The sequence below is a fragment of the Mesorhizobium sp. M0437 genome (assembly GCF_040321335.1).
GTDB lineage: Bacteria > Pseudomonadota > Alphaproteobacteria > Rhizobiales > Rhizobiaceae > Mesorhizobium.
The window spans coordinates 1-43,908 of record NZ_JAMYRK010000052.1 but is presented as its reverse complement, the minus strand read 5'-3'; the positions used below and the strand labels follow the sequence as shown (position 1 = coordinate 43,908).

The window sequence follows — 43,908 nt, the reverse complement described above, 5'->3', positions numbered from 1 at the left end:
TGGCCGGCTTCAAATCGGAACACCGGCCGGATTGAAATCGGAATGACCGGCCGGCTTCAAATCGGAATCGATGGCCGGCTTCGTCGGAATACGCACACAATCGCGCCCGACAGCGGCAAGCAGGTCGTAAGCGTCTATTCCTTGAGCATGAACACGCTCCGCCATACGGCGGCGAATGGGGACGTTGTCGGGCAGGAGATTGTCGAAGACGGCGATGACGGGCGCACCGATATAACGATCTTCACGCAGAGGCAGTGATAGCGAGACGGGCAGCGCGTGCTCCCAAGCAAGCCAGGACGGATCGTACTGAAAATCGATCGCGCCGCTGGATTGTCTATTCAGCCGCCCGACGAGACGGCTGTTCAAGAAGACATTTAGCGGGATGTGCTGCCGCGGACGAGCCATCAGAAGATGTCCTCGATCTCAGCCGGCTTTGCCTTGGTACGAGGGCGGACGACGAATTCGAGGTCGAGCGCTGCGAGAATATCGCAAAGCGTTCCGAGCTGGGTCCCAGGCGCGCCACTCTCGACGGCCGAGATGGTCGCCTGACGCAGCATCGTTTGGTCCCCGACATTGGTCTGGTTGAGGCGGAGCTTGCGACGCTGCCGGCGGACGGCATCTCCAATTTGCTTGGGTGTTCGGGCGATTTGGTCCACAGCATACCTCTCTAGCCATGGTATTATACGCTCGCGCAGATAAATTTCAATATACGCTTTTCCGTATCGAATTTTGTATACTTTGAAGCGTATAAGCAGCAATATGGTCGGCGTATGATCTTCGATCCGCATGGACCGTCACCGCCATGCTTTCAGCTTGTCCGGCCGCCGCCGGCCAATGTGACCGAAGCGAATAGCCGGCATGCTCATAAAGCTCCAAGGCAAAGTGAGGTCAGTCCTAGCAGACTGCGGCAACGGATCGGTTTTTCAAACGGATCTTGCGGCACTCACCCAATCGAGGCGTGCGGCAGGGACAAGGCCATAATTGTAAAAATTGATGCCGTCGACATCCGGCGCCATCGCAGCTTTGACCTTGGCGGTGAGGATGTCGGGGCCGGCCATTTCCGGATAGAACAGCCGGTAGCCGGCGCCGAGGAACTTTTTCACGCCAAGGGCTGCGCGTCCGGCCGCCATCAGGCTGGCGACATCGCCGGGCTGCATGTCGTAGGCACACAGGATTGCCCCGTCACAGACCTTGCCGAGCGCCGCGAGATCGCAGCCGCCCAGCCAACCGTCTTTCAAATCGATGATGACAACGCGGGTCGCCGGATTGGCCACCTCGCGCAGTTCGGCGACCAGGCTGGTCACCGGTTCGAACCGCCACAGCAGGTAGCCATGGAGTTCCGGCCATGGCAAAAAAGTGTCGAGGCCGCTCCCCGGAAAGTCTGGAAAGCGCCGTTCGGGCACGGCGCGCTCGCAGGTCTCGACGATCCATTGCCCGACGAGCTTGCGCGCTACTTCGCCGTCGACGCCGGCCTCGGCCGCGCGCGCAAGGCAGGACGGGCAGAAACATATCGACAACAGAAAATCGTCTTCCGGCATCAGCCCGACACCGTCTTTCTCATGATGGTATTCGTGGGCGAAGCCCATGAATGACGGGCTTTCAAGCTCGATCCGGTCCGGCCTGTAGCTGTGCGAGATATCGGCGATCAGCGCGCGGACATAAGCGCGCGCTTCCGGATGTGATGGGCAGAGATTGTAGTAGTTGGCATCGCCGAAGGCGTTGCGGGTTACGGCCTGCGGATGAAGCATGCCGAGCCGGGTGTTGTGCAAGCAGACCGTCCAACACGAAACGCCCAGCCCGCCCACCTCGCGCCGGCGGACAAGGTCGCCAAGCACATCGCCGCCTTCCATGATCACCTTCGCCACCTTGGGCTGGATGGCTAGGTCGGCCCAGTGTGCCGCATCTGGCTTGAAATAGATGGTTCCGTCTTCCGGAAAATAGGCTTTCCGGCGCGGGCTGCGCGGCTGCAGAAACCGGCCAGCGTGATAGGAAGTCGCCAGACTGATCATGTTGAGCCCGGCACGCTCGACAAGATCGCGCTCGACCATCTCCAAGCCCAGATCCTGGACATCCCAAGGATAGGTCCACATCGACAGTTGCATCCGGTTATCCTCAGTCTTGATCCTGATATGGGCGTATGGTCGGGAGGGCTTCTTATCAGTCGACCGGCTCGGCGACCTGCATGAGGCAGTCTCCCGCCTCGCACATCGTGTGCAGCCGGCGCGAAAGCACAATGCCGCTTTCGAGGAAGTGCAGGGCTTGCTCGGCGAGGTCGAGTCGTTCGAGGTCGTGGTACCAGCCCGCCAGTTGGCCTGAAGTCACGCTGTCGCCCAGCCTGACTGCCGGCTCGAACCAACCACGGCTTGTGGCATAAAGGCCCTGACTGTGCCGAGACAACGAAAGAAGCCGCGTCGGCGCCGAAGGTCCGGTTGCCGGTGCAAGAACCGGCGCCTCAACCACTCCCAAGGCGGCCATCAGGGCGTCGAGTGCGCGGGCGGTAATCTCCATCGTATCGACCGTGACAGTGCCACCGCCGCCGAACTCTCCGCTGACGCCGATGGCGCCGGCCCGGCGCGCCGCACCCATGGAGGTCGGTGAGGCCTGGCCGTTGTCGGCCACGAACCCATAGGGCATGCTGAGCGTCCGCATTAGCTCCACACCGCGCCGGTGCCGGTCGGGATCGGTATTGTGCTCGACAAGCGCGGTCGGCAGATGCTCCATCGAGGTGCCGCCAGAATGAATGTCGAAGATGACGTCGTGGCGGGGAAACAGTTCCATCTCCAGGAAATTGGCAAGCCGGCTTGTTGGCGTGCCTGACGGGTCGCCCGGAAAGGCGCGGTTGAGATTGCCGCCGTCGAGTGGCGAGCAGCGCTTTGCGGCGATCACCGCCGGCACGTTCGCCATCGGCAGGATGGTGACGCGACCCTTGATCTGCTTGGGATCGAGCCGGCGCACCAGCTTTGCCAACGACAGCTCGCCTTCATATTCGTCGCCGTGATTGCCGGCCATCAGAAGCACCGACGGGCCTTCGCCGTTGCGGACAAGGCAGATCGGGACCTTGACCTGGAAATAGGGCGAACGGTCGATCGAAAACGGAATGCTGAGATGGCCGAGTGTCTTGCCGTCCCGGTCGAAGTCGAGCGTATGGCTGAGGCCGGTGTGCATGGCGGCGGCTCAGATAGCTGCGATCGCAGTGACCTCTATGCGGAGATCGGGATCGGCGAGACGCGCCTCGACACAGGCGCGCGCCGGCAGGCGCGCAGGATCCACCCAGGCATCGTAGATGCTGTTCATGGCATCGAAGTCGGCGATCTGCGGCAGGAAGATGTTGATCGCCACTAGCCTCGACTTGCTGCTGCCGGCCTCAACAAGGAGCGCCTCGACCTTGGAGAGCACGTCGCTCGTCTGACCCTCGATGCCGGCCTTGCGGTCGTCTGCCACCTGGCCTGCGATGTGCACGAGGCCGCCATAGACGACCGCCTGAGACATGCGGGAGCCGGACTGGAAGTACTTGATCATATCAGATCCTTTCGAGGTTCTCTTTTTTGGAAGTGGCCGCGATATCTGCTCAGCCGAAATAGGTAGGAAAGGCGTGGCGGACATACCCGGCCGCGTCGGCGCCGAAGATCACGCGATAGCGATCGAGGCAGGTGCAGGGGTGCGAGATGCCGAATTCAACGACGTCACCAACGGCAATATCGTCGCCCGACGCAATTGTCAGGAAGGCGTGCTGGTCGTTGAGCTTGAAGACCTCGGCACGCGCTTTCGGCAGCTGCTTGCCGGCACGAAAGATGGTCACGACCTTCGGAAAGCCCTGGTCGAACGACACGTCGCGCATGCCCATACCGCAGATAGCAAGGCCGGGCTCCGGCCGCGACAGTACCTCGGCCCAAAGACGTAAAGCCGGATGGAAGGAATTTCGTGCGGAAGCACCGACGCCGCCGATCGCAAAACCGTCGCGGGCATCGAGTGCGCCGAGCGACCTGTCGTAGACGCCATGGTCGTGAAAGAAGATGGCGCCGCTGCGCAGCACCAACGTGGCATTGCCGTCCCTGGAGACGAGGGGCGAAAGCGCTGCGACCACCTTGTCGAAGTACACCGAGCCGCCGGCGGTGGCGATCAGCGGGGTGTCGCCGCCGACGCGGGCGCGAAGCCGCAGGAACATATCGGCTGTCATTGCCAACAGCGCGGATATCGCCTCATCGGTACGGCCAGGATCGGCTTGCGCCGCGGCACCTTCGTAGGCTGCGACGCCGGCGATCAGCAGCCGCCCTCCGGCAGCTACAACCGCGTCGGCGATCGCCTCGGCTTCGCCGGTGGTCCGGGCGCCTGCCCTCCCCGCACCAAGTTCGACGAGCACGCGCAATGGCGGCAGCGTCGCATTGGCGCGCCAAGCTTCAGCAAGCGCATTCACGGCGTCGAAAGAGTCGGCAAAAACGTAGAACTCGGCGCTTGGCCAGGCGCCGACAAGGACAGCAAGTCGGTTCGCACCACCTGGTCCGCCGACCTCGTTGGCGATGATCAGCCGAGAGAGCCCGGATCTGAGCATCACTGTGGCCTGCCTTATGTCGGCGACGGTCGTGCCCCATGCTCCGGCCTCGACCAGGGACCGGGCAAGGTCCGGCGCCATCGGGGTCTTGGCATGCGGGGCGATCACGGCGCCCTGTTCTCGCGCATACCCCAGGAACAGGTCACGATTGGCGATGAAGGCCTCCTCGTCGAGGGTCAACACCGGCAACGACATACGTCCATGCGCTGGATGCCAGCGCTCAGATGCGACAAAGCTGCTGTCCAGGCCGAGGGTGCCAGGCGGAACGCCGCGGATACGATCGTCGAGCAGGAAATTTTCACGGGTCGCGAGCGACAGTACGGGTGAGTTTTCGGTCATCCGATGCTAGTCCTTTCGCTTTCGCAGGATGAAGTCCGGATCGATTTCCGATGCCGGCCACACCATGAGAGAGATGCGTGCCAAAGCGTTACTGCGGACCGATCATCGATGCCCACCATCACCTGTGGGATCTCGGCCTCGGCCGCCATCCCTGGCTCGCGCCCACGGCTGGCGAACGCGGCGGTCTGGGCGAGCTTGGCCCCTTGCGGCGAAACTACCTTCCTGAAGATTATTTGCGCGACGCCGGCCAGCACAGTGTCGTCGCCACCGTCCATATTGAAGCCGGTTGGGCCGGGGATGACTGCGTGGGTGAAACGCGGTGGCTTGAAACCCTCGACAAGTCGCGCGGCGTGGCCGCCCGTTACGTCGTTCACGTACCTCTGGCGAACCGCCAAGCGCCGGCGCTGGTCCAGGCGCAGGCGGCATTCGACCGTGTCGTCGGCGTACGCGACATACTGAGCTGGGATCCTGATCCCGCCCGTCGTTTTGCCGCCCGCGACGGCATCATGGACGATCCGGCCTGGCGTGCCGGCCTGTCCCTGCTTGGGCGCCGCCGGCTGGTTTTCGACCTGATGGTGTTTCCGCGCCAGCTCACCGGCGCGGCGCGCCTCGCAGCGGCCTTTCCAGACCAGCTCTTTGTTCTCAACCATTGCGGCAGCCCGATCGATCGCGATGCGGACGGAATGCGGGTGTGGCGCGAGGGGCTGCGGCTTTTGTCGGAGCGCGAGAACGTCGCCATCAAGATGTCGGATCTGGTCGCCTACGATCATGATTGGACGCTCGACAGCCTAAGGTCGGTTGTCATGCATTGCATCGACTGTTTCGGTACGCGGCGCGCGATGTTCGGCAGCGACTTTCCGGTCGCCGGCCTGCATGCATCGTTCGATGCGGTGTATGACAGCTTCAAGGCCATTGCAGGAGAGCTTTCCGCGGACGAGCAGACGGCACTGTTCTACGGCAATGCACGGCGCATTTATCGGCTGGACGATATGTCATCGGCGGGCCTGCTCTCTGCCTGAGAGAAGCAGCAGCCCCAGGATCAGCGACCCGAACAGGATACTGCGCCAGCCAGGCGATGCGTTGACCACGGTGATCAGCGCCGTGATCGTAACCAGCAGGATGGCGCCGGGGATGGTGCCGGCATAGGTGCCGAGCCCGCCGAGGATCGAGGTGCCGCCAAGCACCACGGCGGCAATCGAGGCGAGCAGATAAGGATCGCCGATACCGACATAGCCTTGTCCGTTCATGCCGAGGACCAACACACCGGCAAGTCCCGCACAGAAGCCGCTGATGCCGTAGACCGCCAGCGTGGTCGAGGCGACGGGAACCCCGGACAGCGCCGCGGCGAGCGGATTGGCGCCCATCGCGAATATCCGGGCGCCAAGGGATGTCGCATGCATCGTGGTCAGAACGATCACTGAAATGACCACCCACAAAAGCACGCCTGCCGGAATACCGACCGGCCGCGCATTGCCGAGCCAGCGGACCAGCGGGTTCTCGGCGGTCACGGCACTGCCGCCGGCGATGATGATCAGCAGACCTTGCAGGAATGTCGCCATCGCCAGCGTCATGATCATTGGATGAACGCGCAACAGCGCCACGCCCAGCCCGTTCACCAGACCGATTGCGCTCGTCAACGTGAGAACTGCAAGAACGGCGGTGAGCCCTGTCGGATCCGCCTGCCATGAAAGCAGCGGCAGGCTGACAGCGCTAACCGTGACGATCGCCGCGACGGAAAGGTCGATTCCGCCGGCAATCACCACGAAAGTTTGGCCCGCCGCGACCAGGCCGACCACCGCGCCCAATTCAACCAAATAGCGCAAATGCCCATAAGCGCCGAAGCCAGGTGAAGCGAAGCTCGCCGCGATCCATACCGCCGCAACTATAGCGATCGTAAGGAAGGGCCGGCTGCGCAAAATCGTCACGGCGCGCCTGCCGCTCACACTGACTTTCCGTGCTGTCATTGCTGCACCTTGCGGAATTGCGGGATGGCGACCGCCCCGATGATGATGAGGCCCTGGGCGACATATTGGGCGACCGGCGTGAAGCCGAGGAAGAACATGACACTGATCATCAGGCTGAGCAGCAGGCTGCCCGCAAGAGCGCCGCGCATGGTACCTTGGCCGCCAAGGAAACCGATGCCGCCGAGCACTGCGGCGGCTATGGAATTCAGCGTGAACGCCGTGCCGATGACTGGATCGCCCGAACCCGTTTGCGCGGCGATGAACAGGCCGGCGCCTGTGCAAAGCAGGCCGCTAATCGCGTAGGCGGCGATCCGGGCACCGTCGACCGGCACGCTGGAGCGGTAAGCGCCGACGGGATTTTCGCCTGCAGCATAGATGCTCAAACCAAGCGGCGTGGCGAGATAGAGTTTCCACAAAACCACGATGAGTACCAGCAGCACGAATGCCGCCGGCGTGTTGCCGGCAAGCAGGTCCGACAGCCACTCGGGTATGGCGCCCCCCGGCCTCGGCAGGATGAGCAGGGCAGCGCCGCCGATAATGAAGGAGCCAGCCAGCGTCACCACGATCGCCGGCAACCGAAGTTTCACGACGATGAACCCGATCGCGGCACCGATGCCGAGACCGGTCAGCGCCACCGCAGCGGCACCGCCGGCTACGCCCAGCGGTCCAGTCATCGTCGTCGCAGCGATCACTGCGCCCAGGCTGACCATGGCGCCGATGGCCAGGCTTATGCCGCCGGTGAGCATGAGGATCGCCTGGGCCATGGCGACCAGCGCCAGCGGAAACCAGCTCTGGGTGAATTTGGCGAAACCGGACGCTGTCAAGAGGCCGGGAAACAGGAAACCGTAAGCAATGACGAACGCCAGGACCACAGCGAACAGGCTGCGCACGCCGACATTGCGGCGCAGCTGAACCGGCCAGTAGAGCGCGCCGGCTTGGCTTGAGGATGCGACCGCGCTCATGCCGCAACTTTCTGCTGTTCGGCGCCCATTGCGGCGGAAACGATGGCTTCCTCGCTCAGTGCCTCGCGCTCGAGCATGGCCACGATGCGGCCTTCGCGGACCACGCCGACGCGGTCGCAAAGGTGCACCAGTTCGGGTGTGTCGGAACTGAGCAGCACGATCGCCTTGCCGGCGGCGGCGAGTTTGCGAAGCATCATGTAGATCTCACGCTTGGTCTCGACATCGACGCCGCGCGTCGGGTCGTTGAGGAGAAGCACAGGCGGCTCGTGTGGCATCCATTTCGCCAGCGCGACCTTCTGCTGGTTGCCACCTGAGAGTGCCTGTGCCGGGCGGTCGAGGTCGCCCTTGATGGCAAGCTGGGCGGCGAGACCCCTTGCCATATCGCGCTCGGCACGCCGACTGCGCAGCTTCAGCGCCGGCAGCCTTGCGAAGGCGGGCAGCATCATATTGGTGATGATGGGATGGATCAGGTGCAGGCCTTCGCGCTTGCGGTCAGCCGGGACATAAGCGAGGCCGAGCGCATTGGCGTTCGGCACGCCGCCGGGCAAACCCGAAACACCGTTTACGGTCGCGGATACCGTCCTGGCGGGGATCGCGCCGTAGAGGCCAAGCAGCAGATCTTCCTGCCCCTGCCCGACCAGGCCGCCAATGCCAAGCACCTCGCCCGTCCTGATGTCGAGATCGACGTCGCGCATCAGGCCGGCCGAAAATTTACGAACCGAGATGGCGTCGGCCGGCGATGGCGAAGGCCGCCATCGTGGAAAGAGATCGCCGGGGTCGCGGCCGACCATCAGCCGTACCAGCCCGGCGGCATCGGTTCCTTCCAGCGAGCAGTCCGCCGTGCAGGTCCCGTCCTTGAGCACGGTGACATGCTCGCACAGCGCCATCACCTCGTTCAGTCGGTGTGAGATGTAGAGAATAGCGATGCCCTCGCCCCGAAGCCTCTCCAGCAGGTCGCTGAGGATTTTTGTCTCAGTTGCCGATAGCGATGAGGTGGGTTCGTCGAGAATGAGCACGCGCGGCCGGCGGTAAAGCGCCTTGGCGATCTCCACCATCTGCCGGCGGCCGAGGGACAGGTGCCCCACCGGCGCAGACAGCGGTTCGTAAAGCCCGACAAGATCGCATGCGGCCCTGGCCCGGACGGCAAGCTCGTTGTAGTCGATCAAGCCGAACCGCTTGGGATAGGCACCGAGCCCGATGTTTTCGGCAATGGACAAGCTGGTCGTCAGGCTGAGTTCCTGCTGGACAACGGCGATTCCGGCCTGTCGCGCATTAGCGGGGGTCATGCGCGAGACCGGGCGCCCATCGACCTCGATCGCCCCGCCGTCCGGGCGCAAGGCGCCGGACAAAAGGTTGATCAGTGTCGACTTACCTGCGCCGTTCTCGCCCAGCAGTGCATGCACGCGGCCGGGCTGGAGAGCGATTGAAACGTTGCGCAGAACGGGGTTGCCGAAAAAGGACTTCGACACCCCCTGCGCGGCGAGAAGCGGAGCCGTGGTTGTCAATGCTACAACCCTTCAGGCTTATTTTTGGGCCAGCAGCTTCTTGAATAGATCCTCATCGTACGGCGAATAGATGTAACCGTCAGCCGGGAAATCCTTCGCCCGGGCGAGGTATTCGTCGATGTTGGAATTGTCGATCACCGGCAACGGGATCTTGACGAAAGCCGGCACATCCTCGCCCTCCAGTGCCTGGACGGCGGTGTAGGTGGCGAAGGCGCCGAGCCAGTTCGGCTGCATCGTCGCCCAGCTCTTCAGGCCCTTTTCCTTCCACAGTTCGAGAAACTGGCGCGCATTCTCGCCGGTGATCGGCACCTGGTCGCGGCCCTGCTTGTCGAGCGCGAGCACGGCGCCCGCCGACAACGCGCCGCCCAGCGACAGGATGCCGTCGATTTCGGGGTTGGCGAAAAGCAGGCTGGTGACGGCCTCCTGGGCGGGCGCGACATTGTAGGGCGTGTTCGTCTCGGCAAGCACCTTCACATCGGGATGGGCCTTAAGCTCGGCATCGGCGCCTTTGCGCCGGTCGTCGCTGACCGAAACGCCGGCTGGGCCATTGAGGATGAGGATCTTGCCCTTGCCGCCGATGGCGTCGATCAGGAACTTGGCCGCCTGATCGCCCCACTGTGAGGAATCGGTGTTGACCTTGGCGGTCACCTGGTCGGTATCGACGAGGCTGTCGAAGTTGATGATGGCGATGCCTTTGGCGCAGGCGTCCGCCAGCACGCGCGCCGGCGCGGTCGACGAACCAGCGATCAAGATGATGGCATCGACATCGGAATCGATCATCGACTGGATCTGCTGAATCTGGACGTTGGCGTCGCCCTGGGCATCGGTCACGACGAGTTTGTCGACCAAGCCTTGCTTCTTCAAAGTCTCGACTTCGGCTTCGATCGTGCCCTGTGTCTGCTTCATCCAGGTCGGCACTGAATAGATATTGGCCCAGCCGATCGTATATGGCGCTTTGCGATCGCCCTTGATGCATTTAGCGGCGGCGTTGGCCTGCGAACCGGCGCCGAGGCTGAGGAGGAGGCCGAGGCAAAGGGCACTGGCGGGCGCGAAAAACGATGATTTCGTCATGATTGTTCCCTTCTGAAGTTATGCCTGGACGTGCGGGATCGGGACGAGAGAACCCGCCGGTTGCCGTATCGGAAACCGCCCGTCTTTCTCGTCAGGACTTTCTGCGCCTGGCTCGTTATTGTCCGATATTTCAGACAATAGGCCTGTATATCGGACAAACGGGATGCTAGACTGAGCCTTGACATCTTTCAAGCGTCTTGAGACGAGGGCCGAATGATTTTTGCGCGGGTGCGGCCTACATGAGCGATGGCGTCACTGGTCTAATTGAAACGGAAGCCGGCGCCGAGCCGCGCAATGGCGAACGGCGTCGCGGGATCGACCGCGTCATCATGCTACTCGAGGCCCTTCTGCGGCACCGCGCGCCGATGCGCGTCGGCGACATCGCCAAGATGATCGGCGCGCCGCGTTCAACCACTTATGAAATCGTCAACAGCCTGCTGGAAGCCGAAATGCTCGAAAATGTCGGGACGGAAGGCTACGTCTATTTCGGAAAGGCGATGCATCTGTTCGGCTGGGCCTACTCACATCATAATGCCCATTACCGGCGCATCATCGAAACCCTGGACAGACTTGGCGCGGAGACGGGCGAGACCGTCCAACTGTGCGGCCTGCGCGGGACCAAATATGTCGTCCTTGATTGCCGGGACTCGCCTGGCCCGTTCCGGATTTCAAGCGATGTAGGCGTCGAGGTGCCGATACCGTGGACGGCGTCCGGTAGGCTGCTGCTCGGCCATATGAGCGAGCAGGAAATACGGGACTTCATTCCGCCTGGCGACTACACGCTTCCCGACGGCCGCGTCATTGCGCCAGCCGAGTTCTTCGACGATGTCGCTCTGGCGCGCCAGCAAGGTTTCAGCGAGACCGCCGCTCTGGCCGACCGCTTCACCTGGTGCATGGCCGCGCCGATCCGCGACGGCAACGGAGCCATCAACAAGACGCTTTGTTTCGTGTTGCCCGTCGACACGCCAGAAGCGCGGCGCAGCGAATTGCTTGCCCTGTTATGCGAGCGCGCCAGTGGGTTGTCGCTCGCGGGAAGCTACTAAAAAATCGGCGCGCGAAGGTCTGGGGTGGGGTCCGTTCGTTCAGCCGCAGCAGCGAAGCCAGAAACTGGTACTCCGGTGAGTATGGCAAAGGCGGCAGCGCGCTCCTGCTACCAGATCATCGCATATTCGATCGGAAAAATCGGCAGTCGGCTTCGGCCTGGTTCAGACCTGCCTACGGAGTGTCGCCGACCATGCCTGAGAACAGCACCGAACGCGCTGACCGAGAAGAGAAAGCGAAGTGAAGTCCAGTATCGAGAGCCCTCCGTCGGCGATCACTCCTATGACTTTGTGGAAAGCGAGGTCGAATCCGACGCGCCGCTCCATGTCGGCGACATCGCGCTCGCCACTTGTCCAAGCTGGCTGGAATTCCGCGGACTGCCCGACTTCCTGCAGCGAAGGCCACGACTGGAACAATGGTATAGATCCTTCGTGGAACGCCCTTCAATGCGTGCCACGCCCTACGGCGGCGACACGCGAGATTGACATCGATCGCCAGGCTTTCGAGTTCCAGCATGTGTCCCTCATCAGCAAGCATTCTCGCGGTCATTTGCTGGGCGGCCTCGATGATAGAGCGCGAAACCGCGACCTTGCCAGGACAGCCTTGAGGGCGGCACATCAAAGGTCATTTCTTCGTCTGTGCGCGTCGCCTGACGCAGCACGTCAGGAGGCAGCCACTGCAACGAAAAGCGATTGTCCTTGCCTTTCGATGCGGAACAGGATGGGCTTTTTCTGCTGACGGGATTTCGTCCACTCTTGCTGGATATCCGACGGCTGCGTCACGTTGCGGGTATTGGCCGAGACGATGACGTCGCCAGGCCGAAGGCCGTTCTCGGCGGCGGGGCTGTTCGGCGCCACTTCCTGGATAAACACGCCGGTGGTACCCGGCTGCAGACCCAGTTGCTGGCGCGCTTCGTCCGGAATGGGGCTGAGCGACAGCCCGAGGCGTTGGTCCGCCCCTTCCGGACTCGGAACGGCACCGGTCTGTACCTCCTCGTCCTTGCGTTGACCGACGGTCAGTTCCACCTCCTGCTGAGAGCCGCCGCGGTTCCTTGTCAGCGTGGCTTTCGACCCTGGCTTTTCGTTCGCTGCCGCCAGCGTCAGGTCATGGACGCCCTGAATGTCCTTGTCGTTGAACCGGGTGATCACATCCCCCGATTGCAAGCCGGCCTTCTCCGCCGGACTGCCGGGCTCGACCGAGGCGACCAGCGCTCCCTTGGTGCTCGATATGCCAAGCGCCTGGGCAAGCGACGGCGTCACCTCCTGGAGACGCACTCCGATGAAGCCGCGCTCGATCCGGCCGGTGCGGATCAGCTGATCGGCGACGCTCCGTGCGGTTCGGGACGGCACGGCGAAACCGATGCCTATGCTGCCGCCCGACGGCGAGACGATGGCCGTGTTGACCCCGATCACTTCGCCTCGCGCGTTAAACAGGGGGCCGCCGGAATTGCCTCTGTTGATCGAGGCGTCTGTCTGGAGGAAATCGTCGTAAGGGCCGGCCTGGATGTCGCGCGAGCGGGCGGAAAGCACGCCGACGGTCACCGTTCCCCCGAGCCCGAAGGGACTGCCAATCGCGATCGTCCAGGCACCCGGCTGCATTGCGTCAGAGTCACCCCAGGCGGTGGTCGTCATGCTGGGGCGTGGATCGACCTTCAGCACCGCGATGTCGGTTGCTGGATCGCGGCCCACCAGTCGCGCGGGCGACGTCTCCTTATCGGAGAATACGACGTGGATTTCGGTGGAGTCGGCCACGACATGATTGTTGGTGACGATGTAGCCCTCGGGGCTGACCACGAAGCCGGAGCCAAGAGCTTCTCGCACCTGCGGCTGGACTGGCCCGCGGCCATCGAAGGGATTGAGAAAATCGTCGAGCATCGTTTGGTCCTGGATGATCTGCCTCGTCGTGATAGCGACCACGGCCGGCAGCTTCTGACGCACGATTGCGCTGAAGTCGTTCGGGATTTCCTGTGCTGAAACCGGAGCAAAGCCGCCAGCCGAGAGCATCAAGATTCCTGCGACGAGGCCCCTGCACAGTCGCTTCCTGGAAATGTAAGACATGATTGGTTCTCCTGCCCGACCGCCCTGGCGCTGCTGCGTGAGTTGTGCCAGACGCAAGAACTGACACTCACGCCGATTGTTTCACCGGTTCGAAAAAATGTTGATGGTGGGCTGAACCGCGAGAAATGTGGCGTTGCGGGGCCATTGAAATTTGGTCGAAACTCTCCAAAATTTCAGCTGGTAGAAATCGCGAGAGCCACCAAAGATGACATCAACAGAGGAGACTATTCAAAGCGGAGGACCATCGATGGAAGGAGCCATTTCGACGAGTTTTCCCCCAATCGGGCCCGAGGGGCCTGATGTTTTTCTTGACCGGTTGCTCCATCCAGCACGGCATTTCGAGCGACCTCAGGACGTGCTGGCTGACGTGACGCTGGACGTCCAGGAGAAGCGTGCAATCCTTTCGTCCTGGGCATCGGACTCCTGTGCAGTGGAATCGGTGCCGGCGCTGCGCATGCCGCCGGGAGCAACCGAACCGGTCAGCTTCGATGCCATCATGGACGCGTCGCGCCAATTGGATCAATTGGAGAAGCTTCCCGGCGCCGGTCACGGTCGTGAGATCGAAAGTATTGCGGTCACCGGTTTTACAGCATCCGTCGATCGACTTTGAGTGGAGCGCAGCCACGCTCTTCATCCGAGGCATCCGCCCGCCGGCCAGGATTAGCCGGCGGGCGGGATAGACGTGTTCTTAGCGACCAGTCGTCTGGCTGAAAATTTTCCTATAGCCCCCCTTGAACACGTAAAGCACTGTTATAAATAATTAATCGCCGGTCGCCAGATGGGGCCGGCGCAGGTCCAGGAGGCGTCAAGGCTCTCTTGGCGTCGCCTTGTATCCATGTTGCTCAAAGGAGGATGTGGCTATGAGGACAAACCTCGATTTTACCCCCCTGTTCCGGTCCAGCATCGGCTTCGACCGAATTTTCAACATGCTGGAGAATGCGAGCCGTATCACTGCGATAGACAATTGGCCGCCCTATGACATCGCCAAGACTGGTGAGGACGCCTATCGCATCACCATGGCGGTCGCCGGCTTCTCGCGGGATCAGCTGACCATCACTCATCAGCCTAACCTGTTGGTTGTGAGCGGGTCGCAATCTGGCGACGATGACGGCCAGTATCTCTATCGCGGCATAGCCGGGCCCGCCTTCGAGCGTCGGTTCGAACTGGCCGACCATGTGAAGGTCGTTGGCGCCAGCCTGGACAATGGGCTGCTGAACATCGATCTCCAGCGCGAGCTTCCCGAAGAGATGAAGCCGCGCCGGATCGCCATCGCCGGCAGCACGGCAAAGGCAGCACCGCGGCAGATCGAGGCCGAAAAGAACGCAGCCTGAAGTCAGCGTGAACCAGAAGCGACAGGCACCGGCAATCGTCCGGTGCCGCGCGGTTGAACGTGGAGGTGAATGACAATGAACATGCGTGACCTTATCCCGTGGGGCCGCAACAACAACCAGGCCCCGAGCATCTATAGCGGTGGCGACCCGTTCCTTTCGCTTCACCGCGAGGTAAACCGGCTCTTTGACGATATGTTGAGGAGCTTCGAGACGCGCTTGCCTGCTGCGGGGCAGCTTTCGCCTTTCGATAGCGGCTGGCCGAAGGTGGAGATCTCGGAGTCGGATAATGAGCTTCGCGTCACCGCCGAGGTCCCCGGCATGGAAGAGAAGGACATCGAAGTTCTGCTCGACGAAGACGTGCTGACCCTGCGTGGCGAAAAGCAGTCGGAGACCGACGAGAAGGACTACTCCGAGCGCTTCTATGGTCGCTTCGAGCGGCGCATACCCCTTGGCTACGAGGTCGAGGACGACAAGGTCAAGGCGTCCTTTGCCAATGGCGTCCTGACCCTGACGCTGCCGAAGAACCCGAACGCGCAGTCGAAGGTGAAGCGCATCCCGATCACCCACTGACGCATGGAGCAAGTCGGAGGCGGCAGGCCGCTGCCTCCGGCGCATCCTTCGCCAAAATGGGAGGGATGAGTGATGCAGAAGCAAGAAAGAGAAGTCACACCAGTCGTAGAAAATCTCGAACTGGCAAACGACAACCGCGGGCGAGCGCCGCTGTTCGGCAGATCCGAGTTCCCGAGTGATGCGGTCGCACGGATCTACAAGCCTTGCCGCTCAGTCATGACCTCCGGCCGTGCGCGGCCGAAGGTCTGGCGGCTGGTGTTCGAGCGGCGTACTGCGCCGGTCATTGAACCGCTGATGGGCTACACCGGAGGTGGTGACACGCTGACCCAGGTGGAGCTCGATTTTCCGACGGCTCAGGCGGCCATCGACTATGCCGAACGGCAGGGGCTTGCCTACGAGGTTCAAGGAAGCCCGGCGGCCGAAAAGTCCGTCGAATCTTCTGAGGCGGACAAGCGGCTGCAGGCCGGCGCAGACGTTGTCTTGAACCGCCTCCAGTTGACTTTGCTGCAGACCAGCTATGGCGCTGTTTCGCAGGCGTCGCATTATCGAGCGGCTCTGGCGGACTCGGAGGCACTTTTTGCATCGCCGATGGATGTGGTCGTCGACCCTCTTCTGACCGCCGACGAGAAACGCGCCATCCTGCGCAACTGGGCGTGGAATGAGTATCTGGTCGATCTCGCAACGGCCGAGGGGATGCCGGAGAACGCGCGTCCGACGCGGCTCGACGAAGTGGAACAGGCGCTGGTCGCATTGGAACCCTGGATGACGGCAGCGAACCTGACCGTCTCCATTCCTGAACAGAAGCAGAAGGCAATGTGAGGTGACGCTATGGATCCGCTCATTGTGTTCGATTGTGAAAATACCGTGCCGAACCGTTTCGCACTGGCTGTCGCCGCGGTGAGACGGGCTCGTGCACTCAGCCGGGGCGCCGAGCCTCGCCTGTCCGACAAAGTGACTGTGGCCGTCGAACTCGCCTGCGTGAGATCGCCGGCAACCGGTTCCAGCCCGACGAGTCAAGCCCTTCGTTCTGGCGGGTTCGGTTCCGCGCGATCGCCGGGTTCGGCCCGGCCGACGAAGAAAGCTTCGCGGTGGCGAAGGGCAATCCCTGGCCGCCGCACCCGCCTTCGCTCAGAGGGCGGTGCACTGACCATGTCAGGAAAGGAGGATGAACAATGGAGAAATGGCTGAAATCTGAAACACGTCCGGTGATCGACATCCTCAATGTGATCGCCGGCATAGCGCTGGTTCTGTCGCCTTGGTTTCTCGGCTTTGCGGCTGAACCCCATGCGGCCTGGAACGCCTGGATCGCCGGTGCGGTGATCGCCCTGATCGCCGTGGGTGCACTGGTTGCGTTCCATGCCTATGAGGAATGGGCAAACCTGGTGGTTGGGCTATGGACGCTGATCTCGCCTTGGGTCCTCGGTTTTTCGGCTCTGGCTGCCGCCATGTGGGCGCATGTGATTGTGGGCGTCATCGTGGCGGCCTTGGCTGCCGGAAACCTCTGGTTCTTCGGCGACCGTCCGGTTTCAACGGCCTGACCAGTCTCTCCGGCGGGCCTGGATTTCCGGGCCCGCTTTTTTCAACCGTCTTCGATGGGGTCTGCCGTTGCAGGCGTTGCGGCCAGGCACATCGGCAGCCGAAACACAGGCCGCTTTTTCACCGACGTGTATTGAGCCGGATCTCGCCCTGCAGCTCGTCATTTCCCGTGCTTGGCGCGCGGGGAAGAAAGAGATGAACGCTTGTTCCCTCGCCGACTGCACTCTCGATCCGAACATGCCCTCCAGACTGCTTGATGAAGCCGTAAACCTGGCTAAGCCCAAGTCCGGTCCCCTGGCCATCCGCCTTGGTGGTAAAGAACGGCTCGAACACCTGGGCCAGGACCTCCTTGCTCATCCCGCACCCCGTATCGCGGACCGTGACCCGAACGAAAGAGGCAGCCAGAGCGGGCACGTCTTCGATGTCGCCTGGAGTATCGCTGGTCTCAATCGCCAGCGTGCCCCTGCCGGCCATCGCGTCCTTGGCATTCACAGCCAGGTTCAGGATGGCGACGTCCAGCTGATTGGCGTCGACGAGGACAGGGCCAAGTGCCGGATCCAGCTCAAGGCTAATGCCGATCCCGTTCCCCAGCGTCCGCTCCAGCAGCATCGTGACGGCTTTGATTCGTCCATTCAGGTCGATTCTCTCCGGATACAGCGACTGTCCGCGAGAGAACGCGAGCAATTGCTGCGTGAGCGCACCGCAGTTTTGCGTTCGTTTCAGCAACTCTTCAATCAGAATCGCCGTGTTCGGATTGGCAGGATCCTGGCGCAGCTGCTTCTGAAGCAGTCGTAGCCCCGATTCGAACACCGCGAGCAGATTGTTGATGTCGTGAACGATGCCGGCGGCGAGCCGGCCGATCGCCTCGAGCTTTTGTGATTGACGTCGACGCTCCTGCTGCGCGCGTTGCGCGGAGACGTCGCGAAGACTGGCAAGCAGCGCCGGCCTACCATCCCAGCTAAGCTCGACCGTCCGCATTTCCACTTCGGCTGGTGCTCGATTGGGTCTGTGGACGGTGATTTCCGTGGTTTCACCCGATATGACCGGTCGCCCGAGGGGAATCTGGACGAGATCGGCAGCCGGACAACCGAAGATCGCGGCCGCCGCCGGATTTGCATAAAGCACCGTTCCCGTCAGATCCACGACGAGAACCCCGTCGGCCGTGGTTTCGATCAGCCGTCGAAAATCGAACTGGCTGATGCCCGTCAGACTTGCCTCGCCGTATTGGTCGAAGATTTCGGCTGCGGCGCGCGCCATCTCAACGCTCCTCACGCCAAGGACGCGGCGGAGCGCCGAACACGTCGGGCGCGCCATCGAAGGGCTGACCGAGATGCATCCCGGCGCTGTCGATTGTGAAGCGCCGAATCTGCTTGTCATGCTCGCTGCCGCGCATTTTCAGCACCATGATCCCCCGATGCATGAAATCCCCTTCCTGGATGTACCGCAACAGGATGATCGAGTCCGTGAGGGTTGAAATATGCTGTTCGCTGGCACTCTGGCCGCCGACGAGCGATTTGTTGGTGGCTGTGCAAAGGCCAGCGATCTCGTGTTTCTTGATGAAGGAAGTGAGGCTGATCAGGAATTCCCGGAAACCGGTCTCTGGTGCGATCCGTTCCAATGCCGACAGGCTGTCGATAGCGATCCGGTCAGGTTTGAACTCCTCAACGAGTTCGCGAATCATCAACAGGTGATCCGGCAAGTTCTGCGCTTCCGGGTAAATGCAAACGACCTTCAGCCGGCCATCCGCCTCCATGCCCTCGAAATCGACGCCCCAGCCGCGCGCATTGCGGAACAGCTGGCCGCGGCTCTCTTCGTAGCCGACCAGCAAGGCACGTTCGCCAGCCGCTGCGCCGCCTGCCAGAAAGTTGGTCACCAGCAGCGTCTTTCCGGTGCCCGTCGCACCGCTGACGAGGGTGACGCTGTCGCGGAAGAATCCACCGCCACACATCCTGTCGAGTTCCGGATTGCCGCTCGTCACCCGCTTGGTGCTGGATTGCTGCTCAAGCCGCAATGAAGACAGTGGCACTGCCACTATGCCTTGCTTCACCATGAGCGTGATCGGCACCTCGCCCTCGATGTGGCGGCTGCCCCGCATCTTGAGAACTTCGATCGTGCGCCTGCGCCGCTCGCGGTCGAGCGCGTTGCGCAGGATTACGACGTTGTCGGCAACGAACTCCTCGATCCGGTGGCGGGAGATCTCGCCATACTCGCTGTTGCGTTCGGCGGTCATCAGCACCGTCAAACCATCCCTCTTTAGCGCTGTCGCGATGCGAAGGAGCTCCCGACGCACCGATGTCTGCTCCGCGACGAAGTGGTCGAAGAGCTGGGTGACCGAATCCAGCACAATGCGCTTCGCCGCGGCGTTTCGCGCAGCGTGCAGGACACGCGCTAGCAAGCCTGACAAATCGAAATTGCCGATAATCATCTGGTCGTGGTCACGCGGGCTGGCGTCGACGAAAACCAACTTGTTCGTCTCGCGCCAACGGCGGATGTCCCAGCCGAAGCTGGCCATGTTGACCTCGATCTCGAGCGGCGATTCCTCGAACGTGACGAAGACGCCTGGCTCGTCGAGCACGGTGATGCCATGGGCCAGAAACTGCGTTGCAAATACAGTCTTGCCACTGCCCGGCGTGCCTCCGACGATGGTGGTGCGCCCGCGCGGCAGGCCGCCCATCACAAGATCGTCGAAAGCCTCGATACCGGTCCTGACGCGTTCGAGCACAGGATCGATGAGGATCTCTTCAGCTGTGGTCATAGCCACCGTCCTTCTTGCGATAACCGAAATAGTCGAGAACCTGAGCGATGTTGCCGATGTCGCCAATCAGCCGGCGTGGAGGGGTGGTTGACTCATCCGAGAGCGCCGGCGTCGCTAGAATGCCGGCCCTTTCAGCCTCTTCAGGATGGGCGAGGACGTCGACGACCTGGATTTCGACACGGCCGGCCAACTCCTCCACTATCCTCAGACGGCTTTCCAGCGCCCGCCGGGCGCCCGGCGCATCGCCGGCGACATAGAGTCGAAGCAGGCCGTTGGCCCCTGGATTGGACCGATCATTGACGCTCATGTTCACGCCTTGCTGCAGGGAGTTGCAGTTTTCGGCGTGCACGAGGCGCCACGCCACGGAATCCAGTCGCCGGCATTTTTCTTCCCTCAGCAGAAGTCGGTCTGCCTGGAAGCCGATGCACCACGGCTCGCGCTCGGTGAGGCCTGGATCAGCGCCCCTTATGTCTTTGTAGATAGCTGTGCCTGGTTCGTCTGCGCACTTGTGAACATTTCTCCACATTTGGCGTTGTAGACGTCCCATTTGAAAAGAGGAGTGCGATGGAGAACCTGCAAAAACAATCGGAGCCGATTGGAAACAACCTGCTTCGGGCACTCAGGGCGGACGACTGGGAGATCCTGCACCCAGGACTCGAACAATGGTGGGCGTCCGCCGGGACACTGCTGCACGAACCAGGCGATACGGTCCGCTTCGCTTACTTTCCTTGCGGATCGGTACTGGTCTCCTATCTTGTCGTGCTGAGCGACGGGCGAGCGATAGAGACTGCGCTGATCGGTCGTGAAGGAGCGGTGGGCGGCATCGTCAGCCAAGGCAGACTGCCGGCGTATGCGCGGGCCGAAGTTCAGCTTGGAGGGGTATTCTTCAGGATCGACCTGCACCATCTCGAAGAAGCCAAATTGCGTTCCTTGACATTGCATCACCTGTTCGCCCGTTACGCCGATTGCCTGATGGCGCAGGTGTTCCAATCCGTCGCCTGCAGCGCAGCGCATTCGATTGAACAGCGCACTGCAAGATGGCTGGTGGCGGCGACAGAACGGACGGGGGCACAGGAACTGGGTGTGACGCAGGAACAGCTTGCGACAATGCTAGGCGTCGGCCGCAGCTATCTGAGCCGAGTCATCCGCGACCTGCGGCAGCGCGGCGTCATCGAGACGCGGCGCGCTCGGCTTGCGGTGCGCAATGCTGACGGGCTGCGTTCCCTTGCCTGCGAGTGCAATGCGGCGGTCAGCCATCATTTCAACGACGTATTGAAAGGAGTCTATCCGGCGGAGGAAAACGGCTGACAAGTTCGCCGGGCCTGCCGCACAGGAAGGACAATGACTGACCCACTATCGTCGCCGGCCGGTCTGGGGCCTCCCACTTTTTTGCGCCGGACCCGGCCTGCACCGATGCCGCGAGGGCTGGGGGACCTATATCCGTTTCCCTGTGGAGGCCGCCATGGACGTGAGGAACAGAAAGACGCAGTTCAATATCTGGTACTGGATCGCGGCGTTCGTGGCCGTGATGGTCGTCCAGTATATCTATGCCACGACGCAGCACGTCGCCCAGATTCCGTACAGCCAATTCGAGACCCTGTTGAACGCCGGCAAAATCGCCGAGGTGCAGGTTTCGGACCGCTTCATCCAGGGCCGCTTCAAGGAGCCGCAAGACGGCAGGCCGCTGTTCATCACCACACGCGTCGAGCCGAACCTCGCCCGCGACCTGCAGGAGCACGGTGTCACTGTGACCGGCCAGGTCGAAAGCACCTTCCTGAGCGACCTGCTTTCCTGGGTTGTGCCAGTGCTCGTCTTCTTTGGCCTGTGGATGCTGCTTCTAAGACGCATGGACGGCGGCGTCGGAGGTTTGATGCAAATTGGCAGGAGCAAGGCCAGGGTCTATGTCGAAGCCAATACCGGCGTGACGTTCGACGACGTGGCGGGGGTCGATGAAGCCAAGGCCGAGCTGCAGGAGATTGTGGATTTTCTCAAGAACCCGGGCGAATACGGCCGCCTCGGAGGCCGCATGCCCAAAGGCGTGCTGCTGGTCGGACCGCCGGGCACGGGCAAGACTCTGCTCGCCAAGGCCGTCGCCGGCGAAGCCAAGGTCCCGTTCTTCTCGATCTCCGGTTCGGAGTTCGTCGAGATGTTCGTGGGGGTCGGGGCCGCGCGCGTGCGCGATCTTTTCGAGCAGGCGCGGTCCAAGGCTCCCGCAATCATATTCATCGACGAGCTCGACGCTCTTGGCCGCGCCCGCGGGACCATGGTCGGCGGCCACGACGAAAAGGAGCAGACGCTCAACCAGCTTCTGGTCGAACTCGACGGTTTCGATCCACAGATCGGCGTTGTGCTGCTGGCCGCGACGAACCGTCCTGAGATCCTTGATCCGGCACTTCTGCGCGCCGGCCGTTTCGACCGCCAGGTATTGGTCGACCGGCCCGACAAGCAGGGTCGCATCAAGATCCTGCAGGTTCACATGAGCAAGGCCAAGCTGGCGACGGATGTCGACGCGGAAAAAGTGGCGGCGCTGACGCCCGGTTTCACCGGTGCTGACCTGGCCAATCTCGTGAACGAGGCGACGTTGCTCGCCACGCGCCGTAAGGCGGATGCGGTAATGATGGGAGATTTCAACAATGCGGTGGAGCGCATCGTCGCGGGACTGGAGAAACGCAACCGGCTCCTGAACCCGAAGGAGCGCGAGATCGTCGCCTACCATGAAATGGGTCATGCGCTGGCAGCCATGGCGCTGCCTGGCGTCGACCCGGTGCACAAGGTGTCGATCATACCACGCGGCGTCGGCGCGCTCGGCTACACTATCCAGCGTCCGACCGAGGATCGCTTCCTGATGACACGCGAGGAGCTGGACAACAAAATGGCAGTGCTGCTCGGCGGCAGGGCGGCCGAATGGATCGTATTCGGCCATCTGTCCACCGGAGCCGCCGATGATCTCGCCAAGGTAACCGACATAGCGCGCGCCATGGTGACGCGTTACGGCATGTCGGCAAAACTCGGGCACGTGGCGTTGGAAAAGGACCCACGCTCCTTCCTGAGCCCCAACCCGCTCGCCGGCGGACCGCGCGAGCACGATTACGGCGAAGCCGCCGCCGATGCCATCGACGCGGAAGTGCGCGACATTGTGGAGGCCGCGTTCGAACGAACCGTCAGCCTGCTCACCGAGCGGCGCGACGTGCTGGAAAGGGCGGCACGCAGGCTTCTCGAGACCGAGACGCTCGATGAGACTGACCTTGCGGCGCTGGTCGGAGACGCCTCGACGGCTGATCATGCTGCGCAGTATAGTTCCAGTCTGTCTTCGCATAAGAAGAAGGCTGTGCTGCAGCCGGCCAGGACCGCGGCTGCAATCCCCACGCGCGGATCGGGGAAATTTCGGACGCAATAATGATGTTTCGGACTGCTCCCGCCGGCATAGATCGCTCGTGGAAAGCCGTGCCGCACGCTACGACGGTGACACGCAAGATCGACATTGATCTCTAGGCTTTCGAAATCCAGTATGTGTCGGTCACCAACCAAGCGTTCTCGATGCCATTTTTCGGTCGCCCTCGGTGATATTGCGCGAGACGGGTGACCTTGCCTCGCGCAGCCTTGAGGGCGACCATCAAGGCCTTTTCTTCGTCAGTGCGCCTGGCTCCGCTGCAGGGGTAAAATCCGCATGGCACAAGTGATCGTACGGGAAACGTATCGCCAGCCCTTTCCAGAAGCATCATGAAACCTCGTCGGTCTTCACCCGTGAACGGCAATGCCATCCGGCCAGCGTCGGACAAATTTGAAAGCCACCGTTCCGGCACGTGCGTCACTCCGGCAAAGGCGATCACGACATCGAGGTCTGGCAGATCAATTGCCTGCGTTGCATCACCGCACGTCACTTCGACGTGCGCATAGTGAGCGAGATTGCCTTGCGCGCGCCGAGCTAGTTCTTCGTCGATCTCATATGCAATCACGCGTCCTTCAGAACCCGTCAGTTCAGCGAGGATGGCTGTGAAATAGCCGACACCGGCGCCCACCTGAAGGACGGTCTGGCCGGGAGTGATGTTCAGATGGTCGAAAACCAGTGCCCAAAGCGACGGCAAGCCGCTGTTCAGTCCGCGTTTTTCGTCAAGCAAGACCAGAACGTCGTGGTAGATCTCATGAAGTGCGGCTGAAGGGCTGGTATGGACCGCCCCGATTTGCAATCTCGAATGGATACGCCATGGCCCGTTGCCAAAGTAGTGTTCGCGCGGAACCTTTGCGAAGGCCTCGATGACCGCGGGGTTGTGCAAGACAGGTGATGCGACACGCAGGTCTTCGGCAAACCACCGGGCGCTACACTAGCATCGATTTCAGTTGGCATAGAGTATCGGCTCCCGGATTGCGCGTACTCCATCATACTCTCAGAAACCGAGTGACGGCAAAGGGCGGCTATCCTCGTATGGACGGGGCGATGCGCGCTGTCCGTTTGCGACCGAGCGCGGTTTCGCCGAGCGCCTTCCGCGAGACTGTAAACCGTGGCGATATGGAAGAACACTGTCCCCGACGATCACATCCTCCGGCTGGCGAGCAGCCTTGTCAGCCAATCCGGGTCCATTTCCGGCACGGAGGACAGAAGCCGTTCGGTATAGGGGGCATGCGGCGGCGTGAGAATTTCGCTCTTTAATCCCTGCTCAACGACTTTACCCTGGTGCATGACCACAATTTCGTCGGCGATCGCCCGCACGGTGGCAATGTCATGGGTGATGAAAATGTAGGTCATGCCGAGCTCGCGCTGAAGCCGGATCAAGAGCTTCAGGATTTCCTCTTGCACAATCTGGTCGAGCGCGGACGTGATTTCGTCGCAGATTATCAGCTCCGGATCGGCGGCCAACGCCCGGGCGATGCAAACGCGCTGCTTCTGGCCTCCCGACAGTTCGGCCGGCAGACGATCCAGGTAAGTTTCGCTCATCTCGACCATGTGCATGAGTTCGCCGATCCGCCGATCCCGTTGTGCACCCTTGAGGCCAAGGTAGAATTCAAGCGGACGAGCTATAACTTCTTCGACCGTCTGGCGCGGATTTAGGGCGTTGTCGGGCATTTGATAAATCATCTGTATGCGTCGCAGGATCTCTTTTGGGCGCAACTTCACGGTCTTGGAAAGAGCCTGGCCGGCAAAGGAAATCGACCCCGAAAGCGGGGGCAGCAGGCCGGTAACGACGCGAGCGAGCGTCGATTTCCCGGAACCGGACTCGCCGACCACAGCCACTGTTCTTCCGCGTGGAACTTTGATCGAGACATCCTGGAGCACCTTAACCGCCCGGCCGTAGGCCGCGGTGACGTTGTCTATCGTAAGCAAATATTCATCGGCCGGAACTTCGGGCTTGGCGAGCTTGCGCACGGCCCAGAGCGTCTTGGTATATTCCTGGGTGGGCGAGGCGAGCATCTGGCGCGTTTCTGCCTCCTCCACGGTTAGTCCATGGCGCAAAACCATGATGCGGTCCGCCATTTGCGCCACCACAGCCAGATCATGCGTCACATAGATTGCAGCGGTGTTGAACTCCTCCACGATGTTGCGAATGGAGGCGAGAACTTCGACCTGGGTTGTCACATCGAGCGCCGTCGTTGGCTCGTCGAAGACGATGAGGTCCGGACGGCAAGCCATCGCCATCGCGGTCATCGCCCGTTGCAACTGTCCGCCGGAAACCTGGTGAGGATAGCGAAAGCCAATGGTCTCCGGATCTGGAAGCTGAAGACGCCGATAAAGATCGACCGCACTCCGGTTCGCTTTCTCTCGGCTGGCAATCCCATGCGCCACCACGGTTTCGACAGTCTGATCGAGGAGTCGGTGGGCCGGATTGAAAGAGGCCGCCGCGCTTTGCGCGACATAGGCGATACGGGAGCCTCTGAGGCGACGCCGCCCTGTTTCGCTTAGTGCCAGAAGATTGATCCCGTCGAACAGGATCGAGCCCTGTGTGATACGGCAGCCCGGCTTGGCGTAACCCATCGCCGCGAGGCCAATGGTGGATTTGCCGGCGCCTGACTCGCCGATCAGGCCAAGAACGTCCCCCCGCTTCAGCGCCAGATCGACCCCGCGGACAATGGGATACCACCGCTCGTCCGAGAAACCCTCCACATGCAGATTGCGGATCTGAAGCAGATCCTTGCCTTTTTCGCGCAATCCGGGAGCGCTATTTTTCATCCCGCAACCCGCTTGTTGCATGCAGGAACCAGTCCACGACGAAATTCACAGAGACCGTGAGGAGGGCAATCGCGCCGGCCGGCAGCAGCGGCGTGACATCGCCGTAGGTGATCAGGGTCGCATTCTCGCGCACCATCGATCCCCAATCGGCGGTCGGTGGCTGAATACCGACCCCCAGGAAGGACAGTGCCGCGATCGTGAGGAATACGAAGCAAAATCGCAAGCCGAACTCCGCGACCAGCGGCGGCATCACGTTGGGAAGGATTTCCTTGGCGATGATCCATTTCGGGCCTTCGCCGCGCAATCGCGCCACTTCGACATAGTCCATTACCGCCACGTTAAGCCCGACGGCGCGTGCGAGCCGAAAGACACGGGTAGAATCGAGCAGCGCAATGATGATTATCAGGCTTGTGATCGACGAGCCGAAGATCGAAAGCAGCACCAGGGCGAAGATAAGGCTTGGGATCGACATCAAGACGTCCACCGCACGCGACAGTATCTGGTCGAGCCATCCTCTATACAACGCGGCAAGAAGGCCTAGCGAGACGCCGACTGCGAAGGACAGCAATGTAGTCGCGACGGCTATACCGATGGTGTTACGCGCACCGTAAATCAAGCGTGTGAGCATATCGCGGCCGAGCTGGTCGGTACCCAATTTGAACTGCTGGTTCCACGGTGCGAAGGCCTCGCTGAAGACCTGTGTTTCGCCGTATGGGGCGATCCAGTGCGCGAAGACCGCAACGACGACATAGCCAATGATCACGAGGATGCCGAACCAGGCACTGAAGGGTGCCTTCTTCAGCGCCGTTTTGGCCCGGGTGGCGCGCGAGCGCCTCAGCCTGTGAACCTGCGCGATGGGTTCGTAGCTGGTCATCGTGGATGCAAGAGCCTGGGATTGGTGGCGATGGAAATGATGTCGGCGGTCAGATTAAGGAGGATATAGGTCGCCGCGAAAATCAAGGCGCAAGCCTGGACAACCGGAACATCCCTTGATTTGACCGCGTCGACCATCAGCTGACCGATGCCGGGATAGACGAACACCACTTCGACGACGACCACCCCGACCACGAGATAAGCAAGATTGAAAGCCACCACCGTGACGATCGGAGCCCATGCGTTGGGCAAGGCATGCCTGAGTACGATGGCCATCGGCGAGACTCCTTTGAGACGCGCCATGTCGATATAGGGGCTTGCAAGCATGTTGATGATCGCCGCTCGTGTCATGCGCATCATGTGTGCGACGATGACGAGCGTAAGCGTGGTCGCCGGCAAGGCTACTCTCCAGACCTGATCCCAGAACGGCGTCTGGTCGTTTACGTTCGACAATGTCGGGAACTTGGGAACTGCGTTAAGTATCCAGTTCAGTGACATTGCAAGCCAGTGCGGCAGGGATTGTGCGAACTCGGAGCCGATGAATGTGTCGCGCGAGATGACCAGATAGGCAAGCATATAGGCGACGAAGAATTCCGGGAACGAAATGGTTGTCAGCGTCACTGCGTTCACCAGCCGGTCGAACCAGCCATTGCGGTAGAGCGCAGCGAGGATGCCCAGTCCCAGGGCGAGCGGAACTGCGATCAGCGCGGTCATCGATGCGAGGAACATCGTATTGTAAAGGCGCGGCGCGATGATCTCGGCCACGGTGCGCCGATATCCGGTGCGGCTTGCGAACGAAGAGCCGAAATCTCCATGGAGCATCTGCCCGACCCAGACGAAATAACGCTCGACAGGCGGACGGTCGATGCCAATTTCTCGCTGGAAGGCGGCGACCGTTTCGGGTGTCGCGGATTGTCCGAGCATCGCCTTGGCGAAGTCGCCCGGCAGCATTGCAATCGCAGAGAAGATAATGATGGAGACGATGAACAGCGTGACCAGGCCGAGGCCGAGGCGCTGCAGAACCGTTCTTGCGACCGGGTTCATTTGCTCGCGTTTCCCGTTGCCGTCGCTGCCCTGCCGGCACGGCACGCGGCTGCAAGCCGAAGCCCAGTAGCCATCGCGGGTCCGGCCCGCTCTCTCACGCAGTGGCGATCCACCAGCGTTCGGCCATCTTCAGTCCGTCGTTCTCCCAGTTCGGCGCCACTTCGCCATGTGCGAGCTTGTTGGATTTGGCGCTGACGAAATTGTTGAAGACCAGCACGATGCTGCCGCCATCATCATGCGTCAGTTGCTGCATCTCGGCATACATTGCCGCCCGCTTGGCCTCATCCGTCTCGGCGCGCGCCTGGACAAGCAACTCGTTGAAGCGGGGATTTTTCCAGAACGACTCGTTCCAGCTGGAATCGGCGGCGAAGGCTTGCGTGAACATCCAGTCGGCCGTGGCGCGACCACTCCAATAGGAAGCGCACCAAGGTTTCTTGAGCCAGACATTGTCCCAATAGGCATCCTCGGCCTCGCGCACGACGTTTACGTCGATACCGCACTGGGCTGCCGTCTCGCGGATCAGCGCAGCCGCGTCCACCGCGCCTGCAAAAGCGGCATCGGCGACCGAGAGGTCCACCTTCAGTTTCTCCATTCCAGCCTTTTTCAGATAGTGCTTGGCTTTCTCCGGATCGAAACTGTGCTGCGGCTGCGGATTCGTGGCGAATTTAATCGCCGGCGCGATCGGGTTGTCATTGGCCACAGTGGCGTGACCGAGAAAGATCTTGTCGACGATCTCCTGACGGTTGATCGCCCACTTTAAGGCCATCCGGACATCCGGATTATCGAACGGCGCCATCGTGACATTCATCGGCAAGGTGTAATGGCCATAGCCGGTGACCTCGACGATCTCCACCTTGGGGTTGCGTTTCAACATGCCGAGGGTCTTAAGGTCGGCGCGGCCAATATAGTCCACCTCCCCCGTCGATAGCGCGGCCATGCGAGCGGCGAGATCGGTGATGGCGATGAACTCCACCTCGTCGAGATAGGGTTTGCCGTTCTTGAAGTAGTTCGGATTGCGCTTGAGTTTGGCCGAAACGCCGGGCTGGAAATTCTCAAGCACGAAAGCGCCGGTGCGAACGCCCGATCCCCAATCCGCCTTGCCGTCCTTGGCCGGCATGATGACCAGATGGTAGTCACTCATGATGTAGGGGAAGTCGGCGTTGCCGCTTTTCAGCGTGAAGACAACCGTTTCGGGGCCATCCGCCTTAATGCTGGCGACGGGCTCAAGCAGCGGCTTCGCCGCCGACTTAGTTTCGTCGCCCATATGATAGCGAAGCGAAGTCACGACATCGTCCGCCGTCACATTCTTGCCGTTGTGGAAGGTTGCGCCCTTGCGAAGCTTGAAGACCCAGGTTTTGGCGCCATCGGACGATTCAAAGCTCTCGGCAAGGTCCGGTTGGACGTTGCCTTTGGCGTCGACCTCGGTGAGGCTGTTGGACATCGAGCCCGAGAACGCTGTCTGTGTGAAGGTGTCCGGGTAGCCGGCCGGATCGATCGAATCCGTCGTCGCGCCATGTGCCATTCCGAGCTTGGCGAAGCCGCCCTGCAGCGGTTCGGCCCGGGCCGTGCTGACGAAGAGCTTATCCGCAGCGGTGACCGTCAGCCCAGCGGCCAGCCCAAGATGAATGAAGTCGCGACGGGAAATCTTGCCGCGACCGATCAGGCTTTGAGCGATACCAAGCTTGTATCCAGATTCTGACATTTGACTCTCCCATTGCGGATTTTCCGCGTTATTGTTCGTGCCGCACCCTGTGAAGAAATCTGCCCGTTAGCCGCGATCACCCTTTCTGCTACTTTTCGAATCCGTACCTCAATCAGGCCGTCACATAGATGCTGCCCGCCTCGACCGTTACTGGAAATGTGCGCGCGCGAACGGACGGATCGACCAGGGCCGCGCCCGATTTGATATCAAATTCCCAGCCATGCCAGGCGCAGCGCACGATCTCGTTTTGGCGGTGATAGATGAACTGCGCCTCTTCGACCGGTGCAGTTGTTCCACATTGCGGCCCCTCGCAAAGGGGAGCGCCGCGGTGCGGACAAACATTCAGCAGCGCGTGGAATGAATCCCCGATGCGAAAAACGCCGACCGAAAGGCTGCGGATCTTGGCGATGAAGGGAGATCCGGTTTCGATCTCTTCGACTCTACAGATGTATGTCTTCTCGGGCATCGTCTGCTTCCTCAGGCAGCATTCGCCGCTTGCGCGCGCGGGATGCGCTTGTAAACCTCCAGCGCATTCAGCCCCATGATCTTGCTCTTCCAGGCAGGAGGGATTTGCAGCGTGTTGGCATCGTCATAGTCCCAATGGGGATAGTCGGAGGCAAACATCAGCGTATTTTCGCCGTCCATCGCCTCGAGAGTGGACCAGAGATGCTGAATATTTGCGGGCTGCTCCAGCGGCTGCGTGGAAAAGCGGATGTTGCGCCGGCAATATTCGGACGGCAGCATCTTTAGCCATGGCGTCTCTTTGCGTAGGGCTTTGTAGTCGGCGTCCAGGCGCCACAATACCGATGGCACCCAGGCGACGCCGCATTCGATGACCACGAAGTAGAGGTCCGGCCATTTTTCGAAGACGCCATGCGCAATCATGCTTGCGACATGCGAAATGGCCGACATGTGCAGGATGGCATGGGTCTCCCAGAAGAATGTCGTCGGGGCCGGAGCAATCGCGGTCGAATTCACGCCGCCATGGCCGCCCAGATGAATGGCAAAGGGCAGCCCCACCTCGGCGCAAGCCTCATAAATTGGATGGTAAAACGGATCGCCATAGGGCTTGACGGAGCCTTGCGAAGCGAGAACCTGAACCATGCGCGGGTGATTGCCCAGACGGCGTATCTCGGCGGCCGCGAGCTTCGGATCCTGTGGCGCGACGATGATCGAGCCCATGAAGCGATCGTCCTTCGGCAGCCATTGGTCGATCTGATAGTCATTGTAGGCGCTGACGAGGGCGCTGGCATAATAGGGATTGGCGAGGGTGGAAGCCTCGATCGGCTCATCGCCGGTCAGGATCGCCACGTCGACCTTGTACTTGTCGAGGTGTTTTTCCTTCATGATGAGATAGTTGTCGGCTTCTGTTTTCGGACGGACGTCCTTGCGTGAGAAGTCCTGCGGATGAAACCAGGGACGATGGCCATGCGGGAAGGCGCCAACGGGACCTGTCTTCTCGCCTTCAACGAACATGTCCTTCCATAGGCCGGAAAGGTAAGGCTCCAATACAGTCGCGCTCGACCAGTAATTGTGACAATCGCAGTCGACTATGAACACGTTGCTCAGCTCCGTAGCTTCAGCCTGGACGATCTGCCGGCCGATTTCACCGCGTGCAGCTTCCGCCTTGAGTATTGTTTGATCAAGCTTATGATCCTGCGCAATATGATCGACTTTTTCGATCGGAGGTCATGTGCAGCTAGATCACATCGAAACCTTTCTCGACATCATCGAGTCGCGAAATTTCAATCGTACCGCCGACCGGCTGGGGTTGACCCAGTCGACGATCAGCACCCGCATCAAGAATCTGGAGAGCGCGATCGGGTCCGAGCTCTTTCTGCGCGGGCGCGCCGGCGCTGAGCCGACAGCCGCCGGGCGGCGGTTCGAAGCCTATGCCAGATCCTTGCTGTCGACGTGGTCGCAAGCTCGACACGATGTGCGAGCGTTCAACCGTTTCGAGGGCACGTTGCGCATCGCCGCACAGGTGGGGATGACCCGTTCGGTCCTGCCGGGATGGGTCGAGACACTGTGCCAGGCGCTTCCAAAATCCTCGATCCATGTCGAGTCGGACTATTCGAACCAGATGGTCAGCGACCTAAGCATGGGAAATCTCGATATTGCCGTGCTTTATGCGCCTCGCTACCTGCCTGAGATCGCCTACGAGCATCTGATGGTCGAGGAATATGTGATGGTTTCGACGGCTGCCAGAACGCTGTCTGATGTCGACCCTGAAACCTACATTCGCCCAGGCTACACCGCGGTGCTGGAAAAGACGCACGCAGAGCTGCTGGCCGAGCTTGCGATCTGTCGGCTTTCGACGGGATCGGAAACTCTGGCGGAGATCATGCTGCGACGAACGGGCGGCACCTGCTACATGCGCAGCGACGATGCGCGCCGGTTCACGGCCGAGCTCCCATCGTTCCTCGTCGAGGGAGCGCCGACGCTGCACCAGCCAGTCCACACCGCGATCCTTGCGCGCCGCAAACACGAACCCATTATTCGCAAGGGCATCCGAGCTCTCCAGGTGGCTGTAATGTCCCTGGAAGTTTAATCGAAATTACCGATCATAAAGGTAGGATTGCGCGGCTGTTCAGCGGGTGTTGAAGTGGCATCTTGGCTCGACTTCAAACCCGAGTTGAATAATGAACGCACACGCGGCCTTAGGAGCCCCCGGCTTCGCCCCAACAAAGCTTCACCGGCAGTGGGCACAGCCCACGCCGCAGCTTGTGCTCTGCCGACGCGTGATCGACGAGACGCACGATGTGAAAACATTCGTTCTCACACCCGCTTCAGATCGGATGTTCTGCTTCAGCGCTGGCCAATATGTTGTGGTGCACCTGAGGATCGAGGGGGCCGCAGTGACGCGCTCCTACTCTGTTTCGTCACCGCCGACGCGACCGCTCGACCTGCAGATCACTGTGAAACGGACGCCGGGCGGGCTCGTTTCGAATTGGCTCCATGACAATTTGAAGCCGGGCGATGGGATCGAGATCGAAGGGCCGCTCGGCTCGTTCAATCTCGACGATCTGCCGCATGCAAAGTCCCTCTTCCTTTCAGGTGGCAGCGGGATAACTCCCGTCATGTCAATGCTGCGGGCATTTACCGACCGCGCAGCAAACCAAGATATCCACTTCATTCATAGTGCGAGAACGCCGGACGACATCATTTTTCGGCTCGAACTGGACGCACTTGCCGCTCGCTTTCCCAATGTTCATGTGACTTGCATTTGCAGTCATGGAGACCCGGCCTGGACGGGTCCAACCGGGCGAATTAACAGTGAGATGCTCCTGACTTTGGTTCCCGATCTCCATAGCCGCACGATTTTTGCCTGTGGGCCGGAATCCTACATGAAGGCTGCACGCAGCTGCCTCGATGCAATCGGGCTCGCCCCTTCACAGTATCATGAGGAGAGCTTCGGGGGCGGCAACATTTCGCGTTCGCCATCGGATTCAAAGGTTTCGTCTTCGGTCCGCTTCGCCCGCTCCGGCCTTGCATATCATTGCGCGCCCGGAGAGACCCTGCTGGAAGCGGCGCGCCAATGTGGCGTCTATGTCCCAACCGCTTGCCAGCAGGGAGTTTGCGGTACGTGCCGGATCGCCAAGCTGTCTGGCGAAGTCGTCATGGATGACCTAGGCGGACTGACCTTGGAGGACAAATCGGCAGGCTACATCCTGGCGTGCTGCAGCCGCCCACAAGGCGACATTTTGCTTGATCTATAATTGTACCCATCGCGGAACGAAATCGGGCAGCCTTTGCGTTCAACGACCAAGCCATACTACTGCGACCGCAAGTGATTAGGTTTCGGAACCCGGATGGGCTCGCCCGATTTCTGGCGCAGCTCACGCTGGGCATCGCAAACGACAAAAGTCCTACCCAGCAATACGCTTGAGCTATCATTCAGCCGTTGCATGGGATGGACCTCGACACAAAGAGGCGCGGCAATTCGGCTCCAGCTACACCGTCGCAGCCGGATCAGGGGCGTTGCGGTTGAGATGAACCGCAATCGAATTACGGTTCACCAGGCGAGCAGCGAGGACACGGTGTTCAAACGGTGCGGTGTCGCCAGCCAGCCTCTTCAAGAGAAGCTCGGCTGCCGTCGCCCCGATCAGATGCGCCGGCTGCGCGATGGCTGTGATACCTTGGGCCACGAACTGCATCCAGTCGAGATCGTCGAAGCAAAGCAGCGAAACCTCTCCCGGAATCGCAAGCTTCAGTGCGGATGTCGCCTCCAGAACGCCTGTCGACATCACACCGTCGGCGGTAAACAGGGCGGACGGCGCATTGCGCATTGTCAGCAGATCGAGTGCCTCCTTTCGGGCTGCCTCGCTGGAATAGACCGCCACGCGGCGGATCAACTGTGGATCCGGCGAAATGCCCGCAGCGCGATGGGCTTCGAGATAACCCAACAACCGTTGCCAGCTTGGATGATGGTAGCGAACGTCGGAGCTGGAGAGATCAGCGTTTGTCACAAAGGAACCAACATCATCGCGTTGGTCCGGCCCGAGTTCCGCCAATATTCCGATGCGGCTGTGTCCGGCGGCGATGATCGCCGCTATGCTGCTACGCGTTACAGAAACGTTATCGACCACGACCGAATCGGTTTCCATGCCCGCCACGATGCGATCGAACTGCACGACGGGACAGCCGGCCGCGACTGCGTCACGAAGATGATCCGGCTTGTCCAAGAAGGTCGATGAGACGACTAAACCATCGACCTGCTTTTCCAACAGCAGCTGCACCGCCTCTCGCTCGAGTTCGGCATTTTCGTCACTATTCGTAACGATAACCCCGAAGCCGCCACGGCGCGCGACGTCCCCTATTCCGCGCAGCACGCTTGCATAGAATGGGCTTTCGATGTCGCCTACGACAACGCCGATAGTCTGGGTCTTACCGGTGATCAGGCCTTTGGCCAGGCGATTGGGCCGATAACCCAGCGCAGATGCCGCGGCGCGCACCTTCTCCTGGACCTCAGGGCTGCTGTACCCGTAGTCACCAAGCACGCGCCCAGCCGTGGCAGAGCTCACTCCAGCCCGGCGAGCGACTTCGATGATAGTTGCGTTTTTGGATCTTTGAGTCACCCAGCAAGTCCCGCCGACCATGCAACGTCGTGGCGACGAACTAGCGGCAGTTAGGCACGCCCCGCAAGGCCGAACACCGCAGAACCCGCCGCTGCGCACACCATTTGAATTACAGCACCTCCGACAGAAAGCGTCGAAGACGCGGGCTCTGCGGATTGTCGAATAGGTCTTCTGGCCGGCCTGCCTCGACGATCCGCCCCTCGTCCATGAACACGACCTGGTTCGCGACCTTGCGAGCGAAATTCATCTCGTGTGTAACGACCACCATCGTCATCCCGCCCCGCCCGAGGTCGGCCATCAAGTTCAGGACACCTTTGACCAATTCTGGATCGAGGGCGCTGGTGACTTCGTCGAACAGCATAATTTCGGGTTCGAGGGCGAGCGCACGCGCGATGGCCACCCGCTGCTGTTGCCCGCCCGAGAGATTGGCCGGCCGATGGTCCTTGCGCTCCAGCAGTCCGACTTCATTTAGCCTCGCCAAGGCCGCGTCATTAGCCTCCTCGCGCGACATGCGTTTAACTTTGCGCAGCGCCAAGGTGATGTTGGCGAGCGCGCTACGGTCGGGGAACAGATTGAACTGCTGGAAAACCATGCCCACGCGCCGCCGGAGTTGGTCAGGGGTCTGCTTGTAGATGCTTTCGCCGTCGAGCAGAATGTCACCGGCTCGGCATTCTACGAGACGGTTGAGGCAGCGCAGCAAGGTCGACTTGCCCGATCCGGACGGACCGATGAGGCAGGTGACGGTCCCGGGCTCCACTTTCAGACCGACGTCATGCAGCACCTGGACGGCGCCGTAGGCCATGTCGATATTTTTGACCTCGATGCCGCCACCCTTGAAGCGTGTGGGCGCTGCTGCAGGCAACGTCGCTGTTCCCGGCACGACGGCTTCGGCAAGCTCGGCGACCTCTTGGAGGCCACTCTGCACGGCGGTTATTCGTTTGCCGACGCGCATGCGCGCGTCGATGTAGTTGACGAGATGGGTCAGCGGCACCGTGATCACGAGATAGAACACTCCGGCCAGCAATAGCGGCGACAAGTTGCCGGTCAGCACAGCCTGGTCCTGGCCGACGCGGAACAGTTCGCGTTCGGAGGCGAGCAGACCAAGGAAATAGACCAGGCTGGAGTCTTTGACATTGCCGATGAACTGGTTGACCAGTGCAGGCAGGACGCGACGGATGCCTTGCGGGATCACCACCAGGCGCATGCCTTGGCCATACGTCATACCGAGAGTGCGCGTGGCGTCGATCTGACCCCGCTCGACGCTCTGAATGCCGGCGCGGAAAATCTCCCCGATGTAGGCTCCGGCGATCAGGCTGAGCGCCAGAATGCCCAGCGGATAAGGCGATGGACCGAACAGATCTCGGCCCAACCGCGCGAAGCCTTGGCCAATGATCAGGATTGTGACAATGGCAGGAAGCCCACGGAAGATATCGGTGTAGACTCGGGCAAGGAGTTTCAGCGGCCGGTTCTCTGAAATTCCCATGACTGCGAGGACGATACCGATCAGCGTCCCGAAAAACGTCGAGGCAAGGGCCAGGATCAAAGTGTTCTTGAGGCCGACCATCACCATGTTTGGCAGAACTTCTGCCATCGCCTGGAAATCAAGGAAGCTGCGGGCGAAGGTATCGAACCAGCTCATATCAAGTCCATCTATAACTCGGCCGGGCACCGTTGCTGACGGGCCCGGCCGGAAACGAAAATGAATACGCGCGAATTTACTTCTTGGGCAGATATTGATCCGGCATCGGAGTGCCCGGGAACCATTTCTCATGCAGCCGTTTCCAAGTGCCATCGTCCATGGCCTTGCGCAGCGCCTTGTTGAGCGCCTCGCGGAAGGCATCGTTGCCTTTCTTGACCACGAACCCGGCCGGCGCATCGAAGGACGGCACGTTCATTGTTATCTTCAGGTTCTTGTAGCGCTCCACATACTGCTTGGCGGACTCATAGTCAGTGAAATGGCCATCAATCGTCCCGTTATTCAGCGCCGCCACCGCAGTGTTGTTGTCGGGAAATTTGACAATGTCGCCCTTGAGGTTCTTCTCGGCATAGATTTCCTGCAGCGTTCCCTGGATCACGCCGATGCGCTTTCCGGCGGTGCTCTCATTGCTCGTCAGTGCCGGATCCGCCGAAATGATCGACAGGTAGCCGGCGAGATAGCCGTCGCCAAAATCCACGCTCTTCTTGCGCTGCGCCGTTGTGCCGATGGCGGCGACAGCGACGTCGAAGCGGCCGTTGGCAACGGAGGGCAGCAGCGCCGAGAATTCCTGGCCGGTGAAAACGATCTGCTCCTCCTTGAACCCGAGCCGGCGCGCCACATCACGGAAGAGTTCGGCGTCGAAGCCAGTGAAGTTACCGTTGGCGTCGGTGAAGACATAGGGTTTCGCATCGCCCATGGTTCCGACGCTGATCACCGTCGGGTCGATGAGGTTGTAGGGGTTGTCGGCCGCGTTTGCCTGAGTTGACGAGGCCAACGTGCCAAGTCCTGTCAACAGCGCGATCGTCAGCGCCAGACCGGATTTCACAAGTTGGCGCCTGCTCGAATTCGTGTGCATGTCTTCTCCTCTTACGATTGGCCGAACTCGGCCTTGCGATCCCACTCGACGTCTCATCTATCAAAACGCTCTTAGATGGCGTTCGGCCAGGTAGGTGAGAACGTTATCATTTGATCTAGCATTGTCCATTTCTCGCGTCAATTGTTTCGGAGAATTTCTCAGCTAGATGGTTTCCAGTGTTAAGCGCGGGGGATCTCCGGCGTCATCTTTCCTAAGTCGATTGCTGTCGCATGGCCGATTGCCCCGTAGTACCGGCAGGTAGCAGCCGCCGCGTCCGCGGCATGGCCGAGGATGTCTTGAGGCTGCTCCTTCTTAAGCAGGCCGAATAGCGTTCTGGCGATGAAGGTGTCGCCGGCGCCCAGGGTGTCGACGGGTTTGACCAACCGCGCCGGGGTTCGGTAAGAGACGGTGTCGCCGTGAAGCACCGCGCCGGCTCGGCCACGAGTCACAAGAACCCACTTTGAACCACATGCAAGCAATTCGGCCGCGATTGCGGCCAATTCCTTGTCGTCGAGACCGTCACCCGAGACACAAGCCAGATAGCAATAGGGTCCAATCTCGCGTCGATGTCCCGGTTCCCGTCGCGTGGAAAAATCATAAGACAACAGTGACTTACTTGATACAGCGGCAACCCACGGGTCCAAACCGCTGGACTGGCCGATGTGGACGGCCTGAAAGCCCGAGAGAAAATCCAGATCTTCTTGCGTCGGCGTAAACACCGAAACTCCGAGATCGAAGTCCAGGAAAATCCGATCGGCGTTGCGGTGACCTATGAGGCAGTAAGCGGTCGCTCCCTCGAGACGCCGCAATCGGGTGATGTCCACGCGCTCCGACGCCAGTGCAGTGCAGATAAGGTCCCCTGCCCGGTCTTTGCCGATCGCTCCGACATAGGCCGATCGCCCGCCGAAGCGGCTGACATAAACCGAGACATTGAGGCAATTTCCACCAGGATACATCTCGCCGCGAGCAAGATAACAATCGACCACGTTATCGCCCATCGCGGCAATCTTGACCATTGCAGGACTTTCAGTTTAAAGGGTGTGATAACGTTCGCACAATGGCCGCCCACCTGTCAATTGTGGGCCCGCCCCTAGCTCTGCCAACGAGACGAGGAAGCTCATGATTTCCGCCCTGCCCGCCGACGTGGAACGCGCCCTGACCGCTACGGCGGGCACGCAGTTTTCGCACCTATTCCTCGTGGCGTGCGGCGGTTCGCTCTCGATCATGATGGCAGGCAAATACTTCGTCGACCGTCACAGCGGCAGATTCGCCTGCGACATCTACAACGCGGATGAGTTCGTCTGCCGAGACCCGCGACGGTTGGGACCTGACGCGCTCGTTGTCCTTTGCTCGCAGACCGGCACCACCCGCGAAACTGTGCGAGCGGCCAATCATGCAAAGGATCGAGGCGCAACGACAATCGGCATGACGCTCGACCAGATATCGCCCCTCGCGCTGGCGGTCGACCACGCAGTCGCCTACCAGGCCTCCTACACGACGGGCAAAGCAATCGATTCAGCCTGCAGCAACTACGGCGTGCTCTATATGTTGCTCGCCGGCCTGATCGATGCTCGGGAGGATGCCGGGCTAACTGCCGATCTGCTGACGAGCCTGAGCCATCTTCAGCCGGCGATCGAGCGTGCGCACCGGACCTATGCCGACCGGTTTCAGGCCTTCGCCCCCCGTTTCGCGCCGCGCAATGCGATCCACACACTGGCCAGCGGTGCCAGCTATGGTGCGGCCTATTCGTACGCCACCTGCGTGTTGATGGAGATGCAGTGGTACGATTCGCAGGCCATACACGCCAACGAGTTCTTTCACGGCCCATTTGAGGTGGTCGACCGGGACGCTTGCTTCGTGGTCTTAGTGGGTTTGGACGAAACGCGGAGCCTTCCCGAACGTGCCCGAGACTTCCTTTTCAAGTACGGCAGCCGGGAAAACGTCCTGGTGCTCGATGGAACTGAACTCGACCTCAGTGGTATGTCCGAACACATCAAACCCTATCTCGTGCCCTTGGTCTTCTTCGACACGCTTTGGCGTTTTGCCTACGAGCTGGCCGCCCTGCGCGGCCGGCCAATGCTTGAGGGCCGGCGCTACATGAAGAAGCTCACCGACTATTAGTTCCGCCGCGCTCTGCAGCCATCCAACAACTCCCAGCCCGGCTTCTGCGAAGAAGGATTTCTCCATGACTGCATCACCAAAGCCGCGCCATGTCGTTGTTATCGGCGCGGGCATCTTCGGCATCTCTTCCGCGTTGCACCTTGCTCGTCTTGGCCTTGATGTAACGCTTGTCAACGACGGCGCGCCAGCCAACGGTGCATCCGGCCGTTCACTTTCCTGGCTGAACTCAGCGCGACGTGCGGACACTGCCTACCACCGCTTGAGGCTTGCAGGCATCGACCGTTATCGGACCCTGGCCGCCACAAGGCCGGAAACGGAATCGTGGCTTCGCTTTGACGGCGGCCTCACCTGGGATGCGGATGACGAGACGAACCAGATCGCGTCCGTCTGCCAGCTGGAGCAGGATATTGGTTATGACGCGCTTCTGCTCGGCCCTGCCGAAGTCGGTGCAGTGGTGCCCGGCGTCAACGCGAGCGCAATTACCCCCCAGGGCGCCATCTTCAATCCTGGCGAAGGATGGGTTGACCTGCCGTCTTTGATCAGTCTGCTGCTCAATGAGTTCCGCTCCCGTGGCGGCAAGTTTGTTCGGGACGCTGGACGCGTCCGGATAGATGCCACAGGTGGTCGCGCGCGTGGCGTCGTCACTGCCGACGGTGTGCCGGTAAAGGCGGATGCAGTGGTCCTTGCGGTCGGGCCAGCGACGCCTATCATGCTCGCAGACATCGGAGTTCGTGTCCCCGACGCCACGCCAATTTCACTTCTCTTGAAGACCAAGCCGATCAAGACCGAGCTCCGTGCCGTGCTGAATACGCCCCGCGTGGCGGTTCGCCCGACGCCGGATGGCGCACTTGTTTTGGATTCGGCGTGGTCGGAGGAAGAAGTCGTGGTCAACTCTGACGGAACCTACACCGTGCACGACAAGACCGTCAAAGGACTGCTCGAGGAGGCTAGTGCGGTGCTCGAGGGCAATCCGCGGCTCCAACTCGCTGCCTATGCAGTTGGCCCGAAGCCCATCCCCGGCGACGGCGAGCCAGTGCTTGGCTGCGTCGAGACCGTTGCCGGACTTCACGTCGCCTTCAGCCACAGCGGCGCCACGCTTGGATTGATCGTCGGCGAATTGCTTGCCAAAGAAATCGCCTCTGGCAATCCGCATCCCATGCTTGCAACGTTCCGCCCTAATCGTTTCAGCTGAAAGGGCAATTTGGGGCAAGGCCGAACTATCCAGATGGGTCGCGGGCCTGGGGAAGAGCGGCGTGATCAGGTTGTCGTGCTACGGCAACAGAGACGGCGAGAGATCGGCGCTGCGCGTCCAAGCGCGAACGCTCGAAGAAGAATGCCCCGCAAACTATGGTCAGATAGCCACTCGCGATCCACTGGAGTGCGCTAACCGCGACAAGTTGCGCAAGCTTCCGCCCGCAAAATCAGACACTGCGCATAATCAGAAGCCGTTGCCCCAGGCGATTTCACCTTGTCAAGAGACGGCCCGCCTTGCGGCGTGCGAGGGGTCGGCAATGACTTGACCAAGCCTTGACCAAGGGTCAGGATTGCGCCTATCGTCGCGTGCAAGAGCGATTGTCGAGCAATCCACACTCAGCTCGGCAATGAACACGGCTCACCACGTTGACCCGACGCGCGCAAGGACAGGAAATGACCATCACGGTGAAAGTTGGCGAGGCCAAAACGCATCTCTCGGAACTGCTTTCAAGGGTAGAAGCCGGCGAGGAGGTGATTATTTCGCGCGGCAATGATCCCATCGCTAAACTGTCGCGGATTCAACGCCGCAACGATGTCGAAGCCGTGATCGAAGAGATCAGCGCTGCCCGCGCCCGCGCCAAGCCCGTGACGCAGGACGAAATTCGGGCCTGGCGCGATGAAGGGCGCCGCGCTTGATGGCGATCATCGTCTGATGCCTTTCGTTGTCGACCTTTCCGTGGCGGCTGCCTGGATTCTTCCTGATGAAGACAGCGAGGCGGCGGCCGCCCTGATGCGACGATTGCCGGGAGCAACGGCGCCTGTCCCTTCCCTGTTCTGGCACGAGGCGCGTAACGTCGCATTGATGGCCGAGCGGCGTGGCCGCATCGCGGCGGGCGAAGCTGCCACCACCATGGCACGGCTGCGCCGATTGCCGCTGGAGGACGCCGGCGGCGGGTCGGACGGCGCAGTGCTGAGATTAGCGGCTTCGCACGGGCTCAGCGCCTATGACGCCGCCTATCTGGCGCTGGCAATCGAAACCGAGTTGCCGCTGGCCACCCTCGATCGGAAGCTCGCACTTGCCGCACGCCGCCAGGGAGTCCAAATTCTCGGGCCGCTCGCGAATGGCAATTGACCTCTTCGCTCGGCCACCTGCCTATGTTATTCGACGTGCAGAAGTCTTTGACGCTCTCAATTCCGTGCTGCCTCTGGACCACCGCGACTTTCTCGCCGAAGAAACCCGAGAAGATCGCAGGTAGACCGCACCAAGAGTCTCTACCTTGTTGGAATCAGATGCAGTGCAGACTTCCCGCCCTTCACGGCCGCCGCTGACAGCTTGCGGTCAAAGCTGGCAAGTTGGCCGCCGCGCGCCTTGGCAAGCGCGAGAAGGTAGGTAGCCGTCACCTGCGCCGAGGTCAGGATTTTGGCTGCATCAATGTCGCCGGAGCCAACCAGGCTCACATCGTCGGGCCAGAAGCTGTGCCCGTGCAGGGTCCGCAACTTGGTAACGATTCGCGCAACAACAGCTGGTGAGCCGGGAGAATTGGGATATCTTTGGTTGCCGACGATGCGCAGGACGCCGTTTTCGGTGACGGGACACGTAGCCCATGCGGAGTTTACCGGTCTCTTCGAACCAGCCATGCGCGTCGTCATGGGCGACGTGGCCAGGATCTATCAGTGCGATCAGCACATTCGAGCAGGAGCGTCACGGCAGTTCGTCTCGCAAGGCATTGACCGTCTCAAGCGTGACAGGAGGTGCATCCGGCCGACGCGACAGTAGAGGAATCCCGTTGCGCTCGCCGCCGGCTTGAGGCCGACGCAGCGAGCGCCGGGCGAGATCGGTGATGACCTCGCCGAGGCTGCGATCCTGCTGCCGGGCGATGGCCTTGGCTGCAACCAGGACATCGTCATCGATCGCCAGTGTGGTTCTCATGTTGCCCTGCTTGGTGCGCATCAAACATCACGCATCATATAGAATAGCGACGTCGGATACTCAACCGGTGCGAATAGCCGGCGGACTTGGCGTGGAACGCGTTTTGTGCCGGAAGGATTGTCGCTTCACGGCTTCAACCTTTGTATGCGACGAGAACTGCGCCCGCTGCAATCAGTGAAACGCCAAGCCAGTTCGGCAGGGACAATTGTTCACGGAGGAACCCACTCCGAATACCGTGTCAAGCGCGCCGCTTAGCCTGGCGTCACCGAGCAACTCCCCCCATAATGCAGCATCAGGGCTGCGGTCACATATCTTGATTGTGTTTGCTGACGTCAGCCAGATCCAGCCACGTCGACAACGGCCTTGATCAGACCGGACTTCTGCTGCGCCCAGATTGCGATGTCGCGTGGGCTGTCGCGCAGGGTGGTGCGATGGGTGACGAGTCGGTCGATTGGTATTTTTCCAGCGCGGATCGAGGCAATGACGTGCTGGAAATCGCCACGCGTCGCGTTGCGACTGCCGATCAGCATCATTTCCCGCTTGTGGAACTCTGGATCTGAGAAGGTTATGTCGTCCGGCACGACGCTGACCATCACCATGACGCCACCATGGGCAACATAGGCAAAGGCAGACTGCATCGAACGGCTGTTCCCCGTGGCGTCGAAGACGACGTCGAAACCTGCTCCCGCAGTTCGCTCCGCTATCGTTTCGACGATCGATCCCTTCGACCCGTCGATCACCAGGAAGCCCAATTGTCTTGCGGCAAAGGCCAGCCGCTCGGCATCGACGTCCATGACGGTCACGTTGAGTTGCGCTATGCGCGCAAAAAGCGCGGTGCCAAGGCCGATCGGCCCGGCGCCGATAACCAAGGTGCGAATGCCCGGCCCCGCCATGGATCTGCGCACCGCGTGAGCACCGATGGCCAGAAACTCGACCGTGGCAGCCTCGACCGGTGACAGGCCGGCCGCTGGTATCAAGTTCTGCGCCGGCACGAGAACCTGCTCGCTCATGGCACCGTCACGGTGCACGCCAAGCACCTCGATCGACATGCAGCAGTTCGGCTTTCCCTGGCGGCAGGCGGCACAATTTCCGCAGGCAAAATAGGGGTTGACGAGGATTTGCTCTCCAACCGACAGGTCCACCGGCGCGTTGATTGCCGCGATTGTTCCCGAAACCTCATGGCCCATGACGCGCGGATAGGCGAGATAAGGATGCCTGCCCTCGAAGATGTGGTAGTCGGTTCCACATATCCCGACATAGGCGACATTGATCAGTGCCCAGCCTTCGGGCGGAGTGCCTGGTGCCTGCTGCTCCTCAAACATCAGCCTGGCCGGCTCAGCGCATCGCACGACTTTGATGGTGGGGCCCATGACTATAATTCACCCCCTTGCTAAGCTGGAGTCCGAAGTGGTCGGGGGGGGGGGGCCCCCCCCCCCCCGGGGGGGGGCCCGCGCCGAAGGCACCACAAGTGCGGCGAGCACGGCCGCACCGACCCCCTCCGGCGGCTGCGCCGCCACCTCCCCCACAAGGGGGGAGATCGGCCAATCGCCGAAGATCCTCTTCTACGTCGC

General features: G+C 61.0%; 42 protein-coding genes and 3 pseudogenes. 16 read left to right on the top strand and 29 right to left on the bottom strand.

Annotation, left to right across the window (positions count from 1 at the left end):
• Window positions 1-93: 93 nt before the first annotated feature.
• From NKI72_RS25660 to NKI72_RS25635, 6 genes and pseudogenes are all read right to left on the bottom strand, one after another.
• Window positions 94-405: pseudogene (locus NKI72_RS25660) on the bottom strand (HipA N-terminal domain-containing protein); the annotation flags it as partial.
• Window positions 405-788 carry a helix-turn-helix domain-containing protein gene (locus NKI72_RS25655; RefSeq protein WP_502899609.1) on the bottom strand — a complete coding sequence of 128 codons (384 nt, stop codon included), beginning with the start codon at window positions 786-788 and terminating at the stop codon, window positions 405-407. The gene NKI72_RS25655 and the pseudogene NKI72_RS25660, both read right to left, overlap by 1 nt.
• Before the next feature lie 135 nt (window positions 789-923).
• On the bottom strand, window positions 924-2,102 hold the full coding sequence (locus NKI72_RS25650) for a hypothetical protein (RefSeq protein ID WP_352470935.1): 1,179 nt from the start codon (window positions 2,100-2,102) through the stop codon (window positions 924-926).
• A 55-nt stretch (window positions 2,103-2,157) separates the two neighbouring features.
• A complete protein-coding gene (locus NKI72_RS25645) occupies window positions 2,158-3,165 on the bottom strand; it encodes a succinylglutamate desuccinylase/aspartoacylase family protein (RefSeq protein WP_352470934.1) in 1,008 nt (335 codons plus the stop codon).
• A gap of 9 nt (window positions 3,166-3,174) precedes the next feature.
• Window positions 3,175-3,519, bottom strand: a complete 345-nt coding sequence (locus tag NKI72_RS25640; protein ID WP_352470933.1) for a RidA family protein — start codon at window positions 3,517-3,519, stop codon at window positions 3,175-3,177.
• Between the two features lie 49 nt (window positions 3,520-3,568).
• A complete protein-coding gene (locus tag NKI72_RS25635) occupies window positions 3,569-4,888 on the bottom strand; it encodes a type III PLP-dependent enzyme domain-containing protein (RefSeq protein WP_352503469.1) in 1,320 nt (439 codons plus the stop codon).
• 77 nt (window positions 4,889-4,965) lie between these two features.
• Here NKI72_RS25635 and NKI72_RS25630 point away from each other — a divergent pair, with 77 nt between their 5' ends.
• Window positions 4,966-5,907: an amidohydrolase family protein gene (locus NKI72_RS25630; protein ID WP_352851184.1), complete on the top strand. Its 942-nt coding sequence runs from the start codon at window positions 4,966-4,968 to the stop codon at window positions 5,905-5,907.
• Here NKI72_RS25630 and NKI72_RS25625 read toward each other — a convergent pair.
• Genes NKI72_RS25625 through NKI72_RS25610 form a run of 4 tightly spaced genes read right to left on the bottom strand, consistent with a single transcriptional unit; the run spans window position 5,881 to window position 10,390 of the window.
• A complete protein-coding gene (locus NKI72_RS25625; RefSeq protein ID WP_352470930.1) occupies window positions 5,881-6,852 on the bottom strand; it encodes an ABC transporter permease in 972 nt (323 codons plus the stop codon). The genes NKI72_RS25630 and NKI72_RS25625 overlap by 27 nt on opposite strands.
• A complete protein-coding gene (locus NKI72_RS25620; protein ID WP_352503472.1) occupies window positions 6,849-7,814 on the bottom strand; it encodes an ABC transporter permease in 966 nt (321 codons plus the stop codon). The genes NKI72_RS25625 and NKI72_RS25620 overlap by 4 nt, the downstream gene beginning before the upstream one ends.
• A complete protein-coding gene (locus NKI72_RS25615) occupies window positions 7,811-9,319 on the bottom strand; it encodes a sugar ABC transporter ATP-binding protein (RefSeq protein ID WP_352832960.1) in 1,509 nt (502 codons plus the stop codon). Before NKI72_RS25615 ends, NKI72_RS25620 begins: the two co-directional genes overlap by 4 nt.
• Before the next feature lie 18 nt (window positions 9,320-9,337).
• The gene (locus NKI72_RS25610) at window positions 9,338-10,390 is read right to left on the bottom strand and encodes an ABC transporter substrate-binding protein (protein ID WP_352851183.1); all 1,053 of its coding nucleotides are present in this window, start codon (window positions 10,388-10,390) and stop codon (window positions 9,338-9,340) included.
• Between the two features lie 239 nt (window positions 10,391-10,629).
• Between NKI72_RS25610 and NKI72_RS25605 the strand changes: the two genes are divergently transcribed.
• Window positions 10,630-11,433, top strand: coding sequence for an IclR family transcriptional regulator (locus tag NKI72_RS25605; RefSeq protein WP_352832963.1), 804 nt, complete (start codon window positions 10,630-10,632; stop codon window positions 11,431-11,433).
• Window positions 11,434-12,093: 660 nt separating this feature from the next.
• Here the strand turns inward: NKI72_RS25605 and NKI72_RS25600 are convergent.
• Window positions 12,094-13,488: a Do family serine endopeptidase gene (locus NKI72_RS25600; protein WP_352851181.1), complete on the bottom strand. Its 1,395-nt coding sequence runs from the start codon at window positions 13,486-13,488 to the stop codon at window positions 12,094-12,096.
• A gap of 247 nt (window positions 13,489-13,735) precedes the next feature.
• On the opposite strand from NKI72_RS25600, the gene NKI72_RS25595 reads away from it, so the two are divergent.
• The 6 genes from NKI72_RS25595 (at window position 13,736) to NKI72_RS25570 (ending at window position 16,927) form a co-directional block, all read left to right on the top strand.
• The gene (locus NKI72_RS25595; protein ID WP_352851180.1) at window positions 13,736-14,098 is read left to right on the top strand and encodes a hypothetical protein; all 363 of its coding nucleotides are present in this window, start codon (window positions 13,736-13,738) and stop codon (window positions 14,096-14,098) included.
• Window positions 14,099-14,348: 250 nt separating this feature from the next.
• On the top strand, window positions 14,349-14,819 hold the full coding sequence (locus tag NKI72_RS25590; RefSeq protein WP_352851179.1) for an Hsp20 family protein: 471 nt from the start codon (window positions 14,349-14,351) through the stop codon (window positions 14,817-14,819).
• 75 nt (window positions 14,820-14,894) lie between these two features.
• Window positions 14,895-15,389, top strand: a complete 495-nt coding sequence (locus tag NKI72_RS25585) for an Hsp20/alpha crystallin family protein (protein WP_352517318.1) — start codon at window positions 14,895-14,897, stop codon at window positions 15,387-15,389.
• A gap of 72 nt (window positions 15,390-15,461) precedes the next feature.
• Window positions 15,462-16,208 (top strand): NADH dehydrogenase ubiquinone Fe-S protein 4, encoded by a 747-nt coding sequence (locus tag NKI72_RS25580; protein ID WP_352851178.1) that lies wholly within the window; start codon window positions 15,462-15,464, stop codon window positions 16,206-16,208.
• Between the two features lie 9 nt (window positions 16,209-16,217).
• A complete protein-coding gene (gene rpoZ, locus NKI72_RS25575) occupies window positions 16,218-16,577 on the top strand; it encodes a DNA-directed RNA polymerase subunit omega (protein WP_352706441.1) in 360 nt (119 codons plus the stop codon).
• Window positions 16,562-16,927 carry an SPW repeat protein gene (locus NKI72_RS25570; RefSeq protein ID WP_352706440.1) on the top strand — a complete coding sequence of 122 codons (366 nt, stop codon included), beginning with the start codon at window positions 16,562-16,564 and terminating at the stop codon, window positions 16,925-16,927. Before rpoZ ends, NKI72_RS25570 begins: the two co-directional genes overlap by 16 nt.
• A 118-nt stretch (window positions 16,928-17,045) precedes the next feature.
• Here the strand turns inward: NKI72_RS25570 and NKI72_RS25565 are convergent, their stop codons facing one another.
• Genes NKI72_RS25565 through NKI72_RS25555 form a run of 3 tightly spaced genes read right to left on the bottom strand, consistent with a single transcriptional unit; the run spans window position 17,046 to window position 19,987 of the window.
• On the bottom strand, window positions 17,046-18,182 hold the full coding sequence (locus tag NKI72_RS25565; RefSeq protein ID WP_352706439.1) for a two-component system sensor histidine kinase NtrB: 1,137 nt from the start codon (window positions 18,180-18,182) through the stop codon (window positions 17,046-17,048).
• A gap of 1 nt (window position 18,183) precedes the next feature.
• Window positions 18,184-19,680: a circadian clock protein KaiC gene (kaiC, locus tag NKI72_RS25560; protein ID WP_352851177.1), complete on the bottom strand. Its 1,497-nt coding sequence runs from the start codon at window positions 19,678-19,680 to the stop codon at window positions 18,184-18,186.
• Window positions 19,667-19,987 carry a circadian clock KaiB family protein gene (locus tag NKI72_RS25555; protein WP_352851175.1) on the bottom strand — a complete coding sequence of 107 codons (321 nt, stop codon included), beginning with the start codon at window positions 19,985-19,987 and terminating at the stop codon, window positions 19,667-19,669. Before NKI72_RS25555 ends, kaiC begins: the two co-directional genes overlap by 14 nt.
• Before the next feature lie 257 nt (window positions 19,988-20,244).
• Here NKI72_RS25555 and NKI72_RS25550 point away from each other — a divergent pair, with 257 nt between their 5' ends.
• A complete protein-coding gene (locus tag NKI72_RS25550) occupies window positions 20,245-20,988 on the top strand; it encodes a Crp/Fnr family transcriptional regulator (protein WP_352851173.1) in 744 nt (247 codons plus the stop codon).
• A gap of 154 nt (window positions 20,989-21,142) precedes the next feature.
• Window positions 21,143-23,077 (top strand): ATP-dependent zinc metalloprotease FtsH, encoded by a 1,935-nt coding sequence (ftsH, locus tag NKI72_RS25545; RefSeq protein ID WP_352851172.1) that lies wholly within the window; start codon window positions 21,143-21,145, stop codon window positions 23,075-23,077.
• A gap of 91 nt (window positions 23,078-23,168) precedes the next feature.
• On the opposite strand, the gene NKI72_RS25540 is transcribed toward ftsH, so the two are convergent.
• The 7 genes from NKI72_RS25540 to NKI72_RS25510 form a co-directional block, all read right to left on the bottom strand.
• The gene (locus NKI72_RS25540) at window positions 23,169-23,954 is read right to left on the bottom strand and encodes a protein-L-isoaspartate O-methyltransferase family protein (RefSeq protein WP_352851170.1); all 786 of its coding nucleotides are present in this window, start codon (window positions 23,952-23,954) and stop codon (window positions 23,169-23,171) included.
• 257 nt (window positions 23,955-24,211) lie between these two features.
• The gene (locus tag NKI72_RS25535; RefSeq protein ID WP_352833000.1) at window positions 24,212-25,843 is read right to left on the bottom strand and encodes an ABC transporter ATP-binding protein; all 1,632 of its coding nucleotides are present in this window, start codon (window positions 25,841-25,843) and stop codon (window positions 24,212-24,214) included.
• A complete protein-coding gene (locus NKI72_RS25530) occupies window positions 25,833-26,717 on the bottom strand; it encodes an ABC transporter permease (protein ID WP_352851169.1) in 885 nt (294 codons plus the stop codon). Before NKI72_RS25530 ends, NKI72_RS25535 begins: the two co-directional genes overlap by 11 nt.
• Window positions 26,714-27,760 (bottom strand): ABC transporter permease, encoded by a 1,047-nt coding sequence (locus NKI72_RS25525; RefSeq protein ID WP_352851167.1) that lies wholly within the window; start codon window positions 27,758-27,760, stop codon window positions 26,714-26,716. Before NKI72_RS25525 ends, NKI72_RS25530 begins: the two co-directional genes overlap by 4 nt.
• 94 nt (window positions 27,761-27,854) lie before the next feature.
• Window positions 27,855-29,462, bottom strand: a complete 1,608-nt coding sequence (locus NKI72_RS25520) for an ABC transporter substrate-binding protein (protein WP_352851165.1) — start codon at window positions 29,460-29,462, stop codon at window positions 27,855-27,857.
• A gap of 112 nt (window positions 29,463-29,574) precedes the next feature.
• Window positions 29,575-29,928, bottom strand: a complete 354-nt coding sequence (locus tag NKI72_RS25515; RefSeq protein WP_352770491.1) for a Rieske (2Fe-2S) protein — start codon at window positions 29,926-29,928, stop codon at window positions 29,575-29,577.
• A gap of 11 nt (window positions 29,929-29,939) precedes the next feature.
• Window positions 29,940-31,022 (bottom strand): amidohydrolase family protein, encoded by a 1,083-nt coding sequence (locus tag NKI72_RS25510; RefSeq protein ID WP_352503721.1) that lies wholly within the window; start codon window positions 31,020-31,022, stop codon window positions 29,940-29,942.
• Window positions 31,023-31,155: 133 nt separating this feature from the next.
• Here NKI72_RS25510 and NKI72_RS25505 point away from each other — a divergent pair, with 133 nt between their 5' ends.
• Both NKI72_RS25505 and NKI72_RS25500 read left to right on the top strand, forming a co-directional pair.
• A complete protein-coding gene (locus tag NKI72_RS25505) occupies window positions 31,156-32,013 on the top strand; it encodes a LysR family transcriptional regulator (RefSeq protein WP_352503720.1) in 858 nt (285 codons plus the stop codon).
• Between the two features lie 190 nt (window positions 32,014-32,203).
• The gene (locus NKI72_RS25500) at window positions 32,204-33,181 is read left to right on the top strand and encodes an FAD-binding oxidoreductase (protein WP_352851163.1); all 978 of its coding nucleotides are present in this window, start codon (window positions 32,204-32,206) and stop codon (window positions 33,179-33,181) included.
• Window positions 33,182-33,415: 234 nt separating this feature from the next.
• On the opposite strand, the gene NKI72_RS25495 is transcribed toward NKI72_RS25500, so the two are convergent.
• The 4 genes from NKI72_RS25495 to NKI72_RS25480 all read right to left on the bottom strand — a co-directional run bounded on the left by NKI72_RS25495 (window position 33,416) and on the right by NKI72_RS25480 (window position 38,108).
• On the bottom strand, window positions 33,416-34,561 hold the full coding sequence (locus NKI72_RS25495; RefSeq protein ID WP_352614842.1) for a LacI family DNA-binding transcriptional regulator: 1,146 nt from the start codon (window positions 34,559-34,561) through the stop codon (window positions 33,416-33,418).
• Between the two features lie 88 nt (window positions 34,562-34,649).
• A complete protein-coding gene (locus NKI72_RS25490) occupies window positions 34,650-36,179 on the bottom strand; it encodes an amino acid ABC transporter permease/ATP-binding protein (RefSeq protein WP_352851186.1) in 1,530 nt (509 codons plus the stop codon).
• Between the two features lie 76 nt (window positions 36,180-36,255).
• The gene (locus tag NKI72_RS25485) at window positions 36,256-37,092 is read right to left on the bottom strand and encodes an ABC transporter substrate-binding protein (RefSeq protein WP_352851161.1); all 837 of its coding nucleotides are present in this window, start codon (window positions 37,090-37,092) and stop codon (window positions 36,256-36,258) included.
• 179 nt (window positions 37,093-37,271) lie between these two features.
• The gene (locus NKI72_RS25480; RefSeq protein WP_352851159.1) at window positions 37,272-38,108 is read right to left on the bottom strand and encodes a PfkB family carbohydrate kinase; all 837 of its coding nucleotides are present in this window, start codon (window positions 38,106-38,108) and stop codon (window positions 37,272-37,274) included.
• 103 nt (window positions 38,109-38,211) lie between these two features.
• Here NKI72_RS25480 and NKI72_RS25475 point away from each other — a divergent pair, with 103 nt between their 5' ends.
• The 4 genes from NKI72_RS25475 to NKI72_RS25460 all read left to right on the top strand — a co-directional run bounded on the left by NKI72_RS25475 (window position 38,212) and on the right by NKI72_RS25460 (window position 41,539).
• Window positions 38,212-39,213 (top strand): SIS domain-containing protein, encoded by a 1,002-nt coding sequence (locus NKI72_RS25475; protein ID WP_352851157.1) that lies wholly within the window; start codon window positions 38,212-38,214, stop codon window positions 39,211-39,213.
• A gap of 64 nt (window positions 39,214-39,277) precedes the next feature.
• The gene (locus NKI72_RS25470) at window positions 39,278-40,405 is read left to right on the top strand and encodes an NAD(P)/FAD-dependent oxidoreductase (protein ID WP_352851156.1); all 1,128 of its coding nucleotides are present in this window, start codon (window positions 39,278-39,280) and stop codon (window positions 40,403-40,405) included.
• A gap of 455 nt (window positions 40,406-40,860) precedes the next feature.
• Complete coding sequence (locus NKI72_RS25465; RefSeq protein WP_352467423.1) at window positions 40,861-41,103, top strand: type II toxin-antitoxin system Phd/YefM family antitoxin; 243 nt, start codon at window positions 40,861-40,863, stop codon at window positions 41,101-41,103.
• A gap of 16 nt (window positions 41,104-41,119) precedes the next feature.
• Window positions 41,120-41,539: a type II toxin-antitoxin system VapC family toxin gene (locus tag NKI72_RS25460; protein WP_352851154.1), complete on the top strand. Its 420-nt coding sequence runs from the start codon at window positions 41,120-41,122 to the stop codon at window positions 41,537-41,539.
• A 140-nt stretch (window positions 41,540-41,679) separates the two neighbouring features.
• Here the strand turns inward: NKI72_RS25460 and NKI72_RS25455 are convergent.
• The 4 genes and pseudogenes from NKI72_RS25455 to NKI72_RS25440 form a co-directional block, all read right to left on the bottom strand.
• A pseudogene (locus NKI72_RS25455) lies at window positions 41,680-42,094 on the bottom strand (TA system VapC family ribonuclease toxin).
• Window positions 42,095-42,109: 15 nt separating this feature from the next.
• Window positions 42,110-42,337: a CopG family transcriptional regulator gene (locus NKI72_RS25450; protein WP_352851185.1), complete on the bottom strand. Its 228-nt coding sequence runs from the start codon at window positions 42,335-42,337 to the stop codon at window positions 42,110-42,112.
• A 133-nt stretch (window positions 42,338-42,470) separates the two neighbouring features.
• Window positions 42,471-42,557, bottom strand: a pseudogene (locus NKI72_RS25445) (EamA family transporter); the annotation flags it as partial.
• A gap of 112 nt (window positions 42,558-42,669) precedes the next feature.
• Window positions 42,670-43,695, bottom strand: coding sequence for a zinc-binding alcohol dehydrogenase family protein (locus NKI72_RS25440; protein WP_502908994.1), 1,026 nt, complete (start codon window positions 43,693-43,695; stop codon window positions 42,670-42,672).
• Window positions 43,696-43,908: the final 213 nt, after the last annotated feature.

What these genes read in the sequence shown, in the direction of transcription:
- NKI72_RS25550 (WP_352851173.1), top strand. Translation starts at nt 20,245, where the DNA reads ATGGAGAACCTGCAAAAACAATCGGAGCCGATTGGAAACAACCTGCTT.
- NKI72_RS25555 (WP_352851175.1), bottom strand. Translation starts at nt 19,987, where the DNA reads ATGAGCGTCAATGATCGGTCCAATCCAGGGGCCAACGGCCTGCTTCGA.
- NKI72_RS25525 (WP_352851167.1), bottom strand. Translation starts at nt 27,760, where the DNA reads ATGAACCCGGTCGCAAGAACGGTTCTGCAGCGCCTCGGCCTCGGCCTG.
- NKI72_RS25645 (WP_352470934.1), bottom strand. Translation starts at nt 3,165, where the DNA reads ATGCACACCGGCCTCAGCCATACGCTCGACTTCGACCGGGACGGCAAG.
- kaiC (WP_352851177.1), bottom strand. Translation starts at nt 19,680, where the DNA reads ATGACCACAGCTGAAGAGATCCTCATCGATCCTGTGCTCGAACGCGTC.
- NKI72_RS25515 (WP_352770491.1), bottom strand. Translation starts at nt 29,928, where the DNA reads ATGCCCGAGAAGACATACATCTGTAGAGTCGAAGAGATCGAAACCGGA.
- NKI72_RS25625 (WP_352470930.1), bottom strand. Translation starts at nt 6,852, where the DNA reads ATGACAGCACGGAAAGTCAGTGTGAGCGGCAGGCGCGCCGTGACGATT.
- NKI72_RS25490 (WP_352851186.1), bottom strand. Translation starts at nt 36,179, where the DNA reads ATGAGCTGGTTCGATACCTTCGCCCGCAGCTTCCTTGATTTCCAGGCG.
- NKI72_RS25475 (WP_352851157.1), top strand. Translation starts at nt 38,212, where the DNA reads ATGATTTCCGCCCTGCCCGCCGACGTGGAACGCGCCCTGACCGCTACG.
- NKI72_RS25590 (WP_352851179.1), top strand. Translation starts at nt 14,349, where the DNA reads ATGAGGACAAACCTCGATTTTACCCCCCTGTTCCGGTCCAGCATCGGC.
- NKI72_RS25610 (WP_352851183.1), bottom strand. Translation starts at nt 10,390, where the DNA reads ATGACGAAATCATCGTTTTTCGCGCCCGCCAGTGCCCTTTGCCTCGGC.
- NKI72_RS25495 (WP_352614842.1), bottom strand. Translation starts at nt 34,561, where the DNA reads ATGGTCGGCGGGACTTGCTGGGTGACTCAAAGATCCAAAAACGCAACT.
- NKI72_RS25600 (WP_352851181.1), bottom strand. Translation starts at nt 13,488, where the DNA reads ATGTCTTACATTTCCAGGAAGCGACTGTGCAGGGGCCTCGTCGCAGGA.
- NKI72_RS25605 (WP_352832963.1), top strand. Translation starts at nt 10,630, where the DNA reads ATGAGCGATGGCGTCACTGGTCTAATTGAAACGGAAGCCGGCGCCGAG.
- NKI72_RS25520 (WP_352851165.1), bottom strand. Translation starts at nt 29,462, where the DNA reads ATGTCAGAATCTGGATACAAGCTTGGTATCGCTCAAAGCCTGATCGGT.
- NKI72_RS25465 (WP_352467423.1), top strand. Translation starts at nt 40,861, where the DNA reads ATGACCATCACGGTGAAAGTTGGCGAGGCCAAAACGCATCTCTCGGAA.
- rpoZ (WP_352706441.1), top strand. Translation starts at nt 16,218, where the DNA reads ATGGATCCGCTCATTGTGTTCGATTGTGAAAATACCGTGCCGAACCGT.
- NKI72_RS25485 (WP_352851161.1), bottom strand. Translation starts at nt 37,092, where the DNA reads ATGCACACGAATTCGAGCAGGCGCCAACTTGTGAAATCCGGTCTGGCG.
- NKI72_RS25620 (WP_352503472.1), bottom strand. Translation starts at nt 7,814, where the DNA reads ATGAGCGCGGTCGCATCCTCAAGCCAAGCCGGCGCGCTCTACTGGCCG.
- NKI72_RS25570 (WP_352706440.1), top strand. Translation starts at nt 16,562, where the DNA reads ATGGAGAAATGGCTGAAATCTGAAACACGTCCGGTGATCGACATCCTC.
- NKI72_RS25535 (WP_352833000.1), bottom strand. Translation starts at nt 25,843, where the DNA reads ATGAAAAATAGCGCTCCCGGATTGCGCGAAAAAGGCAAGGATCTGCTT.
- NKI72_RS25650 (WP_352470935.1), bottom strand. Translation starts at nt 2,102, where the DNA reads ATGCAACTGTCGATGTGGACCTATCCTTGGGATGTCCAGGATCTGGGC.
- NKI72_RS25635 (WP_352503469.1), bottom strand. Translation starts at nt 4,888, where the DNA reads ATGACCGAAAACTCACCCGTACTGTCGCTCGCGACCCGTGAAAATTTC.
- ftsH (WP_352851172.1), top strand. Translation starts at nt 21,143, where the DNA reads ATGGACGTGAGGAACAGAAAGACGCAGTTCAATATCTGGTACTGGATC.
- NKI72_RS25565 (WP_352706439.1), bottom strand. Translation starts at nt 18,182, where the DNA reads ATGGCGCGCGCCGCAGCCGAAATCTTCGACCAATACGGCGAGGCAAGT.
- NKI72_RS25460 (WP_352851154.1), top strand. Translation starts at nt 41,120, where the DNA reads ATGCCTTTCGTTGTCGACCTTTCCGTGGCGGCTGCCTGGATTCTTCCT.
- NKI72_RS25595 (WP_352851180.1), top strand. Translation starts at nt 13,736, where the DNA reads ATGGAAGGAGCCATTTCGACGAGTTTTCCCCCAATCGGGCCCGAGGGG.
- NKI72_RS25480 (WP_352851159.1), bottom strand. Translation starts at nt 38,108, where the DNA reads ATGGTCAAGATTGCCGCGATGGGCGATAACGTGGTCGATTGTTATCTT.
- NKI72_RS25655 (WP_502899609.1), bottom strand. Translation starts at nt 788, where the DNA reads ATGCGGATCGAAGATCATACGCCGACCATATTGCTGCTTATACGCTTC.
- NKI72_RS25640 (WP_352470933.1), bottom strand. Translation starts at nt 3,519, where the DNA reads ATGATCAAGTACTTCCAGTCCGGCTCCCGCATGTCTCAGGCGGTCGTC.
- NKI72_RS25450 (WP_352851185.1), bottom strand. Translation starts at nt 42,337, where the DNA reads ATGAGAACCACACTGGCGATCGATGACGATGTCCTGGTTGCAGCCAAG.
- NKI72_RS25580 (WP_352851178.1), top strand. Translation starts at nt 15,462, where the DNA reads ATGCAGAAGCAAGAAAGAGAAGTCACACCAGTCGTAGAAAATCTCGAA.
- NKI72_RS25530 (WP_352851169.1), bottom strand. Translation starts at nt 26,717, where the DNA reads ATGACCAGCTACGAACCCATCGCGCAGGTTCACAGGCTGAGGCGCTCG.
- NKI72_RS25585 (WP_352517318.1), top strand. Translation starts at nt 14,895, where the DNA reads ATGAACATGCGTGACCTTATCCCGTGGGGCCGCAACAACAACCAGGCC.
- NKI72_RS25470 (WP_352851156.1), top strand. Translation starts at nt 39,278, where the DNA reads ATGACTGCATCACCAAAGCCGCGCCATGTCGTTGTTATCGGCGCGGGC.